General features: G+C 66.1%; 45 protein-coding genes (2 of these 45 cut by a window edge). 21 read left to right on the top strand and 24 right to left on the bottom strand.

Features of this window, described 5'->3' with window-relative positions; genetic code table 11:
* On the bottom strand, positions 1-454 hold the 5' portion of the coding sequence (locus ESB00_RS04975; protein WP_129046618.1) for a hypothetical protein. It extends 14 nt beyond the left edge of the window; the window shows 454 of its 468 coding nt (coding positions 1-454); its start codon is at positions 452-454; the stop codon falls past the left edge of the window.
* Positions 455-618: 164 nt separating this feature from the next.
* On the opposite strand from ESB00_RS04975, the gene ESB00_RS04970 reads away from it, so the two are divergent.
* Both ESB00_RS04970 and ESB00_RS04965 read left to right on the top strand, forming a co-directional pair.
* A complete protein-coding gene (locus ESB00_RS04970) occupies positions 619-1,935 on the top strand; it encodes a Gfo/Idh/MocA family protein (protein WP_129046617.1) in 1,317 nt (438 codons plus the stop codon).
* Positions 1,936-1,951: 16 nt separating this feature from the next.
* The gene (locus ESB00_RS04965) at positions 1,952-4,312 is read left to right on the top strand and encodes a HEAT repeat domain-containing protein (RefSeq protein WP_129046616.1); all 2,361 of its coding nucleotides are present in this window, start codon (positions 1,952-1,954) and stop codon (positions 4,310-4,312) included.
* Between the two features lie 58 nt (positions 4,313-4,370).
* On the opposite strand, the gene ESB00_RS04960 is transcribed toward ESB00_RS04965, so the two are convergent.
* Together ESB00_RS04960 and ESB00_RS04955 are read right to left on the bottom strand one after the other, a co-directional pair.
* Complete coding sequence (locus ESB00_RS04960) at positions 4,371-5,900, bottom strand: PhoH family protein (RefSeq protein ID WP_129046615.1); 1,530 nt, start codon at positions 5,898-5,900, stop codon at positions 4,371-4,373.
* A gap of 99 nt (positions 5,901-5,999) precedes the next feature.
* Positions 6,000-6,299 (bottom strand): hypothetical protein, encoded by a 300-nt coding sequence (locus ESB00_RS04955; RefSeq protein ID WP_129046614.1) that lies wholly within the window; start codon positions 6,297-6,299, stop codon positions 6,000-6,002.
* A 92-nt stretch (positions 6,300-6,391) separates the two neighbouring features.
* Between ESB00_RS04955 and ESB00_RS04950 the strand changes: the two genes are divergently transcribed.
* The 4 genes from ESB00_RS04950 to ESB00_RS04935 all read left to right on the top strand — a co-directional run bounded on the left by ESB00_RS04950 (position 6,392) and on the right by ESB00_RS04935 (position 11,311).
* The gene (locus ESB00_RS04950; protein WP_129046613.1) at positions 6,392-7,207 is read left to right on the top strand and encodes a hypothetical protein; all 816 of its coding nucleotides are present in this window, start codon (positions 6,392-6,394) and stop codon (positions 7,205-7,207) included.
* 150 nt (positions 7,208-7,357) lie between these two features.
* Positions 7,358-8,518 carry a DNA glycosylase AlkZ-like family protein gene (locus ESB00_RS04945; RefSeq protein WP_129046612.1) on the top strand — a complete coding sequence of 387 codons (1,161 nt, stop codon included), beginning with the start codon at positions 7,358-7,360 and terminating at the stop codon, positions 8,516-8,518.
* A gap of 81 nt (positions 8,519-8,599) precedes the next feature.
* Positions 8,600-10,456, top strand: a complete 1,857-nt coding sequence (gene recQ / locus ESB00_RS04940) for a DNA helicase RecQ (RefSeq protein ID WP_246026407.1) — start codon at positions 8,600-8,602, stop codon at positions 10,454-10,456.
* A gap of 111 nt (positions 10,457-10,567) precedes the next feature.
* Complete coding sequence (locus ESB00_RS04935; RefSeq protein ID WP_129046611.1) at positions 10,568-11,311, top strand: hypothetical protein; 744 nt, start codon at positions 10,568-10,570, stop codon at positions 11,309-11,311.
* Here ESB00_RS04935 and ESB00_RS04930 read toward each other — a convergent pair.
* Together ESB00_RS04930 and ESB00_RS04925 are read right to left on the bottom strand one after the other, a co-directional pair.
* Positions 11,304-12,902, bottom strand: coding sequence for a methyl-accepting chemotaxis protein (locus ESB00_RS04930; RefSeq protein WP_164976053.1), 1,599 nt, complete (start codon positions 12,900-12,902; stop codon positions 11,304-11,306). The genes ESB00_RS04935 and ESB00_RS04930 overlap by 8 nt on opposite strands.
* 293 nt (positions 12,903-13,195) lie before the next feature.
* Positions 13,196-15,061, bottom strand: a complete 1,866-nt coding sequence (locus tag ESB00_RS04925) for a TonB-dependent receptor plug domain-containing protein (protein WP_129046609.1) — start codon at positions 15,059-15,061, stop codon at positions 13,196-13,198.
* Positions 15,062-15,781: 720 nt separating this feature from the next.
* On the opposite strand from ESB00_RS04925, the gene metH reads away from it, so the two are divergent.
* Both metH and ESB00_RS04915 read left to right on the top strand, forming a co-directional pair.
* Complete coding sequence (gene metH, locus ESB00_RS04920; protein WP_129046608.1) at positions 15,782-19,753, top strand: methionine synthase; 3,972 nt, start codon at positions 15,782-15,784, stop codon at positions 19,751-19,753.
* 42 nt (positions 19,754-19,795) lie between these two features.
* Complete coding sequence (locus ESB00_RS04915; protein WP_129046607.1) at positions 19,796-20,101, top strand: vitamin B12 dependent-methionine synthase activation domain-containing protein; 306 nt, start codon at positions 19,796-19,798, stop codon at positions 20,099-20,101.
* A 343-nt stretch (positions 20,102-20,444) separates the two neighbouring features.
* On the opposite strand, the gene ESB00_RS19595 is transcribed toward ESB00_RS04915, so the two are convergent.
* Together ESB00_RS19595 and ESB00_RS04910 are read right to left on the bottom strand one after the other, a co-directional pair.
* On the bottom strand, positions 20,445-20,729 hold the full coding sequence (locus tag ESB00_RS19595) for a hypothetical protein (protein WP_164976052.1): 285 nt from the start codon (positions 20,727-20,729) through the stop codon (positions 20,445-20,447).
* Complete coding sequence (locus tag ESB00_RS04910) at positions 20,710-20,994, bottom strand: hypothetical protein (protein ID WP_129046606.1); 285 nt, start codon at positions 20,992-20,994, stop codon at positions 20,710-20,712. Before ESB00_RS04910 ends, ESB00_RS19595 begins: the two co-directional genes overlap by 20 nt.
* A gap of 226 nt (positions 20,995-21,220) precedes the next feature.
* On the opposite strand from ESB00_RS04910, the gene ESB00_RS04905 reads away from it, so the two are divergent.
* Genes ESB00_RS04905 through ESB00_RS04895 form a run of 3 tightly spaced genes read left to right on the top strand, consistent with a single transcriptional unit; the run spans position 21,221 to position 24,329 of the window.
* Positions 21,221-22,363 carry an acyltransferase family protein gene (locus ESB00_RS04905; protein ID WP_164976051.1) on the top strand — a complete coding sequence of 381 codons (1,143 nt, stop codon included), beginning with the start codon at positions 21,221-21,223 and terminating at the stop codon, positions 22,361-22,363.
* Positions 22,364-22,410: 47 nt separating this feature from the next.
* Positions 22,411-23,706, top strand: coding sequence for a LemA family protein (locus ESB00_RS04900; RefSeq protein ID WP_129046604.1), 1,296 nt, complete (start codon positions 22,411-22,413; stop codon positions 23,704-23,706).
* Between the two features lie 59 nt (positions 23,707-23,765).
* Positions 23,766-24,329 (top strand): hypothetical protein, encoded by a 564-nt coding sequence (locus tag ESB00_RS04895; RefSeq protein WP_129046603.1) that lies wholly within the window; start codon positions 23,766-23,768, stop codon positions 24,327-24,329.
* Between the two features lie 129 nt (positions 24,330-24,458).
* Here the strand turns inward: ESB00_RS04895 and ESB00_RS04890 are convergent, their stop codons facing one another.
* Complete coding sequence (locus ESB00_RS04890; RefSeq protein WP_164976050.1) at positions 24,459-25,673, bottom strand: family 16 glycosylhydrolase; 1,215 nt, start codon at positions 25,671-25,673, stop codon at positions 24,459-24,461.
* A gap of 277 nt (positions 25,674-25,950) precedes the next feature.
* On the opposite strand from ESB00_RS04890, the gene cysK reads away from it, so the two are divergent.
* Positions 25,951-27,042 carry a cysteine synthase A gene (cysK, locus tag ESB00_RS04885; protein WP_129046601.1) on the top strand — a complete coding sequence of 364 codons (1,092 nt, stop codon included), beginning with the start codon at positions 25,951-25,953 and terminating at the stop codon, positions 27,040-27,042.
* A gap of 106 nt (positions 27,043-27,148) precedes the next feature.
* On the opposite strand, the gene ESB00_RS04880 is transcribed toward cysK, so the two are convergent.
* Both ESB00_RS04880 and ESB00_RS04875 read right to left on the bottom strand, forming a co-directional pair.
* A complete protein-coding gene (locus ESB00_RS04880) occupies positions 27,149-28,735 on the bottom strand; it encodes a hypothetical protein (RefSeq protein ID WP_129046600.1) in 1,587 nt (528 codons plus the stop codon).
* Positions 28,736-28,759: 24 nt separating this feature from the next.
* Positions 28,760-29,335, bottom strand: a complete 576-nt coding sequence (locus ESB00_RS04875; protein ID WP_129046599.1) for a DUF4256 domain-containing protein — start codon at positions 29,333-29,335, stop codon at positions 28,760-28,762.
* A gap of 209 nt (positions 29,336-29,544) precedes the next feature.
* On the opposite strand from ESB00_RS04875, the gene ESB00_RS19590 reads away from it, so the two are divergent.
* Positions 29,545-29,862: a DUF2442 domain-containing protein gene (locus tag ESB00_RS19590; protein ID WP_164976049.1), complete on the top strand. Its 318-nt coding sequence runs from the start codon at positions 29,545-29,547 to the stop codon at positions 29,860-29,862.
* A gap of 204 nt (positions 29,863-30,066) precedes the next feature.
* Here ESB00_RS19590 and ESB00_RS04865 read toward each other — a convergent pair whose 3' ends face one another.
* The 3 genes from ESB00_RS04865 to ESB00_RS04855 form a co-directional block, all read right to left on the bottom strand.
* Positions 30,067-30,270: a hypothetical protein gene (locus ESB00_RS04865; protein ID WP_129046597.1), complete on the bottom strand. Its 204-nt coding sequence runs from the start codon at positions 30,268-30,270 to the stop codon at positions 30,067-30,069.
* Between the two features lie 177 nt (positions 30,271-30,447).
* Positions 30,448-31,644 (bottom strand): DUF3500 domain-containing protein, encoded by a 1,197-nt coding sequence (locus tag ESB00_RS04860; RefSeq protein WP_129046596.1) that lies wholly within the window; start codon positions 31,642-31,644, stop codon positions 30,448-30,450.
* 51 nt (positions 31,645-31,695) lie between these two features.
* Positions 31,696-32,940, bottom strand: coding sequence for a hypothetical protein (locus ESB00_RS04855; protein WP_129046595.1), 1,245 nt, complete (start codon positions 32,938-32,940; stop codon positions 31,696-31,698).
* A gap of 119 nt (positions 32,941-33,059) precedes the next feature.
* Between ESB00_RS04855 and ESB00_RS04850 the strand changes: the two genes are divergently transcribed.
* Positions 33,060-33,572, top strand: a complete 513-nt coding sequence (locus ESB00_RS04850) for an SLOG cluster 4 domain-containing protein (RefSeq protein WP_129046594.1) — start codon at positions 33,060-33,062, stop codon at positions 33,570-33,572.
* A gap of 45 nt (positions 33,573-33,617) precedes the next feature.
* Here the strand turns inward: ESB00_RS04850 and ESB00_RS04845 are convergent, their stop codons facing one another.
* Positions 33,618-34,598, bottom strand: a complete 981-nt coding sequence (locus ESB00_RS04845) for a hypothetical protein (protein WP_129046593.1) — start codon at positions 34,596-34,598, stop codon at positions 33,618-33,620.
* Between the two features lie 278 nt (positions 34,599-34,876).
* On the opposite strand from ESB00_RS04845, the gene ESB00_RS04840 reads away from it, so the two are divergent.
* Positions 34,877-35,395, top strand: a complete 519-nt coding sequence (locus tag ESB00_RS04840) for a hypothetical protein (protein ID WP_129046592.1) — start codon at positions 34,877-34,879, stop codon at positions 35,393-35,395.
* Between the two features lie 103 nt (positions 35,396-35,498).
* Positions 35,499-37,886, top strand: coding sequence for an ankyrin repeat domain-containing protein (locus ESB00_RS04835; RefSeq protein WP_129046591.1), 2,388 nt, complete (start codon positions 35,499-35,501; stop codon positions 37,884-37,886).
* A 6-nt stretch (positions 37,887-37,892) separates the two neighbouring features.
* Here ESB00_RS04835 and ESB00_RS04830 read toward each other — a convergent pair whose 3' ends face one another.
* On the bottom strand, positions 37,893-39,077 hold the full coding sequence (locus ESB00_RS04830; RefSeq protein WP_129046590.1) for a hypothetical protein: 1,185 nt from the start codon (positions 39,075-39,077) through the stop codon (positions 37,893-37,895).
* A 121-nt stretch (positions 39,078-39,198) separates the two neighbouring features.
* Between ESB00_RS04830 and ESB00_RS04825 the strand changes: the two genes are divergently transcribed.
* The gene (locus ESB00_RS04825) at positions 39,199-40,173 is read left to right on the top strand and encodes a ParB N-terminal domain-containing protein (RefSeq protein WP_129046589.1); all 975 of its coding nucleotides are present in this window, start codon (positions 39,199-39,201) and stop codon (positions 40,171-40,173) included.
* Positions 40,174-40,480: 307 nt separating this feature from the next.
* Here ESB00_RS04825 and ESB00_RS04820 read toward each other — a convergent pair whose 3' ends face one another.
* Both ESB00_RS04820 and ESB00_RS04815 read right to left on the bottom strand, forming a co-directional pair.
* Positions 40,481-41,143 carry a VPDSG-CTERM sorting domain-containing protein gene (locus tag ESB00_RS04820; protein WP_129046588.1) on the bottom strand — a complete coding sequence of 221 codons (663 nt, stop codon included), beginning with the start codon at positions 41,141-41,143 and terminating at the stop codon, positions 40,481-40,483.
* Positions 41,144-41,376: 233 nt separating this feature from the next.
* Positions 41,377-43,149: a DUF885 domain-containing protein gene (locus ESB00_RS04815; RefSeq protein ID WP_129046587.1), complete on the bottom strand. Its 1,773-nt coding sequence runs from the start codon at positions 43,147-43,149 to the stop codon at positions 41,377-41,379.
* Positions 43,150-43,264: 115 nt separating this feature from the next.
* Between ESB00_RS04815 and ESB00_RS04810 the strand changes: the two genes are divergently transcribed.
* A complete protein-coding gene (locus tag ESB00_RS04810) occupies positions 43,265-43,930 on the top strand; it encodes an HAD family acid phosphatase (RefSeq protein WP_164976048.1) in 666 nt (221 codons plus the stop codon).
* A gap of 119 nt (positions 43,931-44,049) precedes the next feature.
* Positions 44,050-46,335 (top strand): spermidine synthase, encoded by a 2,286-nt coding sequence (locus tag ESB00_RS04805; protein WP_129046585.1) that lies wholly within the window; start codon positions 44,050-44,052, stop codon positions 46,333-46,335.
* A gap of 22 nt (positions 46,336-46,357) precedes the next feature.
* On the opposite strand, the gene ESB00_RS04800 is transcribed toward ESB00_RS04805, so the two are convergent.
* From ESB00_RS04800 to ESB00_RS04785, 4 genes are all read right to left on the bottom strand, one after another.
* Positions 46,358-48,271, bottom strand: a complete 1,914-nt coding sequence (locus ESB00_RS04800; RefSeq protein WP_129046584.1) for a cyclic nucleotide-binding domain-containing protein — start codon at positions 48,269-48,271, stop codon at positions 46,358-46,360.
* A gap of 6 nt (positions 48,272-48,277) precedes the next feature.
* Positions 48,278-48,688, bottom strand: coding sequence for a response regulator (locus ESB00_RS04795; protein WP_129046583.1), 411 nt, complete (start codon positions 48,686-48,688; stop codon positions 48,278-48,280).
* 149 nt (positions 48,689-48,837) lie between these two features.
* On the bottom strand, positions 48,838-49,239 hold the full coding sequence (locus ESB00_RS04790; protein WP_129046582.1) for a response regulator: 402 nt from the start codon (positions 49,237-49,239) through the stop codon (positions 48,838-48,840).
* 285 nt (positions 49,240-49,524) lie between these two features.
* The gene (locus ESB00_RS04785; protein ID WP_129046581.1) at positions 49,525-51,714 is read right to left on the bottom strand and encodes a hypothetical protein; all 2,190 of its coding nucleotides are present in this window, start codon (positions 51,712-51,714) and stop codon (positions 49,525-49,527) included.
* Positions 51,715-51,852: 138 nt separating this feature from the next.
* Between ESB00_RS04785 and ESB00_RS04780 the strand changes: the two genes are divergently transcribed.
* Entirely contained in the window at positions 51,853-52,302 is a 450-nt protein-coding gene (locus ESB00_RS04780; RefSeq protein ID WP_164976046.1) for a universal stress protein, read from the top strand.
* A gap of 155 nt (positions 52,303-52,457) precedes the next feature.
* Positions 52,458-53,900, top strand: a complete 1,443-nt coding sequence (locus tag ESB00_RS04775; RefSeq protein WP_164976045.1) for a Gfo/Idh/MocA family protein — start codon at positions 52,458-52,460, stop codon at positions 53,898-53,900.
* A gap of 110 nt (positions 53,901-54,010) precedes the next feature.
* On the opposite strand, the gene amaB is transcribed toward ESB00_RS04775, so the two are convergent.
* From amaB to ESB00_RS04760, 3 genes are all read right to left on the bottom strand, one after another.
* Entirely contained in the window at positions 54,011-55,552 is a 1,542-nt protein-coding gene (amaB, locus tag ESB00_RS04770; protein ID WP_218938680.1) for an L-piperidine-6-carboxylate dehydrogenase, read from the bottom strand.
* A 162-nt stretch (positions 55,553-55,714) separates the two neighbouring features.
* Positions 55,715-56,788: a saccharopine dehydrogenase family protein gene (locus ESB00_RS04765; protein ID WP_129046578.1), complete on the bottom strand. Its 1,074-nt coding sequence runs from the start codon at positions 56,786-56,788 to the stop codon at positions 55,715-55,717.
* A 73-nt stretch (positions 56,789-56,861) separates the two neighbouring features.
* Positions 56,862-57,671 carry the 3' portion of a hypothetical protein gene (locus ESB00_RS04760; RefSeq protein ID WP_129046577.1) on the bottom strand. Its footprint extends 582 nt past the window's final position, so 810 of the gene's 1,392 nt are visible here — the last part of the coding sequence; its start codon lies off the right edge, out of view; it ends in the stop codon at positions 56,862-56,864.

Raw genomic sequence — 57,671 nt, 5'->3', positions numbered from 1 at the left:
GGGCCTCCAGTTGGGTGCGCAGCGCGGCGATGCTGTCGCGCAGCTGCTTGATCTCCTCGTTGGCGCTGCGCTGCAACCGGTCGCGCTCGGCGGCATGCGTGTGCGTCTGGCGCTCCATCTCGTCGCGCAGCGCCTGGATGGCCGCGTGCAGCTGCTTGGCTTCGTCCTGCCCGGTGGCCACGGCCGCCTGCACCGACTCGGTCTTGGCGGCGGCCAGCGCCTGCAATTCGTCGCGCAGCGAACCGACGGTGTGCTGCAGCTGCCGGATTTCGTCCTGCGCCACGGTCAACGCCGCTTGCACCGACTCGCGGCGCAAGGTCTCCGCCTGCTCCAGTTGCGTGCGCAAGGCGGCAACCGTGTCGGCCATCTGGCGGATCTGCCGGCGCGCCTCCAGCAGCTCATCGCCCTCAGCGAGGGTAATCGGCGGGGTGGACGATGACGCGGCCTTGGACACGAAGGCCGAGTGTCCGGCTGCCTCACCCGGCGGCAAGCCGAATTCCCGGCCGCGGTGCCGGACGATCTGCTCTACGATGTGACGGTAATTAAACGCGTCCGGTGCTTGCGATTGACCGAGCGTCGGGTAGATCAGAACTTTCCGTTCACCCCTCCTCCCGCCCCATGACCCCTCCCGCTTCGGAATCCCCGTCCGTGCTCACGCGTCGCACGGCCATCAAACGTGGTCTGTCCGGCATCCTCGCCTTCGGTGTGGCCCCGCTGGTGCTGCCCTCCCGCCTCTTTGGCGCCTCGGCCCCGAGCAACCGGATCACGGTCGGCATCGTGGGCAACGGCCTGATCGCCCGCAGCCATGTGGGCGCGTTGCTGGGCCGGGATGACTGCCAGATCGTCGCCCTGTGCGATGTCTCCCGCAGCAAGGCCGAGGCGATGCAAAAACGCATCGAGCAGGGCTACGCCGACCGCGCCAGCACCGCTGCATTCAAGGGCCTGGACCTCTACGGCACACACGAGGAGCTCGTGGCCCGCCCTGACGTCGACGTCGTCTTCGTCACCACGCCCGACCACTGGCACGCCGCCGTCTCCATCGCAGCGATGCAGGCGGGCAAGGACGTGTATTGCGAAAAGCCCATGACGCTCACCGTCCGCGAGGGCCGCACCATGGTGGATGTCGCCCGCCGCACCGGCCGCGTGCTCCAGACCGGCACGCAGCAGCGCTCCGAAGCCGCCTTCCGCCGCGCCGCGACTATCGTCCGCAACGGATGGATCGGCGAGATCAAGCTGATCCGCACCCGGCTGGGCAAGTTCCCCGCCGCGCCGGTGAGCCTGCCCGAGGAGCCGATTCCCGCCGACCTGAACTACGACCGCTGGCTCGGACCCACGCCTTGGTATCCCTACAACTCCTTCCGCGTGAAGGGCGACTACGGCGGCGGCTGGCGCGTGTTCCTCGAATACGGCTCCCGCAAGAACGGCGACTGGGGCGCCCACCACTTCGACATCATCCAGTGGGCGCTCGGCATGGATGCCTCCGGCCCGGTCGAGTTCATCCCCGCAGGTTTCGAGGGCAACCCCTACCAGACCCACCGCTACGCCAACGGCGTCACCGTGCAGCGCGTGGACGGCAACCAGCCCGCCATGATCGAGTTCATCGGCACCAAGGGCACCGTCGGCGTGGGCCGCGACGACTATCTCGTGTGCGATCCGATTGGCCTCGCCACCCGTCCGTTGCGGGCGGCCGAACAGCACCTCTACGAGAGCGACGACCACCAGAGCGACTTTTTCAACTGCGTGCGCACGCGCCAGCGACCGATCGCGGATGTCGAGATCGGCCACCGCTCGGCCACCGTCGGCCACCTCTGCGGGATCGCCCGCCAGGTCCGCCGTCCGCTGAAGTGGGACCCGGTCAAGGAGGAGATCATCGGCGACCCGGTTGCCTCCCGCCTCCTCGACCGCCCCCGCCGCGCCCCCTACGCCCTCCTCTGAACCGCCGCCCCGCGCCATGATTTCCCTCACTCCCTCCTCCCTGCTCCTCACCCGTGCGCTGGCGCTTGGCTCGCTGCTATTCGCCGCCGGTTGCACCTCCACCACCACGCCGAAGCCCGCAACCCCGGCTTCCACTTCCGGTGCCGCCAACGCGCCCGCCGCGGCCGCGGTCGGCGCCTTCGAGGATGATGCGCGGCCGCTGACAAGCGCCGAAAACCTCGTCATTGCCGCCGGCCTGGACGCCGCGAAGCTCGCCGCCGCCCAAGGCGAGCTGCTGGCGATTCTGCAAAACCCCGCCAGCACCCCCGCGGCCGCCCAGGAGGCGGCCCAGCTGCTCGGCCAGATCCTGCTGACCGGAAATTCCGCCGGCCACGCGACCACCCTCAACGCGCTCGCCCCGCTGCTCGCCGATTCCGCGCGTTCCGATCACGCCCGCCTCGCGCTGGACCGCGTGCCCGGCACCGCGGTGGACACCCTCTACCTGCAGGCGCTGCTCAGCGCCACGGGCCGTGCCCGGCTCGGCCTGATTGACGCCGTGGCCACGCGCGGCATCGCCGGAGCCACCGGGGCGCTGGCGGGGCTGCTCCAGGACAGCGATGCCGCCACCGCCGACGCCGCGGCCACCGCCCTCGGGCGCCTTGGCGGCACCGGCGCGCTCGATGCCCTCGGGGCGGCGAAGAATCCCCTTTCCCCGACCGTGCTCAAGGCCCGCCTCGCGGCCGCGGCCAAGGCCGACGCCGCCACCGCGGCGCGGGTCGCGGGTGAAATCTATCGCAACAGCGCCGCGCCGCTCGGTCAGAGGACCATCGCGCTGCGCACGCTCATCAGCGCCCAGCCCGCCAGCGCTGTTGATACCATTGACGCCGCCCTTACCGGCAACGAACCGGCCTTCCATGCGCCCGCCATCGAGGCGGTGCGCTCGCTGCCGGTGCCCGATGCCGGCGCGCGGCTCGCCGCCCGCCTCGGCGCCTTCGCGCCCGCCGTGCAAACCGCGCTGATCGCCGCCCTCGGCCATCGCGGTGAAGCCGGCGCCGTGCCCGGTGTCCTCCAGGCGCTGGACCATGCCGACGCCACGGTGCGCCTCGCGGCCTTCGAAGCGCTCGGCCGCCTGCCCGGCGCCGTCGAGGTGGCCCGCAAACTGGCCGGCCTCGCGACCGCCAAGGGTGATGACGCCAAGGCCGCGGCCGCCGCCCTCGCCCGCCTTAACGGTCCCGGCCTTGACGAACACATCCGCTCCGCCGCCGCCGAGGGCGACAACGCCCTGCGGGCCGTTTACATCCAGCAGATCGCCGCACGCAACCTCACCGAGGCCATCCCCTTCCTGCTGGGCCTGCGTTCGTCGCCCGTCGAATCGCTGCGCCTCGAGGCCCTCGATGCACTCCGCCTGGTCGCCGCGTCCGCCGACCAAGGCGCCGTGATCGCGTGGGCCACCGGCACCACCAACCGCGCCGAACAGAACCGCGCCGTGCGCGCCCTCATCACGATCATCCTGAGGGACGGCGCCGCCGACACGCGCGCCGCACCCGTCGTGACGGCATTGGCCACCGGTGACTCCGCCGCCCGCCTGGCCCTGCTGCCGGTGCTTTCCCGCGTGGGTGGGAAATCCGCCCTCGCCTCCGCCGGCACGCTCGCCCGGGAGAACGATGCCGCCGTGGCCGCCGCCGCGACCGCCGAACTCGCGCGCTGGCCCGACGCATCGGCCCTGCCGGTGCTCGTGGAACTCGCCGTCGCCACCCAAGCAGAAGCCATCCAGGCCGCAGCCGTGCAGGGCGCCGCACGCTTCCTTTCGCTCCGCACGCCGGCGGTCACCGCCAGCCGCTCCGCCCAAGCCCGGGCCTTGCTCGCCCTCCCCCTCAACCCCGCCACCCGCAGCGCCCTGCTCAACGTGCTCAGCCTCTGCTCCGACGCCGACGCGCTTGCGACCGCCCGCAGCTTCGCCGGCAATGACGACGTCGCAGTGGCCGCCGCCGCGCGTGATGCCGTGGACGCCATCACCTCGAACCTCGCCGGTGCCCCGGCCATGACTGCATCCGTCGATAGCGAAGCCGCCGCCCAGATGGCCGATGGCAAGGACGGCACCTTTTGGCAGGTGCCATCCGAACTCGGCCTGTGGATCCGTGCGGATCTCCACCACCCGCGTCCGGTGCGCAAGCTCACGCTGGAACACGGCAACCGCAGCTGGGGTTACCCCGCTCAATTTGATGTGCAGGTCAGCGACGACCCCGAGAAGCCCGGCGAGGTCATCGCCCAGGGTGAAGGGGAGCGCACCGGTACCGTGCTCAACCTGCCCGCCGGCACGCGCGGCCGCTATGTGTGGCTCCGCGTGACCAAGCTGCGCGACGCGCCCATCGCGATCTCCGAGATGATCGTGGAGTAAGGCCGGGCGCCGCTTGCACCTGACTGTCGGGCGGGGTCGCAGCCCCCGCCCGACAAAATCAGAGCAGGTCCGCCGCGAGTTCGGCGAGCTTGGAGCGCTCGCCCTTCGAGAGCTTCACGTGGGCGTGAATCGCCTGACCCTTCATCCGGTTGTGGCAATAGACGAGACCGTTGCTGCGCGAATCCACAAAGGGGTTGTCAATCTGCGCCGGGTCGCCGATCAGCACGATCTTCGAGCCCTCGGAGATGCGGGTGATGACGGTCTTCACCTCGTGCGGCGTAAGCTGCTGCGCCTCGTCGAGGATGAAAAAGCGCCGCGCAATGGACCGGCCGCGGATGAAGGCCAGCGCCTCGATCTCGACCGTGCCGTTCTTGATCAGCCGTTCATAGGGTTTCATCGGCGGCAGCGCACCGCCGCCGCCGCCCATCTGGGGCTGCGGCGTGGTCATCATGGAAAGGGTGTCGTCGTGCTTCTTCTTTTTCTTGCCGACTTTCTTCGCGGCGAACTGCGGCTCCTTTTGCGGCTTCGAGGGCATGAGCACCTCGAGCGCGTCGTAGTAGGGCTGGAGCCAGGGCTTCATCTTCTCCTCGAGCGTGCCGGGGAGGAAGCCAATGTCCTTGCCCAGCGCGATCACCGGCCGGGAAATCGCGAGGCCGTCGTAGCGGCCGGCCTCGCCGCAGATCTGCTGGAGCGCGGCGGCGGTGGAGAGCAGGGTCTTGCCGGTGCCGGCCTTGCCGAAGCAGGTGATGAGGTTGATGGAATCATCCATCAGCGCATCGAGGAAGAACTGTTGCTCAAGGTTGCGCGGACGGATCGGGATGCCGCCGGGCGCCTTCACGAATTCCGGATAATGCAGGCGGCGCACAAGGCCGTTGACCGAGACGCGTCCGGGCATCGTCTTGCCCTCGGGCGTCCTGAGCAGGATGTACTCGTTCAGGTAGAGCGGCTTCGCCTGGGCGGCGGACAGCTCGAACTGGCCCTCGGAGCAGAAGCGCTGCATCTCATACACGTCGAGCTCCAGCGTCGGGTAGGAATCGTCGTCGCTGACGGCCTCGGGCACCTTGTCGTTCAGGTAGTCCTCGGCCTCAAGGCCGACGGCGCGGGCCTTGAGCTGCACGTTGACGTCCTTGGTCACGAGGATCGTCGGCGGCGGGTAGGTTTCCTGCACAAAGAGCGCCGCGGCGATGATGCGGTTGTCCTTCTTGGTGAGGTCGGAGACGACGGCCCGCAGCCGCTGCATGGCGGGCGACGACCAGTTGTTTTCGACCAGGTAGCGGTTGATGATGACGGAGAGCGTGCCGCCGTTGGGCAGCTTCACGCCCTCGTGCATCGCGCGCGAATCGGGCAGCAGCTCCTGCAGGATGCGGTGCACGCGCCGCGCATTGCGGCCGCGCTCGGTGGACTGCTCGCCCTTGATGGCGTCCAGCTCCTCCAAGACCTCGACGGGAATCGCGAGGTTGTTGTCTTCAAATTTGAAGATCGATTGAGGGTCGTGCAGCAGAACGTTCGTATCCAGAACGTAGGTCTTGGCCCTAACCTCTACGTGATGCTGCGGTGAGAAATGAACCGAGCTGGTGGTGTTTTCCATCGAGTGGATAACTTGTGAACAACCCATGCATCCACTTGGTCGCTTTGTAAATGCAGTAATTGCAAAATTGTGAAAACTTCTGATGACGCATCGGCGCCATTAGCGTGGCGCGGGCGGTTTCCGCGGCTTGGGCGGAGGCCCCCAGAGGCGGATCAGATATTCGGCCAAGTTGAGCAGGCTCACTTTCGGACCAGCAGCCACGCGGAGATCGCGCAACGCCGGCACATGGGCGCTGCGCTCCTGCAGGTAGGCCCAAAGGTCCCGCTCCAGCCCGCGGGCCAGCGCTAGGTCGGGGCCGCCGCGGGTGAGATCGGCCACCTTGGCCTGCCAGTGGCGACGTTCGTCGGGCGCGCGATCCCAGTAATCGAAGACGGCTTGCTCGCAGCGATTAAGGCTCATGAGCGCGGTGAATAGGCTGTTAAGGGCAACATTGCTTTTGAACTAACTCCTGCTAGTCATGTCGTAGCACACAACCAACCCCGACTCATCCCATGTGGCAAAAATTTAAAGAACAAATTCCCGCCGTCATCCTCACCGCCGCGCTGATCATTGGCGCCGCGTTCTGGTTCAACCAGAAAACCGTCACCGAGCTGACGGCGAAGCAGCAGAAGGAAATCGCCGATCTGCGGGACCAGACCAACGCCGAGATGAAGGCCAACGCCGAGGAAACCCGCCGCCACATCGAGGCGGTCAACCAGCTCCTCAAGGACGCCATCTCCAAGCGCTCCGCCGACGTCTTCATGACCGAGGAGGAGGTCGCCAAGCTCAACGCCGAGAAGGTGGACGCCCTGGCCGAGGCCATTGCCAAGAAGGTCCAGCCTTACAATCCGCTCCCGAAGACCCCCGAGGAAGCCGAGCGCATGCAAAACGAGCAGGTGGACAAGGTTTCCAGCCGCATGGCCGAGAAGATCTCTCCCATCCTTGCCGAGATGGCCAGCGACCAGAACCTCACCCGCGAATCCATCAACAACTACAGCCAGCGCATCTCCGACCAGATCAGCGGCGTGCTGACCGCCGAGATGGCCCGCAACCAGGAGCTCAACACCCAGTTGCTCGCCTCCCAGACCGTCGCCCAGGATTCGATGAAGCTATCCAAGGAGCTCGTCGCCCTCTACCTGAGCAGCTTCAAGGACCAGGGCCTCGTCACCCGCCTGCTCTCCCTCCCGGCCAACGTCGTGCGCGACGCCGCCAACATGAGCATCGTCAACAGCACCGAGCGCAAGAAGATGGAAGAGCGCCTTGTGTCCGAGATGAACGCCCTCGACAAGCGTCTGACCGAGATCCAGGCCGCCACGCCGAAGAAGTAAGCAAAACCATTTGGTATCTGTCCAAGGCCGCGCTTTAGCAGAGCGCGGCCTTTCTTTTACCAGAAGGAGCCCGCGCTCCGCGCCGGCTTTTGCCGGTGCACGCTTCTTTTCGTGCTTTTCGGAATTTTCCTGCTCAGAAAACTCCCCCGCATGCCCCCGCTCCGCCTTGATCCGCTCACCGCCCGCCGGTTCATGCGCCGCGCGCTGTTGCTGGACACGCCCGCGCCCGATGTCGGCTCCGCTCTCGCCCATCTCGGCTACATCCAGATTGATCCGATCAACGTCTGCGGCCGCATGCACGACCTCATCCTGCGCAACCGCGTCGGCGGCTACGCCGAGGGCGGCCTGATGCGGCATCTGCATGGCGGGTTTTCCGAAAAATCCTCACTGGAGAGGGGTGGCCCACCTGGCCGGGGTGTGGTGTTGCCCGCGGCCCAGCGCACCGCCTTCGAACATCACATCCCGTCCACGGGCATCCTGGTCGCGTTCACCAACGACGCCTGGCCTCACCTCCTCTCGGAAATGCGCCACCGCCCGCGCCGCAGCGGCTCCTGGTCCGGACGCCTCACGCCGAAGCAAAAACAGCTCGCCCCGCGCCTGCTCGCGGAAATCACCGCGCGCGGACCGCTCAGCTCCGAGGATTTCGAAGACACCGGCCGCTCTCGCGCCGTCTGGGGCGCCGCCACCCAGGCCAAGGCCACGCTCCAAAAACTCTTCTTCCACGGCGAACTGCTCATAGCCCGGCGCGGCGAGGGCAACCGCCGCTATTACGACCTGCCGGATCGCGTCCTCCCGTCGAAAATCCTCCGCCAGCCCGAGCCGTCCGCCCCGGAAACCGGCCGCTGGGAAGCCCTCCTCAAACTTCGCCAGCGTCGCCTCACCTCCCTGAAGCGCGACGAACTCCCTCACGTCGCCGACCTCGTTCAGCCCGTCACCGTAGAAGGCTGCCCACCGCTCTACTGCCTCAAGTCCGACCTCACGCTTCTTTCCGAAATCCAAAATCGAGAATCCAAAATCGAAAAAGTGGCGCCTCTGCTCCTGGCGCCCTTGGATCCTTTGATCTACGACCGCCGCGTCACCTCCGCGCTCTGGCAGTTCGACTACACGTGGGAGGTCTATACGCCGCCCGCCAAGCGTCAGCGCGGCTACTACGCCCTGCCCGTCCTGGCGGGCACCGAAATCGTCGGCCATGTGGATCCCAAGGCTGACCGCCCCGCCCGCCGCCTGCGCGTGATGCGCCGCTCGCTCAAGCGCGGACACTCCGCCACGGACGCCGTCCGCGCCCTCGCCCACTGGCTGGGCCTGAAGTAGGGCCGGTCGGAGACCGGACGGATCCCACGCCTGTTTTCAGGCGGTTTTCCTTTTTCCACGCTGCGGACTTGCCGGGCACAAATGCCGCGGGCCACACTGAACGCTTTTGTGGACGACCTCCTTCTCACGCTCAAGACCACCTTCGGTTACAACGCCTTCCGCCCGCTCCAGCGCGAGATCATCGAAGCGTCCCTCGACGGCCGCGATGTCTTCGCCCTCCTGCCCACCGGCGGTGGCAAGTCGCTCTGCTTCCAAATCCCGGCCCTGCAGCGCACTGGCCTGACCGTCGTCGTCTCGCCGTTGATCGCCCTGATGAAGGACCAGGTGGACCAGCTCCAAGCCGCGGGCGTGGCCGCGACTTTCCTCAACTCCACCCTCGACGCCGACACCGCGCGCTCCCGCCTCGCCGGCCTCCACCGGGGCGAGTTCCGCCTGCTCTATGTGGCGCCTGAGCGCCTCATGCTCGACAACTGGCAGGAAAACTTGACCGCGTGGAACATCACCGCCCTCGCCATCGACGAGGCGCACTGCGTCTCCGAGTGGGGCCATGATTTTCGCCCCGAATACCGCCAGATCGCCCGCCTGCGTAAACTTTTGCCCACCGTGCCGGTGATGGCCCTCACCGCCACGGCCACGGAGCGTGTTCGCGCCGACGTCATCAAACACCTCCAGCTGCGTGAGCCGGAGGTCTTCGTGGCCTCCTTCAACCGGCCCAACCTGACTTACCGCGTCCTCGCCAAGGACCAGCCGCTGAAGCAGATCATCGACTTCGTCCGCAAGCGCGAGGACGAGTCCGGCATCATCTACTGCGCCACGCGCGCCGCCGCCGAGCGCACGGCCGAGTCGCTCGCCGGGCGCGGCTTTTCCGCCCGCGCCTACCACGCCGGCCTCGACGCCGAGGAACGCGGCCGCAACCAGGAGCGTTTCCTCCGCGACGAAACCAAGATCATCTGCGCGACCATCGCCTTCGGCATGGGCATCAACAAGCCCAACGTCCGCTGGGTCATCCACCACGACCTGCCCAAGAACATCGAGGGCTACTACCAGGAAACCGGCCGCGCGGGCCGCGACGGCCTGCCCGCCGACTGCCTCCTGCTCTTCAGCGGCGGCGACGCCGCCAAGCAAACGCACTTCATCGAGGAGATCACCGACGACCAGGAGAAGCAGGTCGCCCGCGCCCAGCTCCGCCAGATCCTCCACTACGCCGAGAGCGCCGGCTGCCGCCGCCGCGAGCTGCTCGAATACTTCGGCGAGGGCTTCGCCACCGACAACTGCGCCGCGTGTGACAATTGCCTCGAACCCCGCGAAACCTACGACGGCACGGTCCTCGCGCAGAAATTCCTCTCCTGCATCTACCGCATCCGCCAGACCGGGCGCTTCGGCGTCGGCCTGAATCACATCGTCGAGGTGCTGACCGGCGCTGACACCGAGAAGATCCAGCGCTGGGGTCACCAGCAGCTTTCCACCTACGGCATCGGCAAAGACCTCGCACGTCCCGCCTGGGCCGCCGTGGGCCGCGAACTCATGCGCCTAGGCTACGTCGCGCAGGCCGAGGGTGAATTTCCGATCCTCGAACTGACCGAGGCCGGCCTGAATGTCCTCCGCACGCGCGCCGCCGTCACGCTCACCAAGCCCCTCGCCCTGCCCAAGGCCAAGCGCGTCACCCACCGCGAGGGCGAGATCGAATGCGACGAGATTCTCTTCGCCCGGCTGCGCGAGCTGCGCAAGCAGCTCGCCGACGAGCGCGGCGTGCCCGCCTACATCATCTTCGGCGACACGACACTGCGCGAACTCGCCCGGCGCTACCCGACGCGCGTCGGCCAGTTGGAGGGCATCACCGGCATCGGCGAGAAGAAGCGCGCCGAGTTCGGCGACACCTTCACCGCCGCCATCGCCGAATTCCTGAAGACCAATCCGAAGATAGAATTCGCAGATTGAATTTGCAGGATCGTCACTTGCGGCGACCTCGGGTGCTAGGTCGGCCCCAGGGTCGCCCCTCCATCCCGCAGCTCTTGCCTCGGACATTCCCCTGTTTGATTCTTCCTTTCGATGCCCGTCCCCGCCGCCCTCCCCGAAAACGCCGGCCTCGCCTTCCTCGGCGAGCCCGCGTGGGCCCCGGCGCAACTCACCGACCGCGAGGCACAGAAACTCCTCGCCGCCGCCAACGCCTGCGGCCGGCCCAACATCGACGTCCTGCGCGGTCGCCTCGCCGTGGTTGACGGCGAGCCAGTCGAATCCTGTCAGGTCGATTTTCCCGGGCACTTCACCGCGCAGGAAGCCGCGCTCTACGAGCAGCCTTTCGCGCTGCTGCAAAAGCGCGCCGGCGCGTGGCGGAATCCCCACACCCAGCCCGCCCTGCGCCGCGCCCTCGCCCGCGTCTCGCGCTGGCTCGCCCTGCCGGTCGGGGCCGATGCACCCGATTGGCGCTGGATTGAGGAGGAAGTCCTGCCCGACGCCTCGCTGCTGGTCGTGGCCCGCGAAGATGACTTCACGCACGGAATTCTGTCATCTCCAGTCTTCGCGTCCTGGTGGGCGCGCCACCGCGCGCAACCTCTGATCGCGATCGAATCGTTTCCCTTCCCCTGGCCGCCCACCACCCCGCTCTCCGCCCTCAGCAAGATACAGGAGGAGCACCGCCACGCCATCGTCCGCGCCACCCGGGGTGGCGATGCCGGTGCACTCAACGGCGCCGTCCTCGCCGCCTATGGCTGGCCGGCCAATCTTTCGGAAGAGGAAATGTTTGAAAGACTCGCGATGCGCGCTCGCGAGTCCGTTCGTCCACGGCTTACTTGAAGAAGTCCTCGGTTGCATGGGCCCCGGCAGACACGCCCTCCAAGCGTGATTTGATGGGCGAGTCCACCTTGGCAGGCGGCGACTTCACCGCCGGTTCTTTCCGGAGCGCTTCATCCCGGTGTCGTTTCCCCTCGGGTTGAAGCTGGCCAACCTGTCCGAGATGATCGAATTCGCGGCGTCCGCCGGACAACCGCATCAGGTCTGCCACCAACTCGTTCAGGGCCACTGCCTGCTGGTTCATTGCCAGAGCGGCGGCCGAGGCCTCCTCCGCAGCGGCGGCATTGCCCTGGGTGCCCTTGTCCATCTGCACGAAGGCATCGTTGATCTGGGCGATCCCCTCGGTTTGTTGGGTGGAAGAACCGTCCAGCGATTCGATGATGCCGTTGAGCTGCTGCACTTTTTCGGTGATTGTCGTCAGGCTGTTGGCCACGTCCGCGCTGATGCGCGCCCCTTCGTCGCTGCGGGTCATGGCGGCGGAGATTTTATCCGCCGTCTCCTTGGCCGCTTGGGCGCTGCGCTGCGCGAGGCTGCGCACTTCTTCGGCCACGACCGCGAAACCGGCCCCCGCCTCACCAGCACGGGCGGCCTCAACCGCGGCGTTGAGCGCGAGGATGTTGGTCTGGAAGGCAATCTCATCGATCGTTTTGACGATCTTGGCCACTTGCCCGCTGGATACCGTGAGTTCCTGCATTGCTGCGGTCAGTTTCTTAACGGCCAGTCCACCGGTATCCGCCGCAACCTGGGCCTCAGCCGCCATTTTGCGGGCATTAACTGTCTGGTCGTGATTGTTCTGAGTCGTCCCCTGAATCTCGGTCATGGAGGCGCTGGCCTGCTCCAGGGCGGCGGCCTGCTCCGTCGCACCGCTCGCCAGCGCGGCGGCGGCGCCGGATACCTGTCCGGCCGCGGCCACGACTTCCTGTGAACCGGTGATCATGACATCCGCCGTGCGCCGCAACAGGCGACTGGTGCTGAGGCTCACGCCGACACCGACGCTGATCCCAGCCAGCAAGGCGCCGATTCCCCAGGCCCAGGCGGCGCCAATACCTATCCGCACGTCAGCCATGATCTGCTGCTCGGAGGAAGCCAGTACGCGCGCGCTGTCCTCCACCATCCCTTCGAGAATTTCATCCACTTCATGATAGGCGGGCAGCACCTGGTGCTTCAGCCATTCTTCGGCAGCCTCGCGCTGTCCCTGTTTTTGCAGGCCCAGGAATTGCTTGAACGCTACAACCCACTCGGCGCGGAGGGCCTTGAACTCCGCGAAACGATGCTGCTCGCCCGATTGGATCAGGCGCGAGGCGTAATCGGTGACCAGTCGGTCGATCTCGGCCACGTTGCCAGCGACCTCCGCATCCACGGCCGCCTTGTCCTCGGCGTGACCGTACGCCTGCACCAAACCCAAATTCTCCCGGATCAATCCCTGGATGCGCTGCAGGGACATGGCCTTGGGAATGCCCGATTCCGCAAGAAAATGGGCCGAATCGGAGATCAGGTTGAACTCCCGGATCGAAGTGGCCGCCAGCGCGACCACGATGACGAGCACGAGCGAGAACCCCGCGCCAACGCGCCGGCCCAAGGACCAGGTGTTCATGGCGAGATCTCCTTGCGCACAAGGATTCGGGACAACCGGGGAGTGATGTCCGGTTGCGCGCGGGCAGGCTGAAGGCATAGCAATTTCATGGGTGCATCGAGGTCACCCCAATCGCTGGCCCGCAATCGGGTAGTTGGATCAATGGAGACAGGTGGATCCCGCCTCCGCCCACCCTCATCGGCTACTTCGGCAAAGACTTTAAATCGCTGCCGTTTGCTGCCGGGAAGAAGCGCCCAAAAAAAGCCGCAAGCTCCGAGGAGCTGCGGCTTTGCAACCTTACGAAAGAGCTGACCTCAGAATTTCCACTCCAGCCCCGCGTAAGCGCCGACGCCCAACTGCGGGTAGCCGTGCACCTGCTCGTAGGACTCGTCGAAGAGGTTCTCGACGCGGGCCTTGAGCGCGAGGCGGTCGCTCACCTGCCACGCGCCATAGACACGCACGACCGTATAGTCTTCCCCGGCGATCGTGGCGAAGGTCGCGGCATGGACGTCCACGCGGTCGCGCACAAACACCAAGCCGGCCCCGGCGCTCAGCCCGCCGAAATCCTTCCAGACATCGATCGAACCGCTGTGCTTCGGCCGGCGGAGCAGCCGCGCGCCCGCGGTGAGATCATCGGCCGCGAGGTAGGTGTAGGCGAGGCGGGTCTCCACGGCGCCAGGCAGCACGAATTTGCCCGACAGCTCCAGGCCCTGCGTGCGGGCCTCGCCGATGTTTTTCACCGTGCTGGGAAACGCGGCGAAATCGAAGGCGATGAGATTGTCGATGCGCGTGTCGAACCACGTGGCGCTCAATACGCCCTTTTTGTCGGCGAAGAAATAGTCCGCGCCCGCGTCCCAGCCCTTCGCCTTCTCAGCCTCGAGGTTCGGGTTGCCGACGTAGAACGAGCTCTGCCCGTAAAGATCCAGGAAACTCGGCGACCGAAACCCCGTGCCATAGCTCGCGCGCAGTTTCCAACGCGCGTCGGCCGACAGCCACGCCGCGGTCACGCGGCCAGTCGTGGCCCGGCCGTAGGTGTCATGGTCGTCGCTTCGCAGGCCCGCGGTCAGATAGACGCGCTCGACCGGCGTCCACTCGTCCTGCACGAAGAACGCGAAGAGCTGCTGGCTCTCGTTGATGTCGCCGAAACCGGTGTTGCGCGTGTGGTTCGCCTCGGCGGTGAGGCCGCCGGTCACGCGATGCTGCGCGCTCGCGGTCCAGGTGCCCTGCCAATCGAGCACGGCGCGGCGGTTCTTAACAACCGTCGTGGAAGTGCCGTTGAAGGACTCGTAACGGCGGTATTGCCCGCCGAGCACGGCCTTGTGGGTGAACGATGCCGACGGCGTGAACTCGGCGAAGACGGTCGCGAGCTGGTTGTTCTCGGTTTCCTCGTTGTCGGGATCATTGGCGCCCCAACCGATCGCCGCACCGGGCGAACCATAGGTGCCGAAGAAACCGCGCCAGGTGCCGCCAACGGCGACCTTGGTCGAGAGCCTGCGGTCCACCCGCAGTGCATAGGTCGTGCTGTCAAAGGCGTTGTTGTCGCGCTCGTTGTCAGTGTGCCCGCCGTTGACGGAGAACGACCACGCCTGCGTGTCGTCGCCGGCCTGCGCGCTGGCCGCGCCCTGGATCGTGCCGAAGGAGCCGGCTTCGACCGCCACGCTGCCGCGCACCGGGCCCGCGCCGCGCTGGCCGCGGAGAGCGATCACGCCGCCGACGGCCTCGCCGCCGTAGAGCGTGCTCTGCGGGCCGTGCGACACCTCGAGGTTGTCACAGGCGCCGACGCACGCACCGCCCAGCATGACCTGGTAGTCGGTGTTGGGATCGTTGGCCCGGATGCCGTCCACGAGAAACAGCGTCTGGTTGGAATTGGACCCGCGCAGAAAGAGCGAGGTGATCGCGCCCGGTGCACCGGAGGCCGCGGCCGGAGCGCCGGGAATCCCGGCGAGCACCGAGTTGAGGCCGGTGAGCTGCATGCGCGCCAGCTCTGCGCCGCTGATCGCATCCACGGCGGTGCCGGTGGTCGTCAGCGCGGCGGGCGTGCGCGTGGCGGTGGTCACGTAGTCCGGCAGGACAACGGTGTCGGCGCGCGGCGATGATTGCTGCGCGGACAGGTGAAGGGCCGGCGCGAGCGCGACGGTGAGAAGGAGGCGTCTCAACGACGCCCGGAGTTTTCGATTCATGGTCTGCTATTCCTAACGGCAAGAGCAGACCGTGCCTCGGATGTAGCCGGGGTCGTTGACCCCGGTCCGGCCTCAGCGAGGCCGGCTACAACAAAAACACGCTCCTACTCTCACGCTTCATTAAGTGCGATGAAGGTTTGTCGCCGATGCGCGCACACGCGCCGGCGCGGTGAGTTCCCGCAGACAGATGTTCGGACTCCGCATTCGTGCGCGTGGCGCACAAGTATCAAGGTCCAAGGATCAAGTATCAGGAGTCTACCTCTTGTTACCTGTCACTTGTTACTTCCTACTTGGCGCGCTCCGCGCGTCCTCCTCCCCGCCTTCGCCGGTTGCCCGACTGGCTGTGTTCCCGCCCTGAAGCGGAATGGGGATTTGTGATGCGTTACCGCAGCGCTACTGTGGCCGGATTGCACGGCCTTCCCTGTGACTGCCGGATGAGATGGAAAGAACTTCAGGAACGTGCCGACACAACCGCCGCGCCACCCCAACCCGCAAGCCCCAACCCTGTGCATCCTTTGACTATGACTTGGCGTGGATGGTGGTGCCCGCGCTCCCACTTCGGAATCTTTCTTGTAGGGGCGGCGCTAGCGCCGACCTCACGTGAAAGGTCGCCGCAAGCAGCGACCTTACAGCCAAGACTACTCCTGCCCTACTCCCGTTGGACTCACACGGAGCTTGCTTCGTATCATTAAATCCTGATATGTAGATTATTCCTAACTCATGTCCTTGCACCTCCACGTCTCTACTCCCGCTGAAGCCGCTCTCCGTCAGACGCTTAAGGAGCGGATTGCGGTTATTGACGGCGCCATGGGCACGACTATCCGGGGCTACGGAATCACCGAGGAACAGGCCCGCGGCGACCGCTTCAAGGACGCCCCGAAGGACCTCAAGAACAACGGCGACATCTACTCCCTCACCTGCCCGGCGACCATCGAGGACATCCACCGCCGCTTTCTCGAAGCCGGCGCGGACATCATCGAGACCAACACCTTTTCGGCCACCAGCATCGGCCAGAGCGAGTTCTTCATCGAGGACCCGCGCGAGCACGGCGGCCGCAAGGACCCGGCGTTCTACCAAACGGTCATCGAGAACAAGTTCCTCCAGGAACTCGCCCATGACATCAACTTCCAGTCCGCGCGCCAGTGCCGCACCTGGGCCGACCGCCTCGCCAACGCCACCGGCCGTCGCCGCTACGTGGCCGGCGCCATCGGACCGTTGACCGTCTCGCTTTCCAACTCGCCCGATGCCGACGACGCCGGCTTCCGTGTCGTGACCTTCGACCAGGTGAAGGCCGACTACCGCCGACAGATCCGCTCCCTCATCGCCGGCGGCGTGGACCTGCTGCTCGTCGAGACGATTTTCGACTCCCTCAACGCCAAGGCCGCCCTCGTCGCCCTCGAGGAGGTCTTCGCCGAGGACAAACACCGCCTGCCGGTCATGATCTCGGCCGCCGTCGGCCGCGGCGGTGAAACGATGATCTCCGCCCAGACTGTCGGGGCCTTCTGGAACGCCGTGCGCCACGTGCATCCGTTCTCCATCGGCCTCAACTGCTCGATCGGCCCCGACCTCATGCGGCCCTTCCTCGCCGAGCTCAGCGGCAAGGCCGACACGTTCATCTCCTGCTACCCCAACGCCGGCCTGCCGAATCCGCTCACGCCGACGGGCTTCGACCTGCTGCCCGCCGACATGGGCCGCTACATGGACGAATTCACGACCGCCGGCCTCGCCAACATCGTCGGCGGCTGCTGCGGCAACACTCCCGAACACATCGCCGCCATCGCCCAGGCCGTCGCGCCGAAACCCGCCCGCTCCCTCACGATCGTGAAGCCGGAGCCCCCTCAGGTTTCAGGTCTCAGCACTCAGGTTTCTGCAACGGACGCCCCGCGTCCGTTGCAACTCTCCGGCTCCCTCCCCTTCACCCAGCAACTCGGTTCCTTCCTCATGATCGGCGAGCGCACAAACGTCGCCGGCTCGCCCAAGTTCGCCAAGCTCATCAAGGAGGGCAAATACGAGGAGGCTGTCGCCATCGCCCGCCAGCAGGTCGAGAACGGCGCCAACGTCATCGACGTGTGCATGGACGAAGGTCTCATCGACGGTGTCGCGGCGATGAGCCGTTTCCTGCACCTGCTCGCGAGCGAGCCCGAGGTCGCCAAGGTTCCCATCATGGTGGACTCCTCCAAGTGGGAGGTCATCGAGGCCGGCCTGAAATGTCTTCAGGGCAAGGGCATCGTGAATTCCATCTCGCTCAAGGAGGGCGAGGCCAAGTTCCTCGAGCAGGCGCGCATTATCCGCCGCTACGGCGCCGCCGTCGTCGTCATGGCTTTCGACGAACAGGGCCAGGCCGCCACCTACGAGGACAAGATCCGCATCGCGGAGCGCGCCTACCGCCTGCTGGTGGACGCGGCGGGCTTCCCGCCCGAGGACATCATCTTCGACCCGAACATCCTCACCGTCGGCACCGGCATCGAGGAGCACGCCAACTACGCCGTGGATTTCTTCCGCGCGACGAAGTGGATCAAGCAGAACCTCCCTCACGCGAAAGTCAGCGGCGGCGTGTCCAACGTCTCCTTCGCCTTCCGCGGCAACAACCCCGTGCGCGAAGCCATGCACGCGGCCTTCCTCTACCACGCTATCGCCGCCGGCATGGACATGGGCATCGTCAACCCCGGCATGCTCGAGGTTTACGAAGAGGTCGAAAAGGACCTCCTCGTCCTCGTAGAGGACGTCCTCCTCAACCGCCGCCCCGACGCCACCGAGCGCCTCGTCACCTTCGGCGAGAAACTCAAAGCTGGAGGGCCGGTCTCCGCACCGGCCGGTTCTTCAATGGAAGCCTCAGCTTCCGCTGAGCCATCTTGGCGAAACAGCACCGTCGAGGAACGCCTCTCCCATGCCCTCGTCAAAGGCATCGACACCTTCATCGACACCGACACCGAAGAAGCCCGTCAGAAATACGGCAAGCCGCTCCTCATCATCGAGGGCCCGCTCATGGACGGCATGCGCGTCGTCGGCGACCTCTTTGGCGCCGGCAAGATGTTCCTCCCGCAGGTCGTGAAGTCCGCCCGCGTCATGAAGAAGGCCGTCGCCTACCTCCAGCCCTACATGGAGGCGGAAAAGGCCGCGCTCACCGCCGCCGGCGGCACCGCGCGCGCCCAGGGCAAAATTATCATGGCGACCGTCAAGGGCGACGTGCACGACATCGGCAAGAACATCGTCGGGGTCGTCCTCGCCTGCAACAACTACGAGGTCATCGACCTCGGCGTGATGGTTTCCTTCGAGAAAATCCACGCCGCCGCCGTGGAAAAGGGCGCCGACGTCATCGGTCTCTCCGGCCTCATCACGCCCTCGCTGGACGAGATGGTCCACAACGCCAAGGAGCTGCAGCGCCTCGGCTCGAAGCTCCCGCTGCTCATCGGCGGCGCCACGACTTCCGCCGCGCACACCGCCGTCAAGATCGCCCCGCATTACGACCAACCCGTCGTCCACGTGCTCGACGCCTCCCGCGTCATCGGCGTCGTCTCCCAGCTCCTCAACCCCGACAGCAAGCCCAGGTTCGTCGCCGACCTGAAGGCTAAGCAGGTGAAACAGCGCACCGACTTCGCCGAGCGCCAGGGCGCCCGCAAGCTCCTCCCCCTCGCCGAGGCCCGCAACCGCCGCCAGACCTTCGACTGGACCCACGTGGATATCCCCGTCCCCGAGTTCCTCGGCACGCGCGTCTTCACTTCTGGAGGGCCGGTCTCCGTACCGGCCGCTTCCGTGGAGGGCTCAGCTCCAGCTGTTCCGCTGCCTCTCACACTGGAGGAAATTGCGAGCTATATTGATTGGTCTCCGTTTTTCTCCGCCTGGGAACTCCACGGCCGCTTCCCCGACATCCTCACCGACGCCGTCGTCGGCACCGAGGCGACGAAGCTCTACGCCGACGCGCAGGCGATGCTGAAGCGCATCATCGCCGAGCAACGCTACACTGCCAAAGCCGTCATCGGCTTTTGGCCCGCGAACGCCCTCGGCGACTCCGTCGAGGTTTACGACCCCACCTCTGTCACCCTGAGCGGAGCGAACGCGGCCAGGCCCGAGGGTTTGAAGCCACTCAAGACCTTCCACTTCCTGCGCCAGCAAAACGAGAAACCGGCCAATCAGCACAACCACTGCCTCGCCGACTTCATCGCCCCGAAGGATTCGGGCCGCCTCGACTACGTCGGCGGCTTCGCCGTCACGGCGGGCCACGGGGTCGAGGAGTTCGCCAGGGAGTTCGAGGCGAAGCACGACGACTACAGCGCCATCATGGCCAAGGCGCTGGGCGACCGTCTCGCCGAGGCCCTCGCCGAGCTGATGCACAAGAAGGCCCGCGAGTATTCCGGCTACGGCAAGACCGAGAATTTGGAGATGAAGGACATCATCCGCGAAAAATACCGCGGCATCCGCCCCGCCCCCGGCTATCCCGCCTGCCCCGATCATCAAGCCAAGCCGCCTCTCTTTGAATTGCTCGGCGCCCAAGCCGCGACGGGAATCACCCTCACGGAGTCGAATGCGATGTATCCTGCGTCGAGCGTGAGCGGCTGGTATTTCAATCACCCGGACTCCAAATATTTCGCGACGGGCAAGTTGGCCAAAGACCAAATCGAAGACCTCGCCAAGCGGATGGAAATACCAGTCGCGGACGCAGAGAAGTGGTTGGCGCCGTATCTGGATTATTGAGGCAGCTTGGCTTGGTAACGGACGCAGCGCGGCAGCGCGGAGATGGTCAAACCGCAGGTTTGGCCCCAAAGGGGTGGTCGAAGTCGGGTGCCCTTGGGGCGACTTCGGCCACAAAAGCCTATCCTCTTCGAGCTCCTCAACGCCACCGCGCTCACCGGCATCGAGCTCACCGAATCCTGCGCCATGCACCCACCGAGCAGCGTCAGCGGCCATTACTTCAATCATCCGGATTCGAAATACTTCGCGGTGGGCAAAATCGCCAAGGACCAGATCGAAGACTACGCCGCCCGGAAGGGCATCGCGGTCACCGAATCCGAGAAGTGGTTGGCGCCATACCTGGATTATTGAGGTAGCGGTGGTTTCCACCAACCACCCTTGCGCGTCCAACGCCTCGATCCCACAGGTTTTTAACTACTCATGGATTCATCAACGGATGAATCCTCAAGAGTACGCTCCGACTAATCGTCTCCGCCGATTGGTTCCGGGTCCGGCTTTCTGTTGCTGCCCGCTGGCAGTCCGGGATCAGTCGCGCAGCCTGTGCTGCGGCTGAAATCGGCGGCTCGTTTTCCCGGTCTGCGATCAGCAGACCCCACGAAACAAAACCGGAGACGATCAGTCGGAGGGGACGCTCAAAGTTTCTGCCCTTGGCGAAACTGATTAGTGGTTCACCCACTTCCACTGTTTGCGGTTCTTACCGGTTCCTCAGGAACGCCCGCACCTCGTCGTGATTGCCGATCATGCAGAGTTCCGCGACGCCGCCCTGCAATTCGAAGATCACCCTTAGGTCGCGTCCTACCCGGAACTCGAAAAGGTTTCCGCCCAGCCGGCGAACCCCCAGCCCACGATGCTGATGCGGGTTACCCAAAGCCAGGCGCAGCTCATCCGCCGCCTCGGCAAGTTGCCTGCGCTGATCCTCCGTTAATTGACGGGCCCGACGTCGAAACTGGGGAGTAAAATCAATCTCTAAGGGCGGCACGCAAATCTCCCTTGTAACGCGTCATCCGCCCGGCCCGGCGGTCACGCGCATTCTGTGCATTGGCCCGTTTCACAAAAGCCTTCAGCTCGGCATCGGTCACCCCGTATTCGCGCTTGGCGTAGTCGGCGTCCTCCGAGAACACGCGCACCGGGCGCAGGGCGATGACCTTGTCACCGCACAGGATGCCGATGTCCTCCCCCGCCGAGGCTTTCTTTAGCCAGTGGGTGAGGTTCGCGCGCGCCTTGGTCGGAGAGAGCGTCGTCATATAGTCGCAATAAAGCCGTTATCCGGTATTACTCAATCACCAATCCGAACGCCCACCTTAACCCCTAGCTCGGCTTGGATCGCAGACACTGAGATGAGTCCCAACTTGCCGAACCGACCGACAATTCATACGGCTACCTTGAGGTTGCCCCCGGCGGGCCAAATCATGACCGCGCCCAGGAGAAATAGCGTTGTCGGGCAAACCGGGCCGGCGCAGCCTGCGGCGCGTGAGCCCAGCGTCCCCCACCCGGCTGCCGTGGATCGATCATCTGCGCACGGCCACGATCCTGCTCGTCGTCAACATGCACGCCTGCGTGACCTACAGCCACGTGGGCGACTGGTATATGATGGCGGAGCCCGAGCCGACGCTGGCGGCCAAGGTGCCGTTCATCGTGTGGCAGGGCATGCTGCAATCGTTCTTCATGGGGTTGTTGTTCTTTGTGTCGGCCTATTTCGCCGCCGGCTCGCTCGCACGGCGCGGCCCGGGAGGCTTCGCGCGCGAGCGGCTTGTGCGCCTCGGCCTGCCCGCCCTGCTCTACATGCTGGCCATCCACCCCTTCATCCTGCTCGCGCTCAACCCGTGGAACCACGACTTCGGCCCGCCCGCCGCTTTCTACGCGCGCTACCTCGGATCCGGAGAATTCCTCGGCGAGAGCGGGCCGCTCTGGTTCGCCGTGGCCCTCCTCCTCTTCTGCCTCGCCTTGGCCGGATGGAAGCGCGCGGCGGGGTCCCGCGTCGCCGCTTCGCCCGGCGGGACGCCGCCCTCGGGGAAAAGTCTGGCCGGCTTCGCCCTCGCGCTGGGTCTCGGTTCCTTCGCCGTCCGGCTCGTGCAGCCGATCGGCACGAACATCCTGAACCTGCAGCTTTGCTTCTTCGTGCAATACCTCGCGTGGTTCCTCGCCGGTCTGCATGCCGCTCGTCACGGCTGGCTGGCGTCGCTGGCGGCATCGCCCCAAGCCCGCACGGCCGGCTGGCTGGCGCTGATCGGAGGACCGCTGGCCATGCTCCCCTTGATGATCATCGGCGCGCGCCAGGCCCCGCCGGAAATCTTCTTCGGCGGGCCGCATTGGCAGGCTTTCGGGATGGCCCTGTGGGAACAGCTCACCGGGCTGGGACTCGCCGTCGGCGCACTGGCGCTGTTCTCGCGACGCTTCAATTTCGAGTCGCGGTGGCTGCGCTGGCTGGCGGACCGCTCGTTCGGAGTCTATGTGCTGCACGCGCCGGTGCTGGTGGCTTTGGCCATGCTGTTCCGCGCCCTGCCCTACCACCTCTACGGGCTGGTCGTGCTGCTCACTCTCGCCGGCCTGGTTGTCAGCTACGTCCTGGCCGATCTCGCCCGTCGCATCCCCGGCCTGCGTTCAATTTTCTAGCCTGCCCAGTCCCATGCCCCCCGCTGGTCTGTTTCCCGTTCCCGCCCATGCCCTGGCTGTTGCCGCTTAGCGCGCTGGTGAGCCTGCTGTTCCTCTGGGGCAGCCTGCGGCTCCGCCGGCGTCAGCGCCTGCTGGCCGACATGCCGACCTCGAAGGCCGCGGGCGTGTTCATCGGGCTGACGGAAATGCAGGGCACGGCCGAATGCGAGGCGCCCCGCCGCAGCTTCCTCGCCGGCACCCCGTGCGTGCACTACCACTACCGCGTGGAGGAGCACTGGTCGCGGCTCGTGACCGTGACCACCACCGACAGCAAGGGCCGGTCGCGCACCACGACCAAGCGCGAGAGCGGCTGGACCGAAATCGCCTCCGGGGGCGAGACCGTGGACTTCTATGTCAAGGACGACACCGGCATCGTGTTGGTCCGGCCCGAGGGGGCGAAGATCGAGCCGCTGGACTTGTTCGACGAAACAGTGTCGCGCGGCGACCCGCTCTACTATGCCAAGGGCCCGGCCGGCGCTGTGGCCAATTCCGATCATCGCCGGCGCTTCACCGAGACCGGCCTGCCCTTGCACACGCCGCTCTTCGTCGTCGGGCAGGCGCGGGAACGCGCCGATCTCGTCGCCGCCGAGATCGCGTCCGACCCCGAAGCCGAGTTGTTTCTCATCTCGGCGCGTTCGGAGGAGAAGGTCCAATCCGGCTACGCGCTTTGGTCCTGGCTCTGTCTGGTGCTCGGTCTGCTTTGCGTTCTCGGCGGATTGATCGCCTACCAAAACCAGCAGGGCACGCCCTCCGCGATCGGACCGCTCGTCGCCATGAGCACCGGTTACCTCGCCGCCTTCGCGCTGGGCTGGGTGTGGATGGTTTACAACAGCCTCGTCGGTCTCCGCGAACGCACGCGGCAGGGCTGGTCGCTCGTCGATGTGCAGCTCAAGCGCCGGCACGACCTGATCCCCGGCTTGGTCGCCGCCTGCACCGGCCTCGCCGCTCACGAAGCCGCGACCCAGGCCGCGCTGGCCGCCCTGCGCGCCCAGCAGCAGGCCACGCCGCCGGGCGAGGCTGGCGCCGACTTCGCCGGGCTGGCCCGATCACTCCGCGGGGTAATCGAACGCCACCCCGACCTGATGGCGCAGGCGAGCTTCGCGCGGTTGCACGAGGAACTTGTCGCCACCGAGCAACGCGTGGCGCTGGCCCGCGCCTACTACAACGACATCGCCACCGCCTACGCCACCCGGCTCGAATGCGTCCCGGACCGCTGGGTCGCCCGGATCGGCCGCATGCGTCCCGCCGCCCTGCTCGCAGCGGCGGACTTCGAACGCGCCACGGTCAACGTGCACCTCGCTTGAAACGACGCCGCGGCGTGCCGATGCTTGCGTGGACCATCGCACCCGCGCACCCTGCTGGCATGTCCGCAAACCGCTTCACGTTGCGCTCACTGGCCCCTTGGCTGGCGCTTGCGGCCCTGCTGCTCGCGGGATGCTACCGCGAGGTGACCGACGAATCGGCCATGGCCCGCCGGCCGCGCTACACCGGCACCTCGCCCTGGACCGTGGACGGCGTGCGACCGGGTGACCGTTACACGGCGATCCGGGAGCGCCTCGGCGAACCGCGCGATGACCGCCCGGGCTCATCGGGCCGCATCGCCACCTGGAACTACGGCCAGCTCACGGTCGCCTTTGACCGCGAGGACCGTGCGACCGAGGTGATGGGCCAGTCGATCCGCGCCGGCAACGACACGGTGATCACCACCGGGATCCCCGAGGCCGAGGTGGTGCAGGTGCTCGGACACGGCGAAACACAGAAGACATCCCGCCCCACCGGCAGCGGTGTCATCGCCATCGGCCGAACCCACACCCACACGACCCACCTCTACGAGAACGGCGGCGTGCGGTTCGAGGTGTCCGTGAAATTCCCCGAGGATAGCGTGGCCAATATCTGGGCCCGTTGGCCGGAGCCCGCTTCGCGTTGAGGCGCTGCCGCGCTCCGACCGGAACTCGTCCGGGGCACTTCCATGATCCGGAAGGCACAAAACTGATTCCGATCCTTGGTCTCGGCGCGGGAGCACGGAAGCCGGGTTTGCTAGCCAGACCATTCGCGCTCAATGGCGGCGGAAACGTCCCCAGGCCAGCACGAGCAGAGCCACTGCGAAATACAGGCTCGGCGCGCCTCCGCCACCTCCGCTGCCACCGCCCGAGGCGGGCGGCGGGGTCACGGGCGCGGCGGCGACAGACAGGCTGGCGCCGTTGCTCGTAACGCTGCCGAGGGCGTTGGTGACCACCGCGCGGTAGGTGCCGGCGTCGCCGGCCGCGACGCGGCTGATCTGGAAGCTCGTGCCGGTGGCGCCGGCAAGGTCGGCACCGTCCTTCTGCCACTGGATGGTCGGCGTGGGATTGCCGCTGACCGCCACGCTGAACGTGACAGACTGGCCGGCGGTAACCGTTTGCGCAGCCGGTTGTGTGGTGATGGCAGGCGCGTTGCCCGTGGTCGCGCTCGCATACACGCGCACCCAATCCACCGCCAGGGTCTGGGGAAACACGGTGCTGGCGTCCGGTGAGCCGGGCCAGTTGCCGCCGACGGCGAGATTGAGGATGACGAAGAACGGCTGGTGAAATTCCTCCATCTCGGGCCAGACGGTGCGGTCGATGCTGACGCGGGCAGTTTCGACGCCGTCGATTTTCCAGGCGATGCTGGTCGGCGTCCACTCGACCTCGAAGACGTGGTAGTTGTCGTGAAAAATCTCCGGGTCCACGAGTTCGATGCGGCTGCTCCCGACCGAGGCGTGGCCGCCGGCGTCCCAGTGGATCGTGCCGTAGGCGGAGTCGTCGCGGTTTTCGCCCCCGCCGATCATCTCCATGATGTCGATCTCGCCGCACTTCGGCCAGCCGACGGTGGTGATATTCGTGCCGAGCATCCAGAAGGCTGGCCAGATGCCCTGCCCCTGCGGCAGCCGCAGACGGGCGGCGAACTTGCCGTAGGTCCAGGCGAGCCGGCCCTGGGTCTTGAGTCGAGCCGAGCTGTAGCTGCCGTCGGCATTCTGCCGCGCCGTGATGCGCAGCTCGCCGTCCTGCACGGTGGCGTTGGCCGCGGCATAGGACTGCAGCTCATTGTTGCCCCAGCCGCCCGCGCCGAGATCATAGGTCCAGTGGTCGGGATTCACCACGCCGCCGTTGAACTCGTCGGCCCAGACGAGGGACCAGCCCGTCCCCGGCGCCCAATTGTCGGGCGTAACCTGCGCGGCGAGCGGAACATGGCCGAGAAGGATCGACGCACCCGCTAACAGGGCGCGCCTGACGGTGGGGAGAAGCGATTTCATGGGGAAGCGGACGGTCCGCACCTCAGAATATCCGTCGCCACGCCGGTCGCAGCAACGTGCTTCCGCGCAACAAACGGAAATTGTTATGCAAATCACGACGTAGAAACCGCGCCTCCGCCATTGGCTTCCCCGCCGGATCGTCGCGTGCCGATTGCAGGTTTTCATTTCGACGCCAGGCCTCCCGGCACTTCCGCAGGGTGTGGATTACTAGACTTTCGGTCAGGGTCCCGTATGCGCCCTTGCCCGGACGACCCGCCGCGCTAGGCTGCGTGTCCCTATGAGCTCCCCCACTCCACGCCAGACCAGCGGCCAGGGCCGCCTTTACGACAGCATCCTCGACACCATCGGCAATACCCCCTGCGTCCGCATCAACCACCTCGCCCCGAAGCACGTCACCGTCTACGTTAAAGCGGAGTTCTTCAATCCCGCGGCGTCGGTGAAGGACCGCCTCGCCATCAGCATCATCGAGGAGGCCGAGCGTTCCGGTGCGCTCAAGCCCGGCCAGACCGTGGTCGAGGCCACCAGCGGCAACACCGGCATCGGTCTCGCGATGGTCTGCGCGGCCAAGGGCTACCCGCTCGTCGTGACGATGGCCGACAGCTTCTCCATCGAGCGTCGCAAGCTCATGCGTTTTCTCGGCGCCAAGGTCGTGCTGACCCCGCGCGCCGCCAAGGGTTACGGCATGTATGCCAAGGCCAAGGAACTCGCCGAGAAGAACGGCTGGTTCTTCGCCCGCCAGTTTGAGACCGCGGCCAACGCCACCATCCACGAGAACACCACGGGCCGCGAAATTGTCGCCGACTTCAAGGGCAAGCGCCTCGACTATTTCGTGACCGGCTACGGCACGGGCGGCACGTTCACCGGCGTGAGCCGCGTGCTGCGCAAGGAGCTGCCGCAAACGAAGATCATCCTCTGTGAACCCGCCAGCGCCCCGCTCGTCGCCAGCGGCACGGCGCAGGTCCGCGCGGCCGACCAGGGCCCGGCCGCCGGACACCCGGCCTGGACGCCGCACCCGGTGCAGGGCTGGACGCCGGACTTCATCCCCTACGTGCTGCAGGAGGGCCTGGACAAGAAATTCTACGACGAACTCATCGCCATCGCCGGCCCCGCCGGCATCGAGTGGTCGCGCAAGCTGGCACAAAAGGAAGGCATCTTCACCGGCATCTCCGCCGGCGCCACCTTCGCTGTGGCCATGCAGGTGGCCGAGAAAGCGCCCGCCGGATCAGTGATCCTCGCGATGCTGCCCGACACCGGTGAGCGCTACATGACCACGCCGCTGTTCGAAGGCATTGCCGAGGGCATGAGCGCCGACGAGGAAGCGCTGTCGAAATCCACCCCCGGTTACCAGATGCCGCCGCCCGCGGCCTGAGCTTCAGGACGACACCGATCCGCCCGGCCCCCCGCGCCCGGGCGGGTTAAATTGAGCGGCAGCCGCGTTGGATCCCGCGTCGCGGGCGCCACGCCTTCCGTCTCGCTCATTCCTGCTGGATCATCTTCACCCGGGCGGCGAATTCAGCGTCGGGGGAGATGCGAATATTCTGTCCGCTGGCCGTGGTCAGGCGACGGATCGTCACCTGTTCGGTCAGCTGGTAGGGGAAGGGCCGGGCGGCGCCGGGCGGCGTCTTGCCGTCGGGATCATTGAAGAGAAAAGGGCCGGAGTAATCCGAAGGGTGCTGGCTGTCTTCGATGACCAGCCCGTCGATAACGATCTGCGCGGGCATGAAACAGGGATAGCCGAAGTCGTGCTGCCCGCTGTTTGCCATCGCAAACAGCGTGGGCTGAATCGGCGCCCCGCAGCCGGGCCGCCAGCGGGAGTTGCGGATGACCACCGTGCCTTCCCACGTGCTGCCGTAGTCGGCACGCAGGCTGAGCAAGGCCCGGCCGTTCAGGGTCGAATCCTCGATCGTCAGCGTGCCACGACCAATGGCGTTCAGCCCGGCGTGGCCGAGCGTGGTGCCGCGAATCGTGTAGAGGCCGGACACGCCCTGGTGCGAGTCCATGCGGGACAGCGTACAGTTCTCCAATACGATGTTCTTGCAGAAATTCGTGCCGATCACACCCCAGCGCGTCGCATCGCAAATATTGTCCATGCGCACGCCGGTCATCGTGAAATTGACCACCTCGTTGGCGTTCAGGTCGTAGCTGCCCATGCTCACCGGTTTGCCCGCGGACCCGATGGTGGAGTAGGTCTTGTGTCCGGTCACGAAGCAGTCGCGGAAGACGATGTTGGCGCAACCCTGCGCCGCCAGGAATCCGTTGTAAGGATGGCCGAACTCCCCTTCGTCCACGACGTGGTGGGTCAGGCCGACCACCGTGGTGTTGGAGCGGGTGATGGCGATGTTGCGCAGCCAGTAATTGTAGCCCTGCTCCTGCTTCATGCGGTTGGCGCGGGTGGTGAAGATCCCACCCCGCAGCACGAGCGGTTGTTCGTCGATCGGACGCGCTTCCACCCGTGTGACCACGTCGTAGTCCCAGTCGATGGCGCCCTCGATGGTGCCGTCACGCCGGAGGATGAAACAGTCGCGCTGGGCCGAGCCGTTGTTCTGGTTGAGCCCTTCGCGGATGTAGCGCCGCCAATGGCTGTTTTCGACCCTCACCCAACAATCGCGCTGCGGCCGCACGTCGAGCCGCGGCTGGTCGCGCACCAGCCGCGGGATCACCAGCGTCTCGGGCTCCAACCGCGACTGCACGACAAAGAGCGAGAGGCGGTGGTTCTCGACGTCCGTATCGTCGATGATGAATTTCGAGGTCCCCCAGTCGGTGTCCGTGGCGATGATCGCGGTCAGCGCCCGGCGGCCGAGGTGATAGGTGGCGCCGGGCTTGGTCTTCACCGTCAGTCCGTGGGCGTTGGCAAAAGCATGGGCCTTGACGATGGCCGGCAGATCGTCGGCCACGCCATCCCCGACCGCGCCGAACGTTTCGTAGTCCACCGGCCGGTCGGCCAGTCCGACAGGCTCCCCCGCAACCGAGTAGCCCACGCCGACAGCCAACGCCAGCAGCACAGCCAACGACCTGACACCAGGCCGAACGAAAAATTGCCGGGGGAGGACGACAGGAATCATGACGGCGATCGAATTTTAAGACCACTACACCTTGAGCCAGCACCGGAAACCCCGGCCGCTGTAATAGGAATCGGCGCCGTTGTGGCCGATGAAGACGCGGTTGTAGCGCCGGTCACCGTAGATCGCGCCTCCGCGCTTTCGGATCTCCGGTGGAGTCAGCAGCCAGCTCGAGGTCTTGGTGTCGAACTCGCCGAGCTGCTGCAGCGCGAAATACTGCTCCTCGGTCAGGATTTCCGCGCCCATGGCCGCAGCCAGCTCGGTGACACAGCCCTTCGGCGGAAACTTCTTCCGACCATCCAGCGCCTCGCGGTCGTAGCACAGGCTCTGGCGACCGACGGGACTTTGCGGGGCGCAATCCATAAAAAGATATTCGCCTGTTTTCCGGTCTTGGCCGGTGACATCCGGTTCGCCGCCGGTGCGCTCCATCTCCGCCAGCGCCCCCAGCTTCGCAGGCTTGGCCTCCAGCCTAGCCTGCACCCCGGCCCATGCGATGCCCGCGTGGCGACCCGGGTTTTTCCCGAACCGGCTCTGCAACACCCCGATCAACGCCTCGCGCTCCTTGGCCGACAACTCCTTCTTCGCAGGCTTGGCACCTTTCATGGCGCCCAGCCTTGCCGTGCGCCGCGCAAAGACGAGACCCAAGAAGGAGGCATCCTGCCGGATCGGTTTATCGCACACCAGGAAGCAAAGCAGCCCAGTTCCCGCGCCTTCGCTCCTTTGCTCCTTTCTTTAAAACCACTCTCGTTGTCCGTCGTGCGTCTGCCGGCGATAAGCTTCGCTATTGGCCGAAACCGAAATACCCTCGGCTCATGATAACTATCGCCAAGCCTGACACGCGTCTCGCCGCCCTCCGCTGTCAGATGCGCGGCCGGCGGGTATACCTCGAGATCACCGAGCGCCGCACCATCAGTTTTCCCGCGAGCAAATACGACCGGCTGGCCTACGCCCCACAGGTCGAGCTCGAGAAGATCCACCTGCATGACGGCGGTCGCATCATTCGCTGGGAGACACTCGACGAGGAGATCCAAGTCGAGGATGTGGCGAACCATCGCTACCTGCACACCGCCCGCACGATGCTTCCGGGGGAATCTGTGGAGAGCCTGGCGGAACACAAATACAGCTTCTAGCCCGGTTAACCCGGATTCTGCGAGTTCCCGTGGCGTCCGCTTCGGGAGCAGCGGGATTTGGTGCGCAGCAGAGTTCCTGTCACTGTGCGCCCACGCCGGGCTGCGCAGCGCAGGATAAAAAATACGGGGCGGGCTGAAACGCCTCAGCCCCGCAAGCCCATGCCGGCCAAAGCGACCCCGGCCAAGACTGGTGAAGCCGGATTCTCAGCCACGGCGCTTCTGGAGCACGGCGATCTCGTCGCGCAGGGTGTTGCCGTCCTGGCGGGCGTTGCGCCGGACGCGCTTGAAGGCCACTTCACCGGCCTTTAGCTGCGCGGTCAGCTCGGCGTTGGCCTTCGTGAGTTGGGCCACGGATTCGTTGGCGGTCTGAAGTTTGGCCTCCAGGTCTTTGACTTGTTGCTCAGGCATCCGGCACTCCTACACCCGGTCCGCCGCAATAGCGACCACCATCAGTTGCCTGAGACTGCTGGGCCTGAACAACCACGGCGGTCGCCCGCACAAGGTCCGCAACCGCCCGGCCGGTTTTTTGAATCCAGCAGCCGGCATCCTCACTCAAACGGAAAGCCGGCATTCCGGATACCGCACTCAAAGCGGATGCGGGTGCTGCTCGAGGTGCTGGCGGAGGAGGTCCTTGCCGTAATCGTTGCCGTTGGGCGTGCGCACGATGACGTGGATGTGCTCGCGCGTGACGGTGCGCGGCACGCCGGGCACCCCGACCGGTCGCTGGTGGTCGAACTCGATCAGGATCACCGGCGAATGGATGCGGAAGTAGAACACGGCGTCGGGCGAGGTGTCGCCAATCCAGGCGAACCAGGTCCCGTCGAGTTGGGCGGCGACCTCGTCGAGCTTCACCCGGGCGTGACCGTCGCTCTGGTTGTTCACAAAAAGTGCGGTCAGCGCGAGAAGCTGCCGCTTTTGCGCGGGCGAGAGCTGCTTGGCCGGCAGGCCGGCGAAGGGCAGCACGAGGTTGTCCTGGAACGCGGCGGCCTTCATGTCGTCGCGCTCCTTGCGCGGAGCGAGGCGGGCGGCCGACTGCTGCGCCGCATCGAGACTGCGCATGAAGGCGAGGCCCTGGTCCTGTTCTTCCTGCAGGATGACGTTGCCCGAGTATTTTCCGGAGGTGGTGTGCACCGGCTCGCCGCCCCAGAAAGCCGGGGTCATCGTTACCTGGTCGCCGAGCACAAAGGTGTTGATGACAAGGTGGTGCCCGTCGAGCTGCCACCCCCACGGTTCGGTGGCCGAGGGCGTGCCCATGACCGTGAAAAAGTAGAGTTCCTCGTCGTAGGCCGGGTCGCCTTCGTTCAACTCGCGCAGCGTCTGGTCGGTGCGGCGGATGGCATCGGCGAGCGCCAGGCCCTTGGCGCTGAGCGTGGCGCGCATGAGCTCGCGCGCGGCGGCGCGCTGGACGGCGTCCATTTCCTTCAGGCTCGTGCCCTGGCGCACGTAGATGCCGTTGTCCACGTTGCACCACTTGCGCCATTCGCTGTCGTCCACCGCGAAAGCCGTGCGCTTCTTCTGTTCGGGTGACAGTGCGGCGAGGAAAGCCTGGGCGGCCCCGAGCAGCTGATCGGTGGACACGCCGGTCTTCTTCACCGGAAAGAGACCGGCCGATTTTCCTTCGGGCGTGGTCACGCCGTGGAACGGTTGGGCCAGCGCCTGCTGCTGCCGTTCGGCGAACATCCGCGTGACCTGTTCCTGCTCGGTTTCGGCGGCGACGAGGGCGGCCGCAAATGCAGCCCAAATAAATGTGAACAGACGACGACGTGGGGCGGCGTGGGGCATGCCCCTGACTATCTGCGCCCCAGTTGGCGAACAATCCCCAACTTGCCGCAACTACGACTTCCGCGGGACGGTCTGCCGGCGGCGCACCCACCGCTCTTCGACGCCGGTGACCCGGCCCGACTCGTCCACGAGGAATCGGATCGTCATGGTACCCTCCTGGTTGACGAGGAGCCGGTCGCCGGCGGGATAAAATACCCGCGGATCTTTGTCCCGGTGGAAGTTCCAGTGGAAGGTCTCTCCCGCGCGCACGAACCGGTGCGTGGTCTCCGGGGGTTTGTCAGTGTATTCCCCCTCGAAGGCAGCGTAGGCCAGCGGGTCGAAAGTGGCGAGGCGGTCGGGCTTAACGAAGGGATCCTTGGCGTATTCGGCGTTGGCGATTTTCTGCTGCTCGATCGCGGCAAGGGCGCGGCGCTTCTCGTCGCCGGAGCCGGGTTTCAGGTCCGGCATCAGTTCGCGTGCATAGGCCCGCGTGAGGTGATCAATGTCGTCTTCACTGTAGGTGCCTTCGGCGCGCAGGATCGTCGCAAACAGAAAACCGCTCCGCATGGCCTCGACGGCCTTGTTGATGACCGGTTTGAAGGTGAACACCGCGCTCTTGACGGCCGCGCGTTTGAGGACGCCCATTTTCTGTCCCTTCATGGCCTTGTCCATGAGTTCCTTCAGCACGGGACCCGTGGCGCTGCGCGGCGGCAGATAAAAGACCCAGTCGTAGCGCGTGAGCTGGTCGCGTTCCAGCTCCGCGAGCGTGAGACGCTGCAGGCGCCGCTCGATCCGCGCGTCGTCGAAGCCCTCGGCCCAGGCGAATTGGTAGAGGGGCGAGGCGGGCCCGACCAGCGGCATGGGCATGGCCGGCATGAAGGTGTCAAAGGTGATTCCCATCCGCGCACTCTCCTGGTCGTCGATCTTGAACTTGTCCTGGACGTGCCCGAGCGCGGCCTTCATCTGCGCGGCGGCCGGGGCCAGGCCGGGATCAATCCGGCCGGCCTCGGACCAGGCGATGAATTTCCGCATGAGCAACACGGGATGCGGTTCACCCTTCGCCCCCACGATGACGAGTCCCTTGCCCGGCGAATCGCCGAGCGTTTCGTAGGCGATCTCGACCACCTCGTCGGCAAATTTCTCGGCGTAGCGCCGGTCGCCCTTGGTGCGCGCGTGGATGGAAATCGACAGCGGCTTGCCCTGCACGACGAAGGTCGCGAGCTGCACATCCTGGCCAAACTCGGTCGCGGGCGGCTCCGTCGCTCCGGCCGCCACGCCGGTCAGCAGGCAGGCAGCCGCAATCCATGATCTGAACACAGGGCCGGACAATCGGGGTCGGTTAAACACGGGAGCCACGGTTAGGCAGCCGGCCGCGAAATAAGTTCCGCACGGCATTTGCCTTGGAGCGACGGATGGACCGTGCACTGTCGGTCGGCATGAATTCCCGCGCCCCCCAGGTCTGCATCCTCGGCAGCGCCGAGCCCGGCTCGCGCGCTTATGAGCTCGCCGGCGCCGCCGGCGAAATGCTCGCCCGCCGCGGCATCACCGTCGTCAGTGGCTGCGGCGCCCCCGCCACCCGTGTGGCCGCCGAGCGTGCCCTCGCCGCCGGCGGCACGGTCGTGAGCATCGTGCCCCACGACGACATCGGCGTGAAGGACTGGCCCTGCTCCGTGCTCATCCCCTGCGGCATGGGCGACGCGCGCAACCTCCTCATGGCCCTCGCGGGCGACGCCTGCCTTGTGATCGGCGGCCGTGCCGGCACCAAGTCCGAAGTCTGCCTTGCGTGGCTGCACAAGCGTCCGCTGCTGCCCCTCACCGGCTGCGGCGGCTGGTCCGACACGCTCGAGCGCGACCCGCCCGACGAGCGCCGCAACTCCCCCATCCTGCCCTGGGACTCCATCGCCACGCTCGAATCCCAGCTCACGAAACTCGCCCTGCTGCGCGGCTGAAAGCCCGTGCCGCATCCGTCGTGGTGCCGCGTTGAGCCGGGCGGCTCACTCCGTCGCCGGGCGCAGCAGCGGGTAGAAACCGTCCTTGTCGGGGCCGGTGTAGCTGTTGTTCCAGCCGCGGAAAAAGTCGCGCAGCTTCAGCCGGTCCGCCTGCTCCTCCGGCACGAGGCGGCCGGAGACGTGGGCCCAGCGCACGAAATCGAGCGGGCTGCGGTTGATGCCGAGGCAGGCGACGACGCCCTCCTCGCTGGGATTCGCATTGATCCAGCTGAGCGTTGTGGACGAGGGCCGCCCCAGCAGGGCGAGGCAAAGGCTGTCGATCTGCAGCGCGGCATCGACGGCGACGGGCCGGACCGCCGCGGCGGCCTCGAGGCGTGCCTTGTGCAGGCGGGTGCGAAGCAACGCGGCGGCGGTGTTCTTCTCCTCAACATAGACCGGGTCCACCGCGTCGGTAAGATGGACGTTCCGCGAGGCCCGCATCATCTCGATGCGGATCGAGGCCATCGCCGCCTCGATGGAGTTGGGCGTGAGAAAATAGACGGCGCCGGAGAGGAACGGGGAATGCCGGACCAGACTCGCCTCCATGGCGTTGAGGCGCAGGTGCGGCACGTCCACCGGGATGCTGATCTCGTTGTTCTCCTCGGGCGAATCCTGGATCACCCACTCGAGGTAGGTGTTGGTGTAGGCGAGGATCGCCTCCGTGACCTTTTCGAACTCCGCGAGCGGGCACTCCGCACCGAAGCTCTCGGGGGGCAATCCGTCGCGAGTATGCTGCCGCAACACGCCCTCCTTGCTGATGTTGCTGTGGGTGCGCTTGCCCTCGATGACGCGGGAAATGATGTCCACGCACTGCACCTCGATGTCGAAGGCCCCGTCGGCTCCCGGCGCCCGCACGGTCTTGACGCGCGTGTAGGTCACCTGGCGCAGTCCGTGGGTCTTGGTAACGAGCTTGAAGACCCGGCCAACCGCGGCGCGCCACAAGGCCGGCAAGGAAGGCGCGGCATCCGGGCTGGCATCGATGGGCATGGCGGTTGATGGAGTCATTCGGCCCTGCTTTATCGGCCCGTTAGGCACTCGATTACAACGAAATCCACCGTAGGGTGGCCCACTTTCAATTTTCTTTAGCAAGGGCCGGCGAGCCCATCAGGGAGGGGAATAAACCCAAGGGTCCGGGTGGTCGAACTGCCAGGCCTGGGTCCACCGCGCCCCTTGGGACACATGGTTTCGCAAGGGGTAACGACCGGACCAAAACGACCCGCTTGCGCGTGAACGGCAATATTGACTGACTGCGGGACCCCACCGTCATGAGCACCCCAGCCCCGCTCAGCAGTTTTCAGGTCCGCCCGCGTTTCGAAGCTTGGGTCGCCGCTCCACCTGACGCCGTGCATGCCGGTTTGAAGCGCGGGCTTGAGGCGCACGCCCCCACGCTGGTGGTGCGGACATTCCCGGGTTTCATCGCCGTTCACATCCCCGATGCCGAACGCCGCTATTGGTCGCCCCGGCTGTTCCTCAGCGTGGAAGCCGCATCCAGCGACCGCACGCGCATCGAGGGCATCTACGGTCCGGAAATCGAGATTTGGTCGGTCTTTCTCTACGGCTACCTCGGCACCGGCCTGCTCGGCACGTTCTCGGGCATCTATGGCTTCGTGCAGCATCGCCTGGGACAGAACCCGTGGGGCTTGTGGATCTGCGGCTGCATGGTGATCGGGGCGCTCCTGCTCTATCTCTTTGCCCAGCTCGGTCAGAAGCTCGGCGCGCATCAGACCTACCGGCTTCACGAAGCCTACACCGCCGCCGCGAGCGAACTGACCGCGCGGGCCTAGGCAGCCGCTTGCGCCGGGTTGCCTCAAGGCGGAACGGCTTGTCGCCGCAGGCGCCGAGCATCCACCTTGCGTCGTCGGCGGTTCTCCGCCCTACTCCGACGGCATGACTCCCCGCCTCCACGGTTTCGGGATATTCGTGCTCGTTTGCATCGGCCTGGTCTCCGTTTCCGCCGATCCGCTCGTCGAGGCGGTTCGTTTTCAGGACAAGTCCGCCATCACCGCCCTGCTGGCCGGCGGCCCCGATCTCGCCGGCAAGGATGACCTCGGCAACACCGCCCTGCACTGGGCGGCGCTCAACAACGACACGGCCACGCTCACCGCCCTCCTCGACCGGGGCGCCGACGTCAACGCCACCAACACCGCGGGCGCGACACCCCTGATCTACGCCGTGGCCCGCCCCGAGGCCGTCACCGCCCTGCTCGCCAAGGGCGCCAACGTGAACCACGCGACCGCCGCCAAGACCACCGCCCTCATCGCCGCGACCCGCCGGCCGCGCTCGGCGGAGGTCGTGCGCATCCTTCTCGCCCACCAGGCGGATTTCACCGTCACCCTGCCAGGCGAGGGCGCGCCCATTGACCTCGCCGCCGGCCACGGCGACACCGAGACCGTTGACCTGCTCCTCGCCGCCGGCGCCAAGCCGAACGAGGTGGTCGGTGCGTCCACCCTCGGCGACCCGGCCCTCGTCGCCAAGCTCCTCGACGCCGGCGCCGACCTCAAGTTCAGCCCGGGCTTCGCCGGGCACGCTCTCAATTTTGCGCTCTACGCCCAGCAGACCGAAAACGCGAAGCTGCTCATCGCACGCGGCGCCGACCTCACCCACCGCTCGCCCACGGGCGAACACAAGACCCCGCCAATCCTCTGGGCGACCTACCTCCAGGAGGATGACCCCTCCGTCGTCCAGGCGATGCTGGACCGCGGCGCCGATCCCAACCTCCTGAGCGAACGCGGCGAGAGCGCCCTCGACTGGGCCCGGGACCGCCGCCTGCAAAAGGTGGAGGCCGTTCTGCTCGCCGCCGGCGCCAAGCCCGGCAAAAGCCCCGCGAAACGCAAAAGCATCCCGGCGCGTGCCGTGCCCGCCGCCCCGGCGGAGCAGGCCGCGATGACGCAGGCCGCGATCGCCCGCGCGCTGCCGTTGCTGCAGCGCACCTCCGACGGTTTTCTCCTGAGCGGCGTCGTGCGCCAGCAGCAATGCGTCTCCTGTCATCAGCAGACGCTGCCGGCCGTCGCCTACGCCTTGGCCCGCGAGCGCGGCCATGCCCTCGACGACGTCTCCCTCGCCCGCCAGTTGCAGGACCAGGCCTCCTACTGGCGCAACCGGAACAAGGTCCAGCGCACCTACGAACGGGTCGCGCCCCAGCCGGATTTCCCCACCGTGGTCGGTTACGGCATGCTGGGCTTCGCCGCACTCGAGTATCCGGCCGACGAACTCACCGATGCCATGGCGTGGTATTACCTCGACGCCCAGTTGCCCGACGGCACCTGGGAAACCTATGACTACCGGCCGCCGATGGAAGACGGTCCCATCGAGGCGGTCGCGTTCGGCATCCGCGCCCTGCAACTTTATCCGCTCCGCGGTCGCGAGGCGGAATGCCGCGAACGCATCACGCTCGCGCAGGAGTGGCTGGCCCGCGCCAAACCCGTGACCTTCGGCCAGCAGCTGTTCCAGTTGCTCGGACTCGGGTGGGCCGGCGAAGCACCCGCGGCGTTGCAACCGCTCGCCCAGACAATCCTCCGCCAGCAGCGGTCGGATGGCGGCTGGGCGCAACTCGACGGCCTCGACAGCGACGCGTGGGCGACCGGCCAGGCGCTCTATACGCTCGCCACGACCGGCACGCTCAAGGTGTCCGATCCCGCCTACCGCCGCGGCGCGGCCTTCCTGCTGCGCACGCAGTTCGACGACGGTTCGTGGTATGTGCGCAGCCGCGCCTGGCCGTTCCAGCCGCAGTTTGAAAGCGGGTTCCCCCACGGCAAGGACCAATGGATCTCCGCCGGCGGCACCGCCTGGGCCGCCATGGCGTTGCTCCTGACGCAGCCCAAGACCATGACCCCCGTGCGCGTGGATTGGATGAGCCTGAGCGTGCCGCAGCCTTCCGATATTCCGGCCGCCGCCGCCGCGACCGCGGCGGTTTCGACAGTCGATTACGCCCAGGAAATCCAGCCCATGCTCGAACGCTCCTGTTACGACTGCCACGGAGGCGACCGCAAGAAGGGCAAATTCAGCCTCGCGACCCGCGAGAGCCTCCTGAAAGGCGGCCAGTCCGGCGACCCGGCCGTTATCCCCGGCAATGGCGCCGCCAGCATGCTGATTGCCATGGTCTCCGACCAGGTCGAGGACGCGGAGATGCCGCCCTTGAGCAAACGCGACGAACACCCGCCGCTGAAGGCCGACGAAATTCTCCGCCTCCGCGCCTGGATTGACGCCGGCCTGCCCTGGGCGGGGGCCCCGCCTGCGTCAACCGCGCCCGCGGCCGCAGCCAGTCCGGACATCTGATCCGCGCTACTCCCGCCGGCCGAAGCCCGGGAGCGAGCGCAGCCAGCTGGACCAGGTTTCGCGCAGGTAGCGTAGCTGCTCGGCCTGCAACTCGGCGCGCTCCGCCTCGGCACGGGCCAGTTGCTCCGCGGTCGTCCGGTCCTCGAAAGGCAGGCCCGTGCGCGCTGCGAGCCAGCGGCCGAGCTGGCGCGGCTCGGTCGGGTCGTTGATGTGCTGCACCAGCTTGTGCGACTTGCCGCCCTTGTCGCGCAGGTCGAGTCTGAACCAGCGGTCGCCGTCGCTGTCGGTCGTCTCGCCCAGGAGCAGCGCCGTGCCCACGAAGTTCTCCGTGCGCCCCAGGCCGAAGCGTTTCTGCCGCACCACGCACCCTTGCTCCAATCGCCACTCCGTGCGCGCCCAAGTAAGCCGGACCACGCCCCAGATCGCCAAGCCGGCCAGCGCCGCGAGGATGGCCGCCGCCGCGCCGAGGTTCAGGTTGTCCCACGCTTCGCGCCCGACCATGAGCGCCGCCCACGTCAGCGGCAACGCCACGAGCCACATGAGACGCGCGGCGCTGCGGCGGGTCGCGGGATTCTGCACCAGGACCTCCCCGCCCTCCGGTGCACGCACTTCGCACCACTCGGCGGGCAGCACGGGAGGCAGCCGGTCCGCCGGGGGCAGCCGCAGCTCCGCGGCGAAGGCCACGATCAGCTCCGCCTGCTGGGCCGGCGTGCCGTTGCGCGTCAGCTCCACCACCCCGCCGGTGGTCTCGGCCTGCACCGCGGTGTTGGCCTCGACGCGAAACAGGCTGCGCAGCGTGTCGAGCGGCAGGAAGCGCCGCTTCGTGAACGGCCCCACGCGCCGCACGAGATCGAGACCGTCGCTCCGCGCAATCAGGCGGTCGCTGCTCCAGATCAGGCGGAAAAACTCGTGCCACGCCATCAGTCCGCCGAAGGTCCAGAACGCCGTCCACCCGAGGAGGAACACGCCCGTCATCAGCGCCGGCCCCGTCTCCAGCGGCGCACGGCCCGGACCGGGCGGTTGTCCCGTGGCCCAGGCCCAGCCGCCCGCGATCAGAATCCAGAGCGCAAAAAACTCGCCCACCGCCCAGAAACAGAGCCACAGGCCGAGGAAAGCCGCGCCGCCGAAACGCCCCGCGCCGCGCGGGGTCAGCCGCGCCTCCAAGCCCGCCATGGTCCGCTCCAGTTTCACGGTCGCCTCAATCTGCCAAGCCTCTCCACCCGCGCAAGCGCCGCGATGCGCAGCGTCGCATCGGCAACCCGGACTCCCCTTTTTGCGCTTTTTGTGCTTCCTGTGGCCAACCCCGTTTCCCATGCCCGCAAAACCCGCCCTCAAACGTCTGCCCCCCAAGAAACGTCCGCGCAAGGCCAAGGCCGGTTCGCGCGGAGCCGACGCCGCCGCGGCGCTCCTGCCCGGGCTGACCGGCATGGCGGCCGACACGAAGGCGACGGTCGAGGCGGCGGGGGGCGTGGTCGTGGGCCAGTATCTTGATCCCATCGGCCAGTCGCCGCTCCTCGTGGCCGTGCTGCCGGTGGCGAAGGTCGAGCCCACGCCCTTCCAGCGCGACGTGTCGGACCTCCATCATAAGAAACTCGCCGACGTCATCGATCGCACGGGCATCTTCCTCGATCCCATCATCGCCATCACGGCACCGGGCGGCGGATTTTGGACGCCCAACGGCGGCCACCGCCTCGCGGCCATGAAACGCCTCGGCGCGAAGGCCATCACCGCGCTTGTCGTGCCCAAGCGCGAGATCGCCTGGCAGATCCTCGCCCTCAACACCGAGAAGGCGCACAACCTGAAGGACAAGTCCCTCGAGGTCATACGCATCTTCCGCAACCTGCTCGAGGAACGCGCCGCGGCGGCGGAGAAGGAATTCGCCTACTACTTCGAGGAGGCCTCGCTCATTACGATGGGCCTGTGTTACGAACAGCACCCGCGCTTTAGCGGCGGCGTCTATAATTCTTTTGTCCGCCGCCTTTCGCAGTTCAGCGACGAGTCGCTCACCAAGTCCCTCAAGGAGCACGAGCGCATCGCCGCCCTGCTGCTGGAGCTCGACGCCGCGGTCGCCGCCGTCGTGGCGAAGCTGAAGGCGAAGGGCTTCGTGAGCCCGTATCTGAAGAGCTTCGTCGTCGCCCGCTCGAATCCCCTCCGCTTCATGAAGGAGCCACCCGCACTCGAGGAACTCATCAGGACCATCCGCGGCAAGGTGGACCGCTTCAACGTGGACCGGATCAAGCCCGAGGACATCACCGCCTCCGGCGGCGGTGCTCCGGACGAAGAGTGAGTCATTTATTTCGACCCAAGGCTCGGAGCACCAGAGCCAGCCAAGTTGAGATCGGTTCGTTAGCTTTGCGTTTGGTGGCTTTGTCCTGGCCCCTCAGTCGGGCGGGCTTCGTGCGAGGATAATTTCCCACGGACCACGCTCGGATCTGCGGCCTTCTCGCCAACCTCCCATTCAACTGCTCATAGGGATCCCAAAAGCGGAAGGCAGCCTGCAGCGATCTTTTCGAATTCGGGCAAAAAAAAGGATAGCCGCATAATCGGCTATCCTTGAAGTCGCCTTGCAATCAGGCGCCTGAATTTCAGGAGTTTCAGCGGACCGCCAGCTTGCGGCGCACCGCCACCAGACCGACAAAACCGGAGAGCAGCAGCAGCACGGTGGAGCCGGCATCAGGAACGCTCGAGCTGTCGCTCACCGTGACCTTGAAGGCCATGCCCGGCTGATTGTTTTGGCCGTCGAAGTAGGAGCCCGAAGAGTTGGAATACCAGAAACTACCACCATCCTGGAGATCGTCATTGGCACTGGAAGCCTGGTAGCGACCATTGCCGCCGCCGCCGATCGCATTGATGGCAAACCAATAGGTCTGACCGGCAACCAACGACGTGTAGGAGGTGGCCGCGCCGGAATAGTAAGAGGTCGGACCGGACATCGAGCCAATCGCAGCGGTGGATGCATACACCGTGCTGATGGTGGGGCCGAGCACCGGGTTACCCGAGAGGGAGCCGAGGATCTGGAACTTGAGCGTGGTGGACGCATCATAGTCCAACGTATTCAGCCAAGTGCCCAACACGGAAACGTCGCCGCTGGCCTGAGCCACGAAGCTTTGCGCGTAAACGTGGGTGCCGTTGGGAGAAACTGGATTCCAATAATCCTGCACCGGATTCTCACCGAAGGTGGTATCAGCGCGCACGACCTGGGAAAGGCCGATCAGCGCCACCATGGCGAGGCATGTGTGTTTGAGGTAGTTTTTCATAAGGGTGCCACCGTCTTGCAAATGTTAGGCCAAAAACACTTATGCATTTTCATTATATTGATATTCAGTGCTATAATATATTTACACAAATAATCTATGAGTCAGCTCGATGGTCATTTTGTAAGATTTATCGACACAAGGTATCGAGTTACGAAAGGGCCTCAGCACCGGATCGTTACTTCTATTGGCTTCGCCACCGAATCAACCGATCAAGCGGCAACCGACATCTGCACTTATTCTTGAGCCGTGATCCACCGGTCCACGGCAGCTTCGAGCACACTGAGGGGCACGGAGCCGTGGGCGAGCACTTCGTCGTGGAAGGCGCGGATGTCGAACTTCGCGCCGAGGGTCTTCTCCGCCCGGGCCCGCAATTCGCGGATCTTGATCTCGCCGATCTTGTAGCTCAGCGCCTGGCCGGGAATCGCGATGTAGCGCTCGATCTCCTGCACGGCGACGACCTCGCTCTGCGGCACGTTGTCGATGAAATAGGCGATGGCCTGCTCGCGAGTCCAGCCCTTGGCGTGGATGCCGGTGTCCACCACGAGGCGCACGGCGCGCCAGATCTCGGCGGAGTGCCGGCCGACCCATTGCCACGGGTCCTCGTAGAGCCCCATCTCAATCCCGAGCCTCTCGCTGTAAAGGCCCCAGCCCTCGCTGTAGGCGGTGCTGCCGCCGAAACGGCGGAAGGCCGGCAACGAAGGGTGTTCCAGCGCGAGGCTGTTTTCAAAATGATGGCCGGGCACAGCCTCGTGCACGAAGTAGGCGGTGGTCGTGAAGCGCGTGCGCGTCTCGGGCTTGTAGGCGTTGTAGTAGAAGATACCTGGACGCGAACCGTCGGGCAGGCCCTGGTAATACTGCGCCGGCGGACCGCTGACCTCGCGAAAGGACTCGACGGGGCGGATCTCATAAGGCGTCTTCGGCGTGCGTCCGAAGAGGGCCGGCACCTTCGCCTCGACCTTGGCGCGCAGCCCCTCGTAGGCGGCCTGGATTTCCTCGCGGGTGCTGAATTTCAGGGTCGGTTCGGTGAGCAGGTGGGTGAAGAATTCCTTGAGCGTGCCCTTGAAGCCGACGCGCACCTTCGCCTCCTCGAACTGCCCGCGGATGCGCGCCACCTCGGCGAGACCGATGGCGTGGATCGACTCAGGGTCGAGGTCGGTGGTCGTCGCACTCTTCGCCAGGAAGGCATACCACTCCTTGCCGCCGGGCAGATCGCCGAGCGCGACGGTGTCGCGACAGGCCGGCAGGTAGGTGTCGCGCAGGAAAACGTGCAACCGCTGGTAGGCCGGCGCCAGTGTGTCCGTCACCAGCGCGGTGAAGGCGGCGGTCAGGCGGGTCCGGTCGGCCTCGCTGAAGGCTTGCGGAAACTTCCGCACGGGGGACATGAACACGCTCTTCCCGAGGTCTGCCGTGCCGAGATTTTCGAGCTGCGGCAGCACGGGCTTGGCAAGCGCCTTCGGCAGCACGATGCCCTGCGCGATGCCCGTGCGCATGTCGGCGATGATGCCGTCCACATAGGGCGCAAACGAGGCGGCGCGGGCGAGCCAGCGGTCGTAGTCCTCCACGGTGTTGAACGGCTGCGCGAGCCGGCCCGAGCCGAGCTGGGCGAGCAACAGATGCAGGCTGCTCATCTGGTTGACGGGCAGCAGGTGCGACGGAAACTGCAGCGCCTCGAGCGACTGCTGCTGCTGGTAGCGGAGCAGGTCGTAGCTGATGCGATCCTCGGACGGCAGACCGGCGGGATCGAGTTCGGCGAGACGCGCGAGGTATTTTTCCGCGAGCCCGCGAGTGGCGGCGATTTCCTCGGCGGAAGTAACGGGACCGAAGCGGTCGTTGTAGCGGTTGTCGCCGTTGAAGGTCGCGCTGAGGGGATTCGCCCGGAGGTAGTCCTCCCAGTAGTCGGCGCAGATCTGCTCCACCGCCGCGGGCGTGGCCGGAACGGCGGCCAGGCCGGCAAAGGGGACGAGCAGCAGCGACAGGACGGGGAGCAGGCGGAGGAGGTTTCGCATGCGTGAGGTCACCAACCGCGCGGGCGCGGTGCAAGCCGGGTTTGGACGAACGGCTGGCCCGTCAGGGAACACAGCCGCGGGTTGTGTTTTGCCCGCGGCCTGCTTTCTTCGCCGCATGTTGAAGTTGAAGCGCCTCCCCGCCCTGCTCCTCCTGTCGGCCGTCCTCGCGCTGCCGGTGAAACAAACCGCCGCCGAGCCGGCCAACCTCAGCCCGGCCAAGGAGGCGGTTGTGCGCTACATCAACTCGGGCGAATACGGCCGCGACCTGACCAAGGTCGCGGTGAGCGCGAACAAATACCTCGTGCGGCGGCTGGCCAAGCCGCCCAAGGAGGGCGAGAAGCGCGCCGTCGTCTTCGATATCGACGAGACCGCGCTCACCAATCTCAGCCACATCATGGCCCACGACTTCGGCTATGTGCCGGAGGTGTGGGACAAGTGGGTGGCCGCCGGCCAGGCCAAGCCCATCGTGCCGGTGCAGCTCATCTACGACCACGCCGTGCGCAACGGCGTGGCGGTTTTCTTCATCACCGGCCGCGGCCCCGAGGATGCCACCGGCACCGAGCGCAACCTGCGCGAAACCGGCTACACCGTGTGGACCGGCATCCACTACAAGCCGGTCCCGGGGATGTCCGCCCGCCAGTTCAAGACCACGATCCGTCGCAAGCTGATCAACGAAGGCTACACGATCGTGCTGAACATCGGCGACCAGCAAAGCGACCTCGTCGGAGGCCTGGCCGAGCGCACCTATAAGCTCCCGAATCCGTTCTATCTTATTCGGTGAGCGGGGGCGAGACCCCGAGACCTGAGGGCTAAGACCTGAGGGAGAATTCCGAAAACAAATCCGCCCCTGTCCGGTTCCATCTTCGGGTCTTAGGTTTCAAGTTTCAGGTCTCTGCCTTCATGCTGCTTCCCGCGCTCACCATTTTCCTCGGCGCCTTCCTGCTGTTTCAGCTCCAGCCCCTGATGGGCAAGTTTCTGCTGCCGTGGTTCGGGGGCGGGCCGGGAGTATGGACGACATGCATGTTGTTTTTCCAGACGCTGCTGCTCGCCGGTTACGCCTACGCCCACGGGATCACCACGAAACTGCCGCCCCGGAAGCAGGCTGTCGTGCATCTCGGACTGCTTGCCGGGGCGCTCCTTTTTCTGCCGGTGATCCCGGGCGCCGGCTGGAAGCCAACCGGCAGCGATGTACCGGTGTTGCGCATCCTGCTGCTGCTCGCAGCCACCGTTGGGCTGCCCTACCTCGCTCTCTCGGCGACCGGGCCGCTCGTGCAACGCTGGATCAGTCTGGGCAACCCGACGGCGTCGCCCTACCGGCTTTACGCCCTCTCCAACGCGGGTTCTTTGCTCGCACTCGTGAGTTTTCCCTTCGTCTTCGAGCCGCACGCCACGCGCACGGCGCTCGGCTGGGGCTGGTCGGCGGGATTCGTGGTGTTCGCGGGGCTTTGCGGCGCGCTGGCCTGGCGCGTGCGGGCCTGGCCGGCGGGCCGAGACCGTGCAGGGCCGGTCTCCGGCCTGGCCGATGCCGATCCGGCAAGCCCCTTATCGCAGGCGGATGACTTAGCCCCGAACGCCACCGACCGGCTGATGTGGTTTGCCTTGCCCGCCGTGGCCTCGCTACTGCTGCTGGCCGTCACCAACAAGATCTGCCTGGATATCGCCGCGGTGCCGTTCCTCTGGGTTCTGCCGCTGGCGGTTTACCTGCTGACCTTCATTCTCTGTTTTGATCACCCCCGCTGGTATTCACGCCGCCTCTGGAGCGCGCTGCTTGTGCTGGGCTGCGGCGGCACAGCCCGTTGCCTGGCCGACTCAACGATTACCCTGCCGGTGCAGGTCGGCGTTTTCACCGCCACCCTCTTCGCGGCCGGCATGGTCTGCCACGGGGAACTTTACCGGCTGCGTCCGGCCCCTTCCAGGCTCACGGGCTACTACCTCGTCATCGCCCTGGGCGGGGCGGCGGGCAGTTTGTTTGTCGCGCTCGGCGGGCCGCTGCTGTTCGCCGACTACCGCGAACTGCAGGTCGGCCTGGTGCTGGCGCTCTACTTCATGGGCGTCACCTGCGTGCTGAAACGCAGCCGTGCGCTGGCCACGGGCTCGGCCGTCGGCGCGCTGGCGATAGTCCTCCTCGTGCCCGCGCTTCAGGCCGAGACGAGCCGGGGAGGGGCGACGTGGTTCACTTCATGGGCGCAGGAAACCGTCGGGTTCTTCGGTGAAAATGGGCCGGTGATCACGGCCGGCGCGGGCTTCCTGGCGCTGACCCTGCGACACCGCTGGCGGATCGGCACCGGTGTCTGGAAACTTCGCCACGCGGGCATCCCCCTGCTCGCGGCGGTGCTGCTGGGCGTGCTCTTTGTCGTGCAGGCCCGCAAGGAAGGGACGCTGGTGCTGGCCGCGGCGCGCAATTTCTACGGCGCCTACAAGGTGCTGCTCTACGGCGAGGAGCATGAGCGCTCGCGCAGCCACCTCCTCTCGCATGGCGGCATCACTCACGGCATGCAGCTCACGCACGCCGACTACCTCGACTGGCCCACGACCTACTACGGCGCCACCAGCGGCGTGGCGCGGGCGCTGGACTCGGTCAGCGGCGCCCGGCGTATCGGACTGGTCGGGCTGGGCGCCGGCTCCCTCGTCACCTACGGGCGGCCCGACGATGTTTTCCGCTTCTACGAGATCGACCCCGCCATCGTCGGCGTGGCCCGCGACTACTTCAGCTACCTCCGGCGTACTCCGGCCCGGGTGGAAATTGCGCTGGGAGACGCGCGGCTCTCCATGGAGGCCGAACTGCGGGACCGCGGGCCGCAGGAATTCGACCTGCTCATCCTCGACGCCTTCAGCGGCGACGCCATCCCCGTGCATCTGCTGACCCGCGAGGCCATGGCGATCTACCGGCAGCACCTGAAGCCGGGCGGGCTGCTGGCGATCCACATCTCAAACCGCCACCTCGACCTTCGCCCCGTGGTTGAGAGCCTGGCGCGGCACCACGGGCTGCACTTCGTCACCATCAGCGACACCGTGGAAAAGGAAAACTGGTGGCTCTACAACACGACCTGGATGCTGCTGAGCGCCGACGAAAAACTGCTGAAGGCCGAGGCCATCAGCCAGGCGGCCGAGGAGCCGCCCGACGAAACGGCACGGCTGGTGGACTGGACCGACGACCACGCCAGCCTCTTCGAGGTGCTGAAGTGACCGCGCGACGCCCAGCGGCGGGTCAGTGTTGACGGAAGTTGCCCGGCGAGAGCGGAAAGATCGGATGACCGAGGCGCTTCGAGCTGACCCGCTCGAGTTCGAGTGCCACCGAGTGGTTGTGCGTGACGAAGCGCATGAACTCCTTGCGCGGCACGCAGAGGCAGCGGGTGCCCGTCTGCGCCACGACGCGCGCGACGGAGTTGCTGTTTTGCAGCAGGCCGATCTCGCCGAAGTAGCTGCCGCGGCCGATGACCGCCAGCCGGCGCTGGCCCGCGATGATCTGGGCTTCGCCCTCAAGGATGATGAAAAAGCTTTCGCTGAAGAAACCCTGCTCGAGGATGACCTCCTTGTCGGCGTAGTTCTTGATCAGGGAAAGCTCGGCGAAACGCTGCACCGCCTGCCGGTGCCACGAGGCGCAGAGCGAGATGCGGGAGAGGAAAGGAGCGATGCGCACCTGGTGGGTCAGCGCGGGGAGCGGCATCCGGGCGAGCAACTCGACCTCGTAGGGCGCGCGCTCGGTCAGAAGCAGGTGAACCGGCGTGAGCGTGCGGCAGGTGCTGTCGGGCCGCGCGGGATCCGCCAGATCGTGCAGGCCGACGAGGTCGCCCTCGCCCAGCACCTGCACCAGCACCCGCCGGCCGCTCTGGGCCAGGCGATAAACACCGACCTCGCCGGAGAGAATCACCCCGAACCGGCCGTCCAGCGGCAGCGGCTTCCACGGTCCCAGTTCCTCCGAGCGAAAGGCCTTGGCCAGCGGTTGCTGGACCTGCGGCGGCAGGAGCCGGAGCGCCGGCGAGGCGAGCAAGGCGCGGAGCCGGGCGGCTTCGTCGGTGGGGAGCTTGCCGCGGCGGCACCAGCGGCGGAAAGTGAGGACCAGCCATTCCTTCCAGCGGCGCGCATGGTCGCGCGAGAACACGTAGATCTCGAGACCGAGGTAGATCAGCGCGAGCAGGCCGAGGGAACCGGCCGCCGCCAGGCCGAGACGCGGACCGAGCGTCTGCCAGAAGGCGAGCTTCCACGGGGGCATCTCCGACAGCTCGCCAAAGAAATAGGCCAGGAGTAGCGTCCAGACCACGCCGTAGGCGACCTCCAGCCAGGTCGTCGCGCTGCGCAGGCCCAGCGCCAGCAGCTTCACGCGGTTGCGCACCGAGCGGTTGGGCGGAAAGATGAAATGATGGCTCGCGTCGTTCAGCCGGCGGTGGGCGCCCACGCGGATGATGGCGTTCATGCGGGCGCGCAGGAACGGCCGGCCCAGGATGAAAAGAAAGGCCAGCGGTGGGATGGCCCATTCCGGCCGCAACCAGCACAGCAGCCCGGCCGTCAGCGCCACGAAAGACAACGGTCCGACGGCCACCGTGCGCTGATCCTCCGGCGGGAGCATGCAGGCGTCATCCGTGCAGATAAACCAGCGCTTCAGGTAAACCTCGCCCTTGGCCCCACGCAGGAGCGACGCTCCGAGGGAGGCACCCACCAAACCTGCCAGCAGGGCCAGCCCGGTGCCGATGGCCGCATCCTGCCAACCCAAAGGCAGAAGGGGTCGGAAATATACCGAGACGCCCAGCCCCAACAGAAGCATCACCCAAAGGATCGGTGACCAATAGGCCATGCGCAGGCTCAACGGCCAGCTGGCGGCCATCACCGGCACGGTGGTCTGACCGGGCTCCACCAGGATGCGCGCGCGCACGGCCTTGAGGATGATCTCGTAGAACTCTCCCAGTGCAGGACTGAAACGCTCCGTGATCGCCGATTCCAGCACCTGCGGGACGGTGCGTGCCTCGCCAAACTGTTCCAGCACGACCCACTGCTTCGACGTGATGGTCAGGTAGGTCCGCTCCGGAATGTTTTTCACCACCTGCACGCCGCCATACGAGGAAGTGCGCTGCAGCTGCGAGGCCAGCTGCCATTTTTTTGCCGTGAGGGTAAGATTGATGTCCATGACCGCTCAGGAACCCTGCGCGGCGCGAGCCGCCGTCACCTTTTCGAGGACCAGCTCCAGCCGGAACGGTTTCGCCATGAAATCCACGTCCCGCAGGTCTTCGGGCCAATACGAGACGTCACTGAGGTGTCCGCTCATGACCACGATGCTGCCCCGCTTGAACCGGGCCCGAAACTTGCGGGCCAGCGTCAGGCCGTCGACTCCGGGCATCATCACATCCACGAACGCCACCAGCGGCTCGGTGGTCCGTTTGGCCAGCACAGCAAGCGCCTGGTCGGCATTGCCGGCTTCCTCAATCTCCAGACCGGTCTCAGCCAGAAACCGGGTCATCAAGGTCCGGATCGAGACCTCGTCATCAACCAAGAGAACCCACGGGGTGGCCGGGGAGGAGTTCTGCCGTGAGCTGAGGTGAGACATCTGAAATTAATGATTCGAAGGGTTTTGCGCGTGAGTGGAAGTTGTAAATCGTCACCGCCAGAGGAAATTGACCGCTAATCATGCCATAAGTCACGGAACCGAACCGGTTCATGCGCTCGGAAGGATGACGCCTTTCAGTCCGTGATCTGTTAACCGCGAGCCACGCGAAGCAGCTCCATGATTTCCGAGTGCCGGAACGGCTTGGTCAGAAACGTCAGCTCGAGCAGGTCCGCCGGCCACCAAGATTTGCGGCTGGTCTGACCGCTCATGAGCACGATTCGGGCAGTTTTCAGGGTCGGGCGCAACTTGCGCGCCAGTGTGAGCCCATCCATGCCCGGCATGACCACATCCACGAAAACAATGAGCGGCTCGGTCGGACGCTGGCCGAGAATCACCAGGGCGGAGGCCGCATCAAATGCCTCCACCACTTCAACCCCTGTCTCGCGGATGAAACCCGCCATCACCTGCCGAATCGGCTCTTCATCATCTACCACCAGAACCCAGGCAGGGAATACTGGCTTGGCCGGGCTGTTGTCAGGGGTGGAAGTCATAGCAATTAATCAGTGGATGACCCCACAATCGGCAGTCCTTACCCAAATCAAGATAGGTATTTTACCCTATTTATAATAGGGCTATTATCCAGAATACACGGAGCTTAATTATTATCCCTTCATGCTATCCTTTATATAGTTAAGTAACTATATAGCTCATCGTTAAAAATTAATAGGCGCGATTAGCATCCAGAATTGGTCATTATTTTGGGGTATTGCACCCATAAACAAAGACGCCGTGGGGGTTAACCACGGCGTCTTGCAGCAGGAGTATGATGGCGGATATTATTTGGCCGGCTCTGCCACTGGCGCTGTCGCGGGAGCCGGGGCCGCGGGCGCTTCCGCCGGAGGCGGCTCCTGCCAGAAATAGTGCCCCCTCTGGTTGTGATCCCAGCGGATGTAGCCGGCGGCGGCCACCAGCACGACCAGGAACAGCCAAATGAGACGGCGGCGACGCGCGGCTTCCTTGTCCTCGTAGGGATCCTCCAAGGAGCGTTTCGACCCGGCGGGCAACACGGCAAGATCGGTCAGCTTGGTGCCGAAGGGAATGTTGATCATCACCCGGCCGTTCACAGCCCAGCCGTTGCCCTCGAGGATGGGTCCGAGCGTGCGTTGCCGCAGTTTGAGCCAGGCGATCACCATCGAGGGGGTGGAAATCACCAGCATGAGACCGACGAGCACCAGCGGATACTGCCAGGCCTTGAGCTGGAATACGTAGCCGAGGATCAGCGTGAGGGCGCTGATGGCGCCGGTGATCGCCACACCGATGGCGGCGACGGCCCCCACGTCCACCTTCTTGGGCGGCTCGGCGGGCTTGGCCTTGTCGGCGTTGGCGGCGGCATCGGCCGCGCCGGCGAGCTTGGCGTTCGAAGCGGCCTCGGCCGCGGCGGCGCGCTTGGCCACCTGCTCCTCGATCATGCGGATGAACTTCTTGTAGGGCGACCAGAAGGCCTGCCGGATGCTGATCGGATTGTCCACAATGCTGGTGATGACGGCATCCCAGTCGTTGCCGGCGCGGTCATAGAACACACCGTGCCGGCCGACGAAGAGATAGTCGCTGTCGCCCTGCGTGAAGCAGGCGGCGATGTTCATCGTCTTGCCGCCGGGCCGCGTGCAGGCGCAGTAGGCGATGTAGGCCTTGCTCATCGCCGCGAGGGGATTGGCGGCATCGACCCGGATGCAAAGCTCGGTGCTGCGGCTGTCCAGGTAGAGCGTGCCGGCCTGGAACATCGCCCAACGGTCTTGCGAGTAAAAGTCCGCGAAGTTGACGAAATTGTGCAGCAGAGCGCGCAGGTCGCGGTGATAATGCGCCAGGCGGTCCACGTCGCTGATGGCCTTGAACTCGGGCTCCAGCGCCTTGTCCTTGGCCACAAGCGCCGCGAGTGCGTCCAGGCCCTTGCCCGCCAGGATTTCCTTGATGCGGGCCAGGCCAAGCTTCTCGACGGTGCTGCCGGCCTTGCTGCCGAGCCATGTCTCGTAGGGTGCCAGCTTCGCGTTGAGCGCGGCCCAGTCGGCCTCGGTGAGGGACGTTTTCGCGGCCCCGAGCAGAGGGGTGACAACGGTCTTGTGCAGGGTGGCCAGGGCCGCGGCCCAGGCAGGATTCACGCCGTCCAGCAGCGGCAGCGCCCGACCACCCTCGACGGCGGCCAGCGGAAAGCCTGAGACCTCGTCGGCGGTGATCTTCAGGTCCTTCGCGGCAATCGCGAGGTATTCGCTCTCGCTGCGGTTGAGCGCCGCGGCGGCGCGCTTGTCGAAGGCGGCCAGCCGGCAGCGGCCGAAGTAATCCTCGACCTTGGCCCGCACGGCCTTCAGCGCGGTGACCGCGGCGTCGGTGGCTTCACCGAGGACGGCGATGTCCTTGAGCGCGCTGTTCTCAATCCAGGCCGCGTAGGCCGCGAGGTCGGCAAAGAAGGCATCCACCTGCGCGGCCGTGACGCCCACGGAACCGGTGCGATCGGCGGTGCCGCCGGTGCAGGCGATGATGTCCTTGATGAGGGCCTGCACGGCTGCGTCCTCGCTGGCCTCGGGCGGGATGACGCCGTCCCCGTTGAGCGGACTCGCGGCGAAGATGGCAGCGGTGTTGTTTGTGTCGGCCACCGTGATGACCGCGGAATCCTTCTTGCCGAGGTTGACCAGCACTTGTCGCGCGGAAGCGAGGGCGATTTTCCCCTCCGGCGTCGCCTCGTTAATGTCGGCCAGGGCAAGGCCGTCGGTGCCGCGCAGGAGCACGCCAGTGTCTTTCAGCCGGAGGGACGCCCACTTGATCGCGGCAATCAACTCGGGCACGCGAATGCGTCCGTCGCCGTCGCTGTCGATCAGCTTGAGGGTGGCCTCGTCCAGTTCCAGGCCCTTGACCGGGCAGCTGAGCGCGACCCACAGTTTCTGATCGAGGTTTTCGAGATTGAGCAGGTCGGCGCCGCTTTCGAGCGTCACCTGGTCAAGCCCGCCGGTGCGGAAGAATTTCCAAGTATGCATGGTCGGGAGTGTGTCCGCGCATGTTTCCCCGGGGCGATGAGGCTGGCAAACGCGAAGTGGCCGGCATCTGCCAAGATGTGCGCAGTTCTTGCCAAGGAACCGCTGTCCGGCGGAAGGAGAACCGTGCTAGATTGGACTATGAAAACCCTGCTCGTGCCCGTTGATTTCTCTGCGGTCACCGAAAAGGTGATCGAGGCGGCCCTGGCGCAGGCCAAGGCCTTTCGGGGGCGGGTTCACCTGCTCCACGTCATCCAACCCCCCGTCGTCGGCAGCGGCGAGTTCGCGCTGCCGGTCGAGATTGTCGAGGAGGCCGTGAACACCAACAAGCGCAACGCCCTCCAGAAGCTCGACGGCCGGCTCGAGACCTTCCGGGGCGCCGGCATCGAATGCTCCGCCTCCACCGTCGTCGGGGCGCCCGACTTCGCCATCCTGGAGGAAGCCGCCAAGATCGAGGCCGACGCCATCATCATGGGTTCGCACGGTCACGGCCGCCTCTACGATTTCCTGGTCGGCAGCACGGCCAGCGGCGTCATCAAGCGCACCAAGTGCGCCGTGCTCGTGATTCCGCCCGCCGACAAGCACGGCTGAATTCTGACGCTGGTTCATCCCTGAACTTCGCCCGGTCTGACGCTTCGAACGCAAACCGGCGGTGAAAACTTGCGCGTGCTCCGCGCGTGGCTACAGCATGCGTCATGCTTCCCCCTCAAGGCCCCACCCCGGCCGGCGTTGACCGGCGTCACTTCATGAAAACCCTCTCGGCCGCCGGCCTCGTGCTTGGCGCCGCCCCGGGCCTGCTTGCCGCCGCCGTCACCGGCCGGCGCAAGCGCTACGCCATCGTCGGCCTCGGCTCGCGCTACCGGATGTATCACGACGCGATCGAGAAAACCTACAAGGAACACGCCGAGCTCGTCGCCCTCTGCGACAAAAACGCCGGCCGCCTCGCCCTCGCGCAAAAGCGCTCCGCGGAAAACGGCGCCCCCGTGCCCGCCGGCTACCTGCACACCGATTTCGACAAGATGGTCCGCGAGGCGAAGCCCGATGTCGTCATCGTCACCACCATGGACTCCACGCATGACGAATACCTTGTGCGCGCCATGGAGCTCGGCTGTGACACGGTCACGGAGAAGCCGATGACCACCACGCCCGACAAGTGCCAGCGCATCCTCGATGCCCGCGCGAAGACCGGGAAGCTCGTGCGCGTCCTCTTCAACTACCGCTACTCCCCGCCCCGCACGCAGGTGAAGGACATCCTCATGTCCGGCGAGATCGGCGAGGTGTTGTCCGTTGATTTCCAGTGGCTGCTCAACACCAGCCACGGCGCCGACTACTTCCGCCGCTGGCACGGCCGGAAGGAAAACTCCGGCGGCCTCATGATCCACAAGGCCACCCACCACTTCGACCTCGTCAACTGGTGGCTCGGCGCCGTGCCCGTGCGCGTGGACGCCACCGGCAAGCGCGAGTTCTACACCCCGGCCATGGCGAAGCGCTTCGGCCTGTCGTCGCACCACGACCGCTGCCACACCTGCCCGGAAAAGGACAAGTGCGGCTTCTTCATGAGCCTCGCCGACAACCCCGGCCTCAAGTCCCTCTACCTCGACCAGGAACACCATGACGGCTACTTCCGCGACCAGTGCGTGTTCAACCCGCGCATCGACATCGAGGACACGATGAACGTCATCGTCGGCTACGACAACAACGTCACCCTCAACTACAGCCTCAACGCCTTCAACGCGTGGGAGGGCTACCAGATCGCCTTCAACGGCACGCTCGGCCGCCTCGAGCACAGCATCGTCGAGCAGGTCTATGTGAACGCCGCCGACTCCGACGACGCCCAGGGCGCCATTGCCGAGGGCGGCACGCGCACCCGCGTCATCCCGCTGCGCGGCGCCGGCCGCAAGGTCGAGCCCTGGACCGGCACCGGTTCCCACGGGGGCGGCGACAAGCTGATGCTCGACGACCTCTTCCTGCCCGCCCCGCCCGCCGACAAATACCTGCGCGCCGCCGACGAGCGCGCCGGTGCCATCTCCATTTTGATCGGCGCCGCGGCGAACCAGTGCTTCACCACCCACCAGCCCGTGGACATCCGCAAGCTCGTCACCGGCCTCGGCACCCCCGAATACGCCCCGATGCCCTCCCGCACCGGTCCGCTCCCGATGCCCCAAGCCGCTCGCATCCGCCGAGGCTGAGGAACCCTGTCCGCGGTCTCGTTTCTGCCCAGGCGCCGGTCCCTCGACCGGCGCCTTACTTTTGTGGAGGGTCCAGCTCCAGCTGGACCGCAGGCTGCGCGCTCAGCCACTCAATCGCCAAACCTGATCCCCTGCGCGAGCGGCAGGTCGTCGGAGTAGTTGATCGTGACCGTCTGCCGGCGCATGTAGGCTTTCCAGGCGTCGCTGCCGCTCTCGCGGCCGCCTCCGGTTTCCTTTTCGCCGCCGAAGGCGCCGCCGATCTCAGCACCGCTCGTGCCGATGTTCACGTTGGCGATGCCACAGTCGCTGCCCCGGGCGGACAGGAAATGCTCCGACTCGCGCAGGTCGGTCGTGAAAATCGCGGAGCTCAGGCCCTGCGGCACGGCATTCTGTAGGGTGATCGCCTCGTCGATTGTCTTGTAGGTCATCACGTAAAGGATCGGCGCGAAGGTCTCGTACTGCACCACCGGCCAGGAATTCTCGGCCTCGACAATGGCGGGCGTCACGTAGGTGCCGCCGAGGTGCTCACCACCGTGGAGCACGCGTCCGCCGCGGGCCTTCACCTCGTCGAGCGCAGCCTGCATCGCGGCCACCGCCGTCTCGTCGATCAACGGGCCGACCAGCGTGCCGGGTTTGAGCGGGTTGCCGACCGGCAGCTGGCGGTAAGCGGTGACGAGCGAGGCGACAAAGGCCTTGTACACCGACTTGTGGACGATGATCCGGCGCGTCGTCGTGCAACGCTGGCCGGCGGTGCCCGCCGCGCCGAAGAGCACGGCCCGCAAGGCCAATTTCTGGTCGGCGGACGGCGTCACGATGATCGCGTTGTTGCCGCCCAGTTCCAGCAGCGAGCGCCCGAAGCGGTGCGCCACCACCTCGGCCACGCGCCGGCCCATGCGCGTCGAGCCCGTGGCCGAGACCAGCGGCACCCGCGTGTCCGCCGCGAGCAGCTCACCGATCTCCGCCGCGCCGACGGCGAGGGAGAAAATCGCCGGATTCACGTCGCACTCATGGCAGACCATCTCGGCGAGCCGGATGCAGGCGATGGCCGTGAGCGGCGTTTTTTCGGACGGCTTCCAGAGCGTGGTGTCGCCGCACACGGCGGCCAGCGCGCTGTTCCACGCCCAGACGGCCACGGGAAAATTGAAGGCCGAGATGATGCCAACGACCCCCAACGGCTGCCATTGCTCCAGCATGCGGTGGCCCGGACGCTCCGAGGCGATCGTCAGGCCGTGCAATTGCCGCGAAAGTCCGGTGGCGAAGTCGCAGATGTCTATCATCTCCTGCACCTCGCCCTCGCCTTCGGCCGGGATCTTGCCCGCCTCCAGCGACACGAGCCGACCGAGCTCGCGCTTGAGCCCGCGCAGCGCCTCACCGTAGCGACGGATGACCTCACCGCGCTTCGGCGCCGGCAGGTCGCGCCAGTCGATGAAGGCCTCCGCCGCCGCCTTGACCGTACGTTCGTAGTCCGCCGGCGAGGCGGTGCGCACGCGGCCGATCAGCGAGCCGTCAATCGGCGAGAACTTGTCGATCACCGGCCCGGACCCGCCCCATTCGCCCGCGAACACGCCGGGATTGGCGGTCTTCATGGAGAGACCGAGCTTGGGAAAGATCGCCTTGGCGACCGTGGCGACGGAGGTGGAGGAATAGGGCATTTTAGAAGCGTGTCAACCTGAGCGCAGTGAAGGATCCAAGGCATGTGCGGTGCGTTTGTCCTGCTGGATGAGGATGTCGCTTCGCTCGGGACTTCGCTCTGCTCAGAATGACAGATATGGGCTGGGTTGGTGAATCGAAAATCAAGAATCCAAAATCGAAAATTATCCGCCGTAAACTTTCCCGCCCCACTGGGTGCCGAGGAAGTCCTCCAGCGAGACGCTCTCCTGTTTCACGAAACCGGGGCCGAGCTTTTTCTTCGCGAACAGCTCCAGCACGCCGGTGATGCCGGCGGCGGTGGTGAGTTGGATGGCGTTGAGCTTGCGGCCGGCGATGACGGCGCCGTGCATTTTCTTGATGAAGCTGCGCTGTTTCAGCCGGCCCTCGCGGTCGGTGCCGACGACGCTGACATAAAACACGACGACATCCGATTCCGTGAGCGGCACCTCCTGGTCGAAGATCTGCGTCACCAGTTCCTGCCGCGGCGCGAGGTTGAGATCGTGCAGGAGGAATTTCATCAGGTCGCGGTGGCCGGGATAGCGCAGGGTCTTGTAGTTCAGCTCCTGCACGCGCCCGGCGAAGGTCTCGCCCATGGTGGCCACGCCGCCCGAGGTGTTGAAGGCCTCGTATTCGACGCCGTCCACCGTGAGCCGCTCCACGCCGTCGAGCGGCATGGTCGTCACGCGCCGCCCGCCGTAGAGCGCGTCGCCGGGCTGGCAGTATTCGTTGATCAGACCGGCCGTGCTCCAGCTGAGGTAATACTTCATCTGGTTGCTGGCGTTGAGCGGCAGCGCGCCCACGCGCATCTCGCAGGTGCGGACGTTCTCCAGCGATGACGCCAGCGAGCCGCCCACGATGTTGATCGCGCCAGGAGCGAGGCCGCACTGCGGCATGAACGTGCCTTTGTGCTTTGCCGCCAACCCGCGCACGAAGGTCGTCGTCTCGACGTCCTCCGTGAGATCGAAATAACTCACGCCCGCCTCCGCACAGGCCGCGGCGATGGTCTTGTTGAGGAAGTAGGGCGCCGCGCTGACGACCGCATCGCGTCCGCCCACGAAGGCGGCGAGCTCTGCCGGCTTGTTGACGTCAACGCGGGCGAATTTGGACTTTTTCAGGCCTTGGAGATCCACGCCCGGGCGCACATCCGCGAGTGCGACGTTTTTGCAGAATTTGCAGGATTCGAGCAAAGTCGCGATCGTGCCGCCGACCTTGCCCGCCCCGATGATGCCGATTTTCATGAAGTAAATGATTGGGTGGAGGGCCCAGCTCCAGCTGGGCCGCGCGGCTCAGCTGGAGCTGAGCCTTCCTAGGTTAATGGGTGTGGGAAACCTCGCGCACGTTGCGCGGATCGACGGCCGCGATGATGGCGCTGACGGCCTTCTGGTTGAACCCCTTGAAACCGCCCTTGCGCTCAAGGTTCTCCAGGTGGCTGCCGATGGCGCCGTCCTTCACGAAGGCCGCCGCCTGCGCATCGGTGATCGAGCCGCGCGCGCGCAGCCGTTCGACGCGGCCCGGGTCCACCGTCCAGCGCTCGCCCTCGGTGAAGGCCTGCTTGAGGAACGGGAAATCCGAAAACGGCCGCATCGTGGCGATGCCTTCGGCCGCGAGCTGTTCGCGCAGCAGCGGGTGGTTGAACCGCGCCTCGAGGTGATGCATGCCCGCTTGCAGGAAGCTGTCCCCGTGCAAACCGCACCACAGGCCGACCGTGCCGACCTTGGCCACCTCGGGCAGGCGCTTCGCGGCATAGTCCTCGTTCACCTCGTCGGGGAGCAGGTCCACGTCGGCAAAGACCACGATGCCGACCGCGGCCGTCTCCATCACCTGCGCACCCCACCCCGCCTCGGCGCCGGCGTAGAAGCGCTCGCGCTTCTCCAGCCCGAGTCGCTCCATGAACTTCACCAGGTCCGGGAAATGCCGCCGCGAGCAGCGGTAGGTGTGGTGATCGTGGTTGGCCCAGCCAAGACCGAGCATGTCCTGCCGGCGCTTCTGCACGCGGCCGGCCCGGTTGCGGAACATCCAGAACTCGCGCTCCTCGGCGAAGAACAGCTCGCAGGCCACGTCGCGACCGACGAGGCCGATGCATTTCTCCAGCACGGCAAAGGCCTGCTGCACGCCCTCGTC

The sequence above is a fragment of the Oleiharenicola lentus genome (assembly GCF_004118375.1).
Lineage (GTDB): Bacteria > Verrucomicrobiota > Verrucomicrobiia > Opitutales > Opitutaceae > Lacunisphaera > Lacunisphaera lenta.
The sequence above is the reverse complement of the archived record's forward strand: the minus strand, read 5'-3'. Positions and strand labels throughout refer to the sequence as shown.

Bases quoted from the DNA above. Each gene is read 5' to 3' on its own strand.
- ESB00_RS04970 (WP_129046617.1), top strand. From the start codon at position 619: ATGACCCCTCCCGCTTCGGAATCCCCGTCCGTGCTCACGCGTCGCACG.
- ESB00_RS04965 (WP_129046616.1), top strand. From the start codon at position 1,952: ATGATTTCCCTCACTCCCTCCTCCCTGCTCCTCACCCGTGCGCTGGCG.
- ESB00_RS04960 (WP_129046615.1), bottom strand. From the start codon at position 5,900: ATGGAAAACACCACCAGCTCGGTTCATTTCTCACCGCAGCATCACGTA.
- ESB00_RS04955 (WP_129046614.1), bottom strand. From the start codon at position 6,299: ATGAGCCTTAATCGCTGCGAGCAAGCCGTCTTCGATTACTGGGATCGC.
- ESB00_RS04950 (WP_129046613.1), top strand. From the start codon at position 6,392: ATGTGGCAAAAATTTAAAGAACAAATTCCCGCCGTCATCCTCACCGCC.
- ESB00_RS04945 (WP_129046612.1), top strand. From the start codon at position 7,358: ATGCCCCCGCTCCGCCTTGATCCGCTCACCGCCCGCCGGTTCATGCGC.
- recQ (WP_246026407.1), top strand. From the start codon at position 8,600: ATGCCGCGGGCCACACTGAACGCTTTTGTGGACGACCTCCTTCTCACG.
- ESB00_RS04935 (WP_129046611.1), top strand. From the start codon at position 10,568: ATGCCCGTCCCCGCCGCCCTCCCCGAAAACGCCGGCCTCGCCTTCCTC.
- ESB00_RS04930 (WP_164976053.1), bottom strand. From the start codon at position 12,902: ATGAACACCTGGTCCTTGGGCCGGCGCGTTGGCGCGGGGTTCTCGCTC.
- ESB00_RS04925 (WP_129046609.1), bottom strand. From the start codon at position 15,061: ATGAATCGAAAACTCCGGGCGTCGTTGAGACGCCTCCTTCTCACCGTC.
- metH (WP_129046608.1), top strand. From the start codon at position 15,782: ATGTCCTTGCACCTCCACGTCTCTACTCCCGCTGAAGCCGCTCTCCGT.
- ESB00_RS04915 (WP_129046607.1), top strand. From the start codon at position 19,796: ATGGTCAAACCGCAGGTTTGGCCCCAAAGGGGTGGTCGAAGTCGGGTG.
- ESB00_RS04910 (WP_129046606.1), bottom strand. From the start codon at position 20,994: ATGACGACGCTCTCTCCGACCAAGGCGCGCGCGAACCTCACCCACTGG.
- ESB00_RS04900 (WP_129046604.1), top strand. From the start codon at position 22,411: ATGCCCTGGCTGTTGCCGCTTAGCGCGCTGGTGAGCCTGCTGTTCCTC.
- ESB00_RS04895 (WP_129046603.1), top strand. From the start codon at position 23,766: ATGTCCGCAAACCGCTTCACGTTGCGCTCACTGGCCCCTTGGCTGGCG.
- ESB00_RS04890 (WP_164976050.1), bottom strand. From the start codon at position 25,673: ATGAAATCGCTTCTCCCCACCGTCAGGCGCGCCCTGTTAGCGGGTGCG.
- cysK (WP_129046601.1), top strand. From the start codon at position 25,951: ATGAGCTCCCCCACTCCACGCCAGACCAGCGGCCAGGGCCGCCTTTAC.
- ESB00_RS04880 (WP_129046600.1), bottom strand. From the start codon at position 28,735: ATGATTCCTGTCGTCCTCCCCCGGCAATTTTTCGTTCGGCCTGGTGTC.
- ESB00_RS04875 (WP_129046599.1), bottom strand. From the start codon at position 29,335: ATGAAAGGTGCCAAGCCTGCGAAGAAGGAGTTGTCGGCCAAGGAGCGC.
- ESB00_RS19590 (WP_164976049.1), top strand. From the start codon at position 29,545: ATGATAACTATCGCCAAGCCTGACACGCGTCTCGCCGCCCTCCGCTGT.
- ESB00_RS04865 (WP_129046597.1), bottom strand. From the start codon at position 30,270: ATGCCTGAGCAACAAGTCAAAGACCTGGAGGCCAAACTTCAGACCGCC.
- ESB00_RS04860 (WP_129046596.1), bottom strand. From the start codon at position 31,644: ATGCCCCACGCCGCCCCACGTCGTCGTCTGTTCACATTTATTTGGGCT.
- ESB00_RS04850 (WP_129046594.1), top strand. From the start codon at position 33,060: ATGAATTCCCGCGCCCCCCAGGTCTGCATCCTCGGCAGCGCCGAGCCC.
- ESB00_RS04845 (WP_129046593.1), bottom strand. From the start codon at position 34,598: ATGCCCATCGATGCCAGCCCGGATGCCGCGCCTTCCTTGCCGGCCTTG.
- ESB00_RS04840 (WP_129046592.1), top strand. From the start codon at position 34,877: ATGAGCACCCCAGCCCCGCTCAGCAGTTTTCAGGTCCGCCCGCGTTTC.
- ESB00_RS04835 (WP_129046591.1), top strand. From the start codon at position 35,499: ATGACTCCCCGCCTCCACGGTTTCGGGATATTCGTGCTCGTTTGCATC.
- ESB00_RS04825 (WP_129046589.1), top strand. From the start codon at position 39,199: ATGCCCGCAAAACCCGCCCTCAAACGTCTGCCCCCCAAGAAACGTCCG.
- ESB00_RS04820 (WP_129046588.1), bottom strand. From the start codon at position 41,143: ATGAAAAACTACCTCAAACACACATGCCTCGCCATGGTGGCGCTGATC.
- ESB00_RS04815 (WP_129046587.1), bottom strand. From the start codon at position 43,149: ATGCGAAACCTCCTCCGCCTGCTCCCCGTCCTGTCGCTGCTGCTCGTC.
- ESB00_RS04810 (WP_164976048.1), top strand. From the start codon at position 43,265: ATGTTGAAGTTGAAGCGCCTCCCCGCCCTGCTCCTCCTGTCGGCCGTC.
- ESB00_RS04805 (WP_129046585.1), top strand. From the start codon at position 44,050: ATGCTGCTTCCCGCGCTCACCATTTTCCTCGGCGCCTTCCTGCTGTTT.
- ESB00_RS04800 (WP_129046584.1), bottom strand. From the start codon at position 48,271: ATGGACATCAATCTTACCCTCACGGCAAAAAAATGGCAGCTGGCCTCG.
- ESB00_RS04795 (WP_129046583.1), bottom strand. From the start codon at position 48,688: ATGTCTCACCTCAGCTCACGGCAGAACTCCTCCCCGGCCACCCCGTGG.
- ESB00_RS04790 (WP_129046582.1), bottom strand. From the start codon at position 49,239: ATGACTTCCACCCCTGACAACAGCCCGGCCAAGCCAGTATTCCCTGCC.
- ESB00_RS04785 (WP_129046581.1), bottom strand. From the start codon at position 51,714: ATGCATACTTGGAAATTCTTCCGCACCGGCGGGCTTGACCAGGTGACG.
- ESB00_RS04780 (WP_164976046.1), top strand. From the start codon at position 51,853: ATGAAAACCCTGCTCGTGCCCGTTGATTTCTCTGCGGTCACCGAAAAG.
- ESB00_RS04775 (WP_164976045.1), top strand. From the start codon at position 52,458: ATGAAAACCCTCTCGGCCGCCGGCCTCGTGCTTGGCGCCGCCCCGGGC.
- amaB (WP_218938680.1), bottom strand. From the start codon at position 55,552: ATGCCCTATTCCTCCACCTCCGTCGCCACGGTCGCCAAGGCGATCTTT.
- ESB00_RS04765 (WP_129046578.1), bottom strand. From the start codon at position 56,788: ATGAAAATCGGCATCATCGGGGCGGGCAAGGTCGGCGGCACGATCGCG.